A 55,402-nucleotide genomic window follows, 5' to 3' on the forward strand; every position below is an offset into this window, starting at 1 on the left:
CTGGGTTGATAGGCCAGATGTGGAAGCCCGGTAACGGGTGGAGCTGACTGGTACTAATAGGCCGAGGGCTTGTCCTCAGTTGCTCGCGTCCACTGTGTTAGTTCTGAAATAACGAACAGCCGTGTCATTGTCCGGTTGGTTCAAATTTCATAGTGTTTCGGTGGTCATTGCGTTAGGGAAACGCCCGGTTACATTCCGAACCCGGAAGCTAAGCCTTTCAGCGCCGATGGTACTGCAGGGGGGACCCTGTGGGAGAGTAGGACGCCGCCGAACAATCATTGTGGGGAAGCCCCGTGCCGATGGCACGGGGCTTTTCTGCGTTTCAGGCCAGGGAGACCAGGTGGGTGTCGTAGGCGAGGATCACCGCCTGGACGCGGTCCCTGACACCCGTCTTGGCGAGAATGCGGGAGACATGGGTCTTCACCGTTGACTCCGCGAGGTGAAGCCGTTCGGAGATTTCGGAATTGGTCCAGCCCTGGCCGATGACCGTGAGGATTTCCAACTCCCGGCCGGTGAGCCCGGCGATGCGCGGGTCCTGGGTGGCCGGCTCGCCCGGGGCGGCCGGCAGGTGCTGCACGTACGCGTCGAGGAGACGGCGCGTCAGGCTCGGGGCGACCACCGCGTCGCCGAGGGCCACGGCCCGGATGCCGGACAGCAGTTCCTCCGGCAACGCGTCCTTGATCAGGAAGCCGCTGGCGCCGGCGCGGAGACCGTCGTACGCGTACCGGTCCAGGTCGAATGTCGTGACGATCAGGACGCGGGTGGAGGAGCCGGCCCTGATGATGCGGCGGGTCGCCTCGATGCCGTCCAGGAGCGGCATGCGGATGTCCATCAGGGCCACGTCCGGCTGGTGCCGGGCGATGAGCTGGAGCGCTTCGTGGCCGTTGGCGGCCTCACCGACGACCGTCATGTCGTCCTGGCTCTCCAGCAGCATGCGGAAGCCGAAGCGTTGCATCGGCTGGTCGTCCGCGATGAGCACGGTCGTCACGAGGGGGAGTCCTCCAGAGGAAGCCGGAGCCGGACCTGCCAGCCGCCTGCGGCGGAGGGGCCGGCTTCGAGCGTGCCGTCGTACAGGGAAGCGCGTGCGCGCATCCCCGTGATGCCCTGCCCGGTGCCGGCGGAGGTCCGCCGGGCCTGGGGTGGGGTGCCATTGTCCGTGACGAGAGTTTCCAGCGCACCCGGTCGGTAGGTCAATGTGACCTCGGCCGCGAGCGATGGTGAAGTGGCCGCGTGCTTCAGCGAGTTCGTCAGGGACTCCTGCACGACCCGGTAGACCGTCAGCTGGCGTCCGGGGGTGAGCGGACCGGTCGGCGGTGTTCCCCGTACGAGCAGCTGGACCGGCAGGCCGGCCCGGCGCACCCCCTCCAGCAGCCCGTCGATGTCGTCGAGGGTGGGCTGCGGGGTGCGATCGGCGTCCTCCGGCCGGTCCTGCAGCACGCCCAGGAGACGGCGCAGTTCGGCGAGGGCCTGGCGGCTGGTGGTGCCGATGGCCTCCAGCGCCTGGGCCGCGCGCTCGGGGCTCCGGGCCGCCGCGTACGAGCCGCCATCGGCCAGCCCCGTGATGACGGAGAGGTTGTGGCCGATGATGTCGTGCATCTCCCGGGCGATCCGGGTCCGTTCGGCGGCGGCGGCCAGACGGGCCTGCTGGTCGCGTTCGCGTTCCAGCCGGTCCGCACGGTCGAGAAGGGCCTCGGTGTACTCCTTGCGCGTACGCACCAGGATTCCCGCCAGGGCGGCGATGGCGAACATCCACACGTGCGGGAGCAGCAGACGGCTCCAGACCTCCGGAAACCGGAACGAGGCGATCACCAGCGGTGCCGCGACCAGGGCGCCCGACCAGGCGAGGGTGCGCATCGGCAGGCGTACCGCGATGTTGAAGACCACGATCTCCTGGAGCAGGGACGCCTGGATGACCGCCCCCGTCCACACGTTGGCCAGGGAGAACGGGGCCATGAAGGCGAGCACGGCCAGAGGGTGGGAGCGGCGCCAGAGCAGTGGGGCGGAGAACGCCGCACTCATGGCGAACACCAGCGCCTCCGGTACGTGCCGGTCGACGGCGACCGTGCGCCAGCCGCCGGTGGAGACGTCGAGCACGGCGAACAGCACCCAGAACGTGGTGAGGACGCCGTTCCAGACCGCCGGGCGGCGGCGGTCGAAGGCGCGGATGCGCTGGAACAGGTGCTGTATGTGCCCGGTGAGCGGGGACGGGGCGGCCGGCGGGGCGGGTTCCCGGCGCTCGGCGGTGTCGGCCATTGGTGTGTCCCCTGTATCCGGCAGCGTCGTACGGCTCATGCGTCCCGGCGCCGCAGGAGTACGGCCGCCGAGACCAGTGTGGCCGAGGCCCACAGCACCAGGGCGAGCAGGGCCGGGCCCGGGGACGCGGCGTCCGGGAGCGGGGTGGCGGAGCCGAGGACACCGGCCGCCTGGGTGGGGAAGTAGCGGACGGCCGTCTCCACCGCGTCGTACGGGAGCGTGGTGAGCACCTCGGGGAGGATCATCACACCGCCGATGAAGGCGCCGATCGCTCCGGGGACCGAGCGCAGGAGAGCGCCGAGGCCCAGGGCGATGAGGCCGAGGAAGGTGGTTCCGGCGGCGTTCCCCGCCACGGCGCGGAGTACACCCGGGTCGGTGAGAGAAGCGGCCTGGTCCGTGTCGTGGAGGAAGAGCTGGGCGATGACGAAGGTGACCAGCGAGGTCGCGAACATGACGGTGAAGACGGTGGCCGTGAAGACGGCGGCTTTGGCCCACAGCACCGGGAGCCGGCGCGGGACAGCGGTCAGCGAGGCGCGGATCAGGCCCGTGGAGTACTCGCCCGCCGTGACGAGGATGCCGAGGACCACCGTGCAGAGGGAGGCGAGGAGCGAGCCGTAGAGGACGAGGATGACGGTGTCCATGTCCGAGTCGCCGCCGTCGGAGGTGTAGGTCGCGCCCATGAGGATGCCGACGCCGAGGACGAAGAGGACGGCCAGGCCCAGGGTGGTCCAGCTGGAGCGCAGGGTGCGCAGCTTGTGCCATTCGGAGCGCAGCACCCGGGCAGGTGTGACGCGGTAGGAGTGGGGAAGGGCCGTGGTGGTCACGCGAGGGCTCCAGTGGGTGCGGCGCTGGTGGTCCGGTAGTCGACGGACTCCTGGGTGAGGTCCATGAACGCCTGTTCCAGGGACGCGGTGCGCGGGGTGAGTTCGTAGAGGGGAATGGCGTGGGCGGCGGCGGTGCGGCCGATGTGTTCGGCGTCCGTGCCGCGTACGTCCAGCCGGTCGGAGCCGGGTGTGGTGGTGATCTCGATGCCGGGTCCGCGCAGCAGGTCGCTCAGGGTGGTGGCCTGGGGGGTGAGGACAGTGACGGAGCTGCTGCCGGCCGTGGCGGTGAACTCGGTGACGGTGGTGTCGGCGAGGAGGCGGCCGCGGCCGATGACGACCAAGCGGTCGGCGGTGAGGGCCATCTCGCTCATCAGGTGCGAGGAGACCAGGACTGTGCGGCCCTGCGCGGCGAGATCGCGGAGCAGGGTGCGGATCCAGAGGACGCCTTCCGGGTCCAGGCCGTTGACGGGTTCGTCCAGGATGACGACCGCCGGGTCGCCGAGGAGGGCGGCGGCGATGCCCAGGCGCTGGCCCATGCCGAGTGAGAAGCCCTTGACGCGTCGCCCGGCGACCGCGGTGAGGCCGGCGAGGTCCAGGACGTGTTCGACGCGGGTGCGCGGGATGCCGTGGGTGTGGGCGAGCGCCATCAGGTGGTGGAAGGCGGTGCGGCCGGGGTGGACGGAGCGCGCCTCCAGCAGGGCGCCGACCTCGGTGAGGGGGGCGCTGTGCGAGGTGTACGCGCGGCCACCGATCGTGGCGCGGCCGCGGGTGGGTGCGTCCAGGCCGAGCAGCATGCGCATGGTGGTGGACTTGCCGGCGCCGTTGGGGCCGAGGAAGCCGGTGACCGTGCCCGGGCGGACGGTGAAGTCGAGGTCGTGGACCACGGTGCTGTCCCCGTACCGTTTGGTGAGTGCGTGTGCCCTGATCATGCGGTCGACGCTACGGAGGCGGCGCGGGCCGGTCGTCCGACCGGGGGCGGGACGTGCGGGGGCGCGTAGTACCGGGGTACGACTTCGGGGGTGCGGGGCGAATCCGTTTGCGTGGTCGCGGGAGCGCAGGTCAGGATCGGTGCATGGATTACGTGATACGGGTGGTGCGCGCCGACGAGTGGCGGTCGGTGAAGGAGCTCCGGTTGGCCGCTCTGCAGGACCCGGCCGCCCCGGTCGCGTTCCTGGAGACGTATGAGCAGGGGCTCAAGCGGTCCGACGAGGCGTGGCGGGAGCGCACGGTCGGCGCCTCCGCGGACGGAGCGGGCGAGGTGCGGCAGTTCGTCGCGGAGGGCCCGGACGGTGCCTGGGCGGGTTCGGTGACGGTGCTCGTGGAGGGGCCGGACGTCGAGGCGCGGTTCGGTGAGGCGGCGTCGGTGAACCAGGGGCACCTGGTCGGTGTGTTCGTACGGCCGGAGGCGCGGGGTGCGGGGGTGGCCGACGCGCTGTTCCGGGCGGCGGTGGACTGGGCGTGGTCGTTGGAGGCCCCGCGGCTGGAGCGCGTACGGCTGTATGTGCACGAGAACAATCCGCGCGCCGCGGCGTTCTACCGGCGGTTCGGTTTTGTGCCGACCGGGGAGACGGTGGCGATGCCGGGCGATCCGACGGCGCGTGAGCTGGAGTACGCGGTGTCGCGGCCCTGAGGCCGTGCCGGCTCAGAGGCTGCTGGGTGTCCGGAGCTGTTGCGTCCAGTGCGAGCGGGCCTGTTCCGGGGAACGGAGCAGGGCGATGGTGGCCAGGCCCTGGGTCTGGCCGGATCGCAGCAGGTCGGGCAGCCGGGGCAGGGGGGCGACGGCCGCGATGTCGTCGAGGACGAGCGTCATTGGTGGGTCGAGCCGGCCGTCGGATGACCGTGCGGCCATGCGGCGGCCGTGCTCGACCACGTCTGAGGCGAGCGCGGTGAGCAGGGGCATCGTCCCTGGACCGGATCGCGGGGTCTCGATGGCTTCACCCACCACATAAAGGCTGCCCCCTTCGTCCGCAAAGGAATCCAGTGCGAGCGCATCTGCTCGATTTGGTGTGCAGGTGTCCCGGACGTGGACGGAGGAGAGGGCGCCGAACGCGCGCACCGTCAGTTCCTGGGCCGTCTCGCGGCGTTCGGGGTAGCCGGTGAGCGCGGACTCCAGCAGTCCGGCGAGACCGGGGGCCGCTTTGGGGTGGGTGCGCAGGAGGCGGACCGGTTCGTGGGCGTTGCCGCCGATGGCCCAGCGGTGGACCTGGCGGAAGGGGCGGCCGTCGATGGCGGCGGCGTGCAGCCAGCAGCGCAGGAGGGTTTCGGCGATGTCGGCCGTCGCCGCGTCGACGCGGGCCCGGGGGCGGACGGGGGCGAGCAGCGCGCCTGCGCGGGCCGCGGCCCGGTCGGCCTGTTCGCAGCCGGTGGTGGGCGCCCAGTGCAGCCGGGCCGGGGTGTCGCAGAGGTGGCCGGGGTCGTAGACGAGGACGGGGCCGAGCTTGGCGCGGGCGTCCTTGGTCTCGGCCCAGAGGGTGGGGTCGGAGGTTACGACGAGAACGGGGCCGTCGGCCTCACGGACGGCCTGGACGGCGGTGGCCCGGCGGGTGGCGGCGGGGCCGTAGAGGAGGAGGGGGGCGCGCGGGGAGGGGACGGTCGCGGGGAGTGGACCGGTGGGGGTCGGCTCGTAGGACGCCGTCTCTTCGGGTGCGGTCTTCGCGGGTGGGGTCTTCGCGGTGCCGGTCGGCGCGTGCCGGGTTGTCCGGCCGGTGAGTGCTTCGGGCGCGGTGTCGGTGGGAAGGGCCGTCGTCTGCGGTGCGGTTTCGGTGAGGTGTTCGGCGGGAACGGGGGTGGCCGACGCGGGGACGGGGGTCGTCTCGCGGAGGGCGTCGGGGGTGGGTTCCGGGGTCGGTTCCGGGCCGGGGAGCGCTGCCTCGTGCGCGTACTCCCGCCGGTTGGTCCGCCGGCCGGTTCTGAGGCCCTTGCCGTGTGCCGATCGGCGGCGGGCGCGCTCCTCGCGGTGTGCCTGTTCGAGGAGGGCCAGCCGCTCCGTGCGTTCCGCGCGGCGGTGGGCCCGCACGGCGCGCCAGCGGGTGATGACGCCCATCACGAACACCGTCAGCACCACGAGCACCATGAGTTCGCCGATGAGCAGGCCCCAGAACAGGCCGTAGCCGGAGAGCTCCTGCGGGGGTGTGTCGGGCCAGGCGGCGGGCAGGTCGTGCGGGGCCTCCAGGAGGCGGCGGAGGGCCAGTGGTGTCTCGGTCGGCGTGACGGCCTCGGGCCAGGCGCCGTGGGCCAGGAGGCCGGCGAATCCGGTGGCCGTCCAGGCCAGGAGCGTCAGTCCGAGGAGGAAGGCCAGCAGTCCGACGAGCAGGCCGTCGGGGATGCCGCCCCCCTTGCCTTCGCCGGACCGTCCCCCGTCGCTCCCTGCCATGTCATGCCACCGTTGACTCGGACGACTCGTTCAGTCGCTGCTGGTTCTCGATCCTGGCCGCGCGTTCCTCCGCTTCGAGGTCGGCGGCCCTTACGTCGTCCGGGAGGAGGTCGCTCACGGATGATTCGGTCATGGCGCGGTCGGTGAAGACGAGGGGCCGTTCGGCCTCGGTGATCAGGTGTTTGACGACCTGTACGTTGCCGTTCACGTCCCAGACCGCGATGCCCGGGGTGAGGGTGGGGATGATTTCGACGGCCCAGCGGGGCAGGCCGAGGACCCGGCCGGTGGCTCTGGCCTCGTCGGCCTTCTGGGCGTAGATCGTTCGGGTGGAGGCCATTTTGAGGATGGCGGCGGCTTCGCGTGCGGCGGCGCCGTCGACCACGTCGCTGAGGTGGTGGACGACGGCGACGAAGGAGAGGCCGAGGCGGCGGCCGAACTTGAGCAGGCGCTGGAAGAGCTGGGCCACGAAAGGCGAGTTGATGATGTGCCATGCCTCTTCGACCAGGAAGATGCGCTTCTTGCGGTCGGGCCTGATCCAGGTGTGCTCCAGCCAGACGCCGACGATCGCCATCAGGATGGGCATGGCGATGGAGTTGCGGTCGATGTGCGAGAGGTCGAAGACGATCAGGGGGGCGTCCAGGTCGATGCCGAAGGATGTCGGGCCGTCGAACATGCCGCGCAGGTCGCCGTCGACCAGTCGGTCGAGGACGAGGGCGACGTCCAGGCCCCAGGCGCGTACGTCGTCTATGTCGACGTTCATCGCCTGGGCGGATTCCGGTTCGGGGTGGCGCAGCTGCTCGACGATGTCGGTGAGGACGGGCTGGCGGTCGGTTGCGGTGGCGTTGACGTAGGCGTGGGCGACCTTGAGGGCGAAGCCGGAACGTTCGTCCAGGCCGTGGCCCATGGCGACTTCGATGATGGTGCGCAGCAGGGCCAGCTGGCCGGTGGTGGTGATGGCCGGGTCGAGCGGGTTGAGCCGGATGCCGCCGTTGAGCGCGGAGGTGGGGTCGAGGCGGATGGGGGTGAGGCCCAGCTCCTGCGCGATGAGGTTCCACTCGCCGACGCCGTCCTCGCCCTGGGCGTCCAGGACGACGACCTGCCGGTCGCGGAAGCGGAGCTGGCGGAGCACGTACGTCTTCTCCAGCGCGGACTTGCCGTTGCCGGACTCGCCGAGGACCAGCCAGTGCGGGGCGGGGAGCTGCTGTCCGTAGAGCTGGAAGGGGTCGTAGATGTAGCCCTTGCCGGAGTACACCTCGCGGCCGATGATCACACCGGAGTCGCCCAGGCCGGGGGCGGCGGTGGGCAGGTAGACGGCCTGGGCCTGGCCCGTCGAGGTGCGGACGGGCAGGCGGGTCGTCTCCACCTTCCCGAAGAGGAAGGCGGTAAAGGCGTCCGACAACGCGGACAGCGGATCTCGCATGGCGTGACTGACCTCCCTCTCGGTGTCGCGGACTGGCGGTTAGCGGCGGATGCCGGTGGCGAACGGCAGGGTGTTGACGAAGGCGCGGTGGTGCTCGCGGTCGCACCATTCGAGCTTCAGGTACGACTTGCCGGCCGAGGCACGGATGGTCCGCTTGTCGCGGGCGAGGGCTTCCGGGGAGCGGGACGACACGGTGATGTACCCGACGAGGTTGACGCCGGCGGCGCCGCTGGCGAGATCTTCACCCCGTTGGTCGAGGCGGCCGTGGGCGGCGATGTCGCGGGGGTCGACGGTGCGGTTCATCTTGGCCTGGCGACTGGCCTCGGCGTCGTCGTTGGTCTTCTCGGTGAGCATGCGCTCGATGGCGATCTCGGTGGGTTCCAGGTCCATGCAGACGGCGACCGTGCGGATGACGTCGGGGGTGTGGACGAGGAGGGGTGCCAGGAAGTTGACGCCGACGGGGGTCATCGGCCACTCCTTCACCCAGGCCGTGGAATGGCACCAGGGGGCGCGGGTGGACGACTCGCGGGTCTTGGCCTGGAGGTACGTCGGTTCCACGGCGTCGAGCTCGGCGGGCCAGGCGTTGCGCTTCGTCATGGCCTGGATGTGGTCGATGGGGTGGTCGGGGTCGTACATGGAGTGGACGAGGGAGGCGAGCCGGCTCTGGCCGAGGGGCTGGCGGACCCGGATGTCGGCCTCGGCGAGGCGGGCGCAGATGTCGGTGAGCTCGCGGGCCATGACGACGGCGAGTCCGGCGTCGCGGTCGAGCTTGCGGCCGGTGTGCGGGCAGGCGGCGCGGGCCATGGCGTGGGCCTCGGCGGCGAGCTCGCGGTTGAAGTGCATGCAGGCGACGAGATAGGCGCGGTGCTGCTCGCTGGAGGTGGACACCATGGACTGGAGCTGGTCGTAGGAGTCCTGGAGCCAGCGGGGGGAGGACGGGGCGCCGCGCTGGGCGACGTCCTTGGCGTGGGCGTCGGGGTCGGCGGGGAGGGTGCGGGCGAGCATCTGGAGGCGGGTGACGAAGCCGTCTCCGTTGGCGACGTGTTTGAGGAGGGTGCCGAAGCGGTCGACGAGGGCTTCCTGGTCCTCGCTGTCGCGCAGCCCGACGCCGGGGCCCTCGATCTCGATGGCGGCGGTGACGGTGCGCCGGTCGGCGTGGAGGAGGACGGCGATCTCGTCGGGGCCGAACGGGGCGGAGAGCCAGTTGATGCGGCCGATACCGGGGGGCGGACCGATCTCGATCTCGCGGCCGTCGGCGCGGGTGCCGGCTTCCATGGCGGAGGAGCGGTAGGCGGTGCCGCGGCGCAGGGAGCGCTTGTAGCTGCGGTTGATCTCGAACCACTTGTAGAAGGTCCGGTGCCGGTACGGGACGTAGACCATGGCGATGGCGAGCAGCGGGAAGCCGGTGAGCAGCACGATGCGCAGGGAGAGGACGGGGACGAGCAGGCCGCTCATCATGCCGAGGAACGCGCCGGCGATGATCAGGGCGATCTCGCCCGTCTCACGGTTCTTGCCGACGATCGCGTTCGGCCGGGCGCGGCCGATGAGATACGTACGGCGGGGCGCGATCGGATGGGACTGTGTGCTCAACGCCCGCCACCTCCTGTGCGGTTGTTACCTGTGCTGCCTGGTCCGCCGCGGGTGCCGCGGCTGCTGTGGGGGGTGCCGGCGGTCGGGCCGGAGCCGCTGCGGGGCGGGGGTGCGGCGGAGGGGGCGGATCCGCTGCCGGTTCCGCTTCCGGCGTTGCGGGAGCTGTGGGCGGCGACTCCGCCGCTGACCGGGTTGGCGGGGCGGCCGCCGCCGCTGCCGGTGTCGCCGCTGTTCTGGCCGCCGCGGCTGCTGTGGGTCTTGATGCCCTGGGAGACGAGGGCGGCGGGGGAACTGATCATGGCGGCGGCCTGGGAGCCGTCGGTGGCCTGTTTGCGGTTGGTGCGGGCGCCTTGGATCTCGTCGCCGAAGCCGGGGACGAAGCGGTAGATCATGGCGGAGGCGAAGATGGCCAGCAGGATGATGGCGAGGCCGGAGACGACGGCGGAGAAGGCGTCCGGGCCGTCGTCGGAGGAGAGGGCACCGGCGAGGCCGAGTACGACGACGATGACGGGTTTGACCATGATCACGGCGATCATGATGCCTGCCCAGCGGCGTACGTGGCCCCACATGTTCTTGTCGACGAGTCCGGCGTAGACGGCGGTTCCCAGGAGGGCGCCGACGTAGAGCAGGGCGGCGCGGATGACGAGTTCGAGCCAGAGGATGCCGGCGGCGAGGATGGAGACGAGGGAGACGACGATCAGCATGATCGGGCCGCCGCCGATGTCGGAGTCCTTCTTGAGGGCTTGGGCGAAGGACCCGAAGAAGACGTCGGTCTGGCCGCCGGAGGAGGAGGCGATGACTTCGGTGACGCCGTCGGTGGCGGAGACGATGGTGTAGAGGATGAGGGGGGTGAAGGCGGAGGCGAGGACGGTGAGCCAGAGGAAGCCGATGGCTTCGGAGATGGCTGTGGTGAGGGGGACGCCGCGGATTGCGCGCTTGGCCACGGCGAGGAGCCAGAGGACGAGGGTGAGGACGGTGGAGGCGGCGAAGACGATGGCGTACTGCTGGAGGAAGCGGGTGTTCGTGAAGTCGACGTTGGCGGTGCTTTTGACTGCGTCGCTGAGCTTGCCCACGATCCACGCGGCGGCGTCGGCACAGCCCCGCCCGAGCGAGGTGAGCGGATCGAGAGCGGGGTCGGTGCTCGCGGGAGGCGTGGACTTGGGCGAGCTGGCGCTTCCGCCTTCGCAGTAGTCCTTGGCGGGGCCATGAATCAGGTCACATGCGTTGTTGCTTTTGCTGGGGCTGGGGCTGGGGCTGGGCGCGGGCGCAGACACGGCCCGCGCGCCGAGAAGGACGACAGAGACCTGGAGCGCTGCGAACAAGGCCGTAACGGAACTCCATTGGCGAAGTCGGCTACCGGGCATAGGTGAACCCTCCGAACCCATTGACAGCACCGGCGATCTCATCGGCGCTGGATGCCCTGGTGTCCCCACCAACCGGTGCGGGGCCATCCTTCTGGGAGTGGGTGACTGCCTTCCAATCGCCGTCGATCCACTGCAGCTCCATGGTGATGGTGAACCACCCATCCGTTACGGGCTTGGTGGATCCTTCGCCCGCCAGACCGATCAAGCCACTGCACCAGACCTCGACCGTGGCCTGGTCGGCTCTGCTCTTCGTGACTCTCGTGCCGATGGGTGTCGTACGCGAAATGAACGTGAACCCGTCAGGAGTCGAGCCGTCTTCGTTGAGACCAAGGTTCTTGAAAAGCAGGGAGGAGTAGGCCTGGTCGAGAGTGGTTCGAAAGCCATTGACAGCTGACGGTGCGATGACGGTGCCGAGGATTTCGTCGCGTTTGACCTTATCGAACATGTCGACGGAGCCGAGCGCGACCGAGTAGTTCGCCGCCGCGCTCTCCGCGCCCTGTTGGGTGTGGGCGAAGCCTGAGGGGATTGTGCCGTTCTTGCCCGTTACCGGCTTCGTGCCTGTGGGTGAGGTCGGGGCGGCCTCCGCCTTGGAGCCGGAGGTCGTGCCCGACTTGCCGCCCGAGCCGTTGTCGTCGCCGCCCATGTTGGCGAAGGCGATGGCGCCCAGCAGGAGGATCACCACGCCGGCGAACGTGATGAGGGAGCGGGAGTTGCGGGCCGGGCGGCGGGGGCCGTAGGGGTCGCCGGTGGGGCCGTCGGGCAGGCGGGTGCGGGTCTGGCGGGTGCCGCCGATCGTGCTGTAGGCGTCGCTCGTGCGTCCCGCGTCGTTGCCGTAGCCGTCCTCGTCGCCGAGACTCATGCCGCGTACGCCCCCTCAACCGTTGCTTGAACCACGTCGTAGTACGACGGTAGCCGTGCTGCTCTCCGCGCGGACGCGGTGTGGTGACTCGACATCAGGGGTACGCAACCTCTGCCGGTGGGCACGACGGGCGGATGGGAGGGGTGGGGCGGACGAGCCCCCGGGGACGGGGTCGACGCCCGGTCAGACGGCCATCCCGTACACGATGGTGAACAGGGTGCCGAGTGATCCGATGATGAACACACCGGTCAGGCCGGCCACGATCAGCCCCTTGCCCTGTTCCGCGCTGAACGTGTCGCGCAGAGCCGTCGCGCCGATCCGCTGCTTGGCCGCTCCCCAGATCGCGATGCCGAGGCACAGCAGGATGGCGATCGCCATCACCACTTCGATCATCACGCGGGCCTCGTTGCCGAGGGTCCCGAACGGCCCCCAGTTCGGGGCGATTCCGCCGATGATGGTGGTGATATCGCCCTTTTCAGCTGCCAGGATCATGTAAGTCACCGCCCCAGTTGGGTAGTTCGGCGCCCGTACCGCATGGCACGGGTCACTCTCTATCTTCGCTGATGAAACTGCTTTCGTACGACGGCTTCACGGCTCTCTTTACCCGGATCTCGCACATTTGACCGGTCTGGCCGCCCTGACCTGCGGATCGAATCGGTGTGTGGGCGAAATACGTATGGTTACTCTGTGTATCACGCAGAGTGACGCCGGGCAATGATCGTCATCGCGCCAAGCTGGCCGAGATATCCCCCGGTGGCCGAATCGTGCTCCTCAGGGTGGGGGAGGCGAGGTCGGAGTGCCCAGCGGGCGCAGCAGCGGGTGGCGGGGGGTTGGCGGACGGGAGGGCGTCTTCCAGTGCGTGGGTGGCCGGAAGTCGCACCAGGAGCCGTCGAAGGGAAAGGTTCCGGCCTCGGCGAGCTGTGCGACGGTCGCTCCTTCGGTCCGGATCGCGCGTGCTTCCTCGGCCGTCCAGTACGCGGGGTGCCCGGTCTTCTCGGCGAAGGACCGCTCGTCCTTCCAGCTCCACGTGCGGTCCGGGGCGACGTTGATGTCCAGTTCGAGGTCGGCGATGTCGATGTCCGCACCGTGGTGCACGCGTCGTTCGAGGTTGACGTACCAGCCGCGGAACTTGTGTCTGCGGCCGAAGAGCCAGAGCACCGAGTGGGCCGCCCCCGCCGGCTGGTAGAAGAGGGCGTCGCCCATCGGCCAGCGGCCCGCGACGACGGGGAAGCCCTCGGCAGGGCGCTCGTGGGGGTCGATGTCGCGCAGGTGGGTGACGCCGCGCGGGAGGGCGGTGTGCCACATCGGGGTGCCCGATTTCATCCACACCAGTTGCCCCGCGTCCGTTCGTTCGACCAGGCGTACGGGTACGGAGGCGCTGAGGTGGCCGCCTATGAACAGGTTCCAGTGCAGGATCTCGCCCGGTGTGCCGCTTGCGGTGTCCCTGTTGTCCTCTTTCATGTGATTGATCATTCCCGCCGCGCGTGCACCGGACACGTACGGGCCGAGTGGGGCACGTCCCTGACGGGGAGTCGGTCCGTCAGTCGGTGGCGATACCCCGGCTCGCGAGGACCTCGGTGTCGAACGACATGCCGATTCCGCAGTCGTCCACGCCGCTGATCAGCCGGAGGTTGGGCAGCAGGTCCAGGTCCTCGAGCGAGCCCACGTCGAAGAGGTCGTCCTCCCCGTCCCAGACCGGGGCGCACTCCTGGTACACATCGAGGCCGCCGTCGAGGACCAGCGTCTCCACGGTGGCCAGCAGCTCCGTGCTGATCTCCAGCGCCTCGAAGTGGGCGCGGGCCTCGTCGAGGACGGTGAAGGCGAGGTCGTTCTCGTAGGCGTAGCTCTGCGGGTCCTTGTCGACGCCCTTGGCCTTGAGGCAGTCGGCTATGCGGAACACCGGGGTGAGCGTCTCGTCGTTGTACATGAGCTGTTCGATGACGAGCAGCTTGAAGTTGAAATCGCGGAATGCGGGCATGCCGGGGATCGTAGCGGTGCCCTCGGACAGACCGTCGTGGTCCGTCCGAGGGCACCGTCGGGGCCTGCCTGTCCGGGGTCAGGGCTTCGCGTTCGCCTGCTTCATGGAGGCCACCGCGTCGGCGACCGTGCGCTCGTACAGGCCCAGCTTCGGGGTGCCGACCTTCACGTCGGGGCCGAGCGGGAAGTTGAGCTGCTCGGCGTTGGGCATGTGGTCGCCGTCGGCGAGTACGTTCAGCTCGTCCACCCAGGTCACGCCGTTGCCGCCGCCCGGGTTGAGGTCGATCACCGCGATCGCCGCGGTCTTCGGCTTCACCGGGTAGGCCGGCGCGCCGCCGAGGCCGCCCGGGACCAGCGGGATGATGTCGCCGCTGTGGTCCGTGGCCTTCGCGGCACCCAGGCTGACGCGCGGGAAGTAGCTCAGGCCGCAGGAGTTCCTGCCGGTGTTGTTGACCTCGATCACGTGCTGGGTGGCCGAACCCTCGCGGGCGTATACGCGCACCGACAGGTCGCCGCTCTTGCAGGGGTGCTTGTACGCGTAGCCGTCACTGGTGTCGCCGCCGGTGGCCCCGGCCGTGGAGCCGCCCGTCTTCGCGGCGCCGCCCTTGGACGTGCCGGTGCTGGAGGTGACCGCGTCCGTGGAGCCGCCGCCCGTCTTCGCGCCGTCGCTCGCCGTGCTGCCCTGGTCCTGGGCGGCGTCGTCGGCGGTGTCCTTCGCGGCGACGGTGGCGTCGGCCGAGGCGGAGTTGTCGGCCGGGCCGGCCGACTTCGTCCCGCCGCCGTCCCCGCCGCAGGCGGTGAGGGCGAGGGCGAGCACGGCAGTGGCGGCGGCGCCGAGGACGGCGGTGTGCTTGCGGTTGCGAATCGTGCGCATGGGATTCCCCGAAGTGTGTGGCGGTCGATGGATCGGTCGTCGCAGACAGGGCCCGGAATCCGCGGCGAACCGCTCCCCCTCCGGACCGTCTGACGTGGGAAGCCTCCCGCGCGCCGCTCATGTTCTGCTAACGCCTGCCTGACGTCCCGCTGTCGTCCCCCGAAAGAGGACTCCGGCCCACGCATGACCCGGTGTCCGTGCGGGAAGGGCGCGTCCATGCGGGAAGGACGCGTCCGCGCGTGACTTCGGCGGTCCGATCACCGTTAGATGTGATGTGCCCAAGCCTGTCGTGCCCGCCGCGCCGCCCGTGACAACCGCTTCCGCCGGAGACGGTGCCGCCGCCTTGCCCTCGCCCTTCCTGCTCACACCGCGCCAGGGAGAGGGCGCCCGCGCGCTTCTCTCCTACGTGGCCGGCCTGCCGGTGGGCTCCGTCGACGCGCGGCTCCTCGCGGTCGTCGTGGGGATCCGGGCCGCGCGTACGGGGGCGGGCAACCTCACGGGGACGGACTTGCGGTCGTTGCGGCTGGAGGACCCGGAGGGTGCCCTGGCCGAGCTGACGGCGGCGGGGTGGGAGGTGCCCGGGCAGCTCATCGGTGGGGAACCGGATGTGCCGTACGGCATCGTGGTGCCGGACATGGCGCCGGGGCCCGGCCGCGCGCTGCCCCTCGGCAAGGACGCGCGGTCGCGGGTGTCGGGATGGTCCATGCGTACGCGGCTGGCCAAGCCGGTACGGAAGGGGGCGCCGGCGGTCCGGCTGGCCGCACTGTTCCTGGCGGCCCACTGCTCCGACGAGCTGGTCGGCCAAGCGCCGGCCGAGCTGCCCGCCGCCTGTTACGGGGCGGTGCCCGTGCTGCTGGAGAAGGGGTTCCTCGCCGAGGTGTCCGGGCAGACCTACCGGCTCGGCGCGTCGGTGGGGCACCTCGCGGGCCGGTTGCGTACCCCGGAGGAGCTTGCCGCAATCGCTCGGGAGGCGGAGGAGCGGCGGGCGGCCCGGGAGGCGGCGGCCGCCGCCGAGCCCACCCCGGAGAGCTGGGCCGCCTGGAAGTCCGGCGTCAGCCCCGCACTGCTGCGGCACACGGAGGCGGTCGAGTCGTGCGGACTCTGCCGTCTTCCCTTCGAGCGGGTCGCCCCGGCGTTCATGTCCGGGCCCTCGCCGCTGCCCGCACCCCGGGCCGCTCTCGACGCGTACGAGTCCTGGCGGGGCGCCCACCCGGACTGCGGGCGCGAGGCGGCCCTGTTCACCGTCGAGTTCCGGGCGGAGCACGGCCATGGGCCGTCGTACAGCCAGCTGTGCAAGGGCCTGAGGTGGAAGAAGCTCGGGCGGGAGCTGCGCGGGGTCATCGTGCACACTCTCATCGCCGAGGGCTGGCTGACGGCCACGCCTCCGGTGCCGTGGACCTTGCGTCCGGGGAAGACCGCCCACGCGCAGGGGATCGTCCTGCCCGGGCAGGCGGTGCGGGCCGGCCGCTGAGGTCAGTGCGCCTGCTCGGTACGGCCGTCCGTGTCCCGGGCGGCCAGCAGCAGGGTCGCCGTGATGAGCAGCGCGGTGATGACGCCCGTGGTCAGGATGGGGGACGGGGCGTACGTGGCCGCCAGGACCGCGAGCACCGCCACCGGGTGGAGCACGTCGGCCGCACGGCGAAGCACCGAGGTGCGGTGGTGCAGCAGCCAGACGAGGGTGATGAACACGGCGACCGGGACGGTGTAGACGGCCGCCGCCGTGCGGTCGGAGATGTGGCCGTGGCCCGCGGTGTGCGCGACGTTGAGGGCGAGCCCTGCGCCGACCGCCGCCGCCGACGCGAAGACGAGGTAGTGGCCGTACCCCCACAGCAGCGCTGTGCGCAGGCTGGTCAGCAGCCGGGGTGCGCTCTGCGCGAAGTACAGCCACCACAGGGCGAACACCGTCAGGAGACCGCCCGCGACCAGTGCGGCGAGGTCGCCGAGCGCCGCGTGCGTGTCCAGGGCGGTGCGTACGGCGCCCGTGGCGGCGGTGATGGACTCGCCGAGCACGATCAGCGTGAACAGGCCGTACCGCTCGGCGATGTGGTGCGGATGCCAGGTGGTGGTGGTTTTGCGTTCGGCCAGCGCGGGAACGGCGATCTCCGCGAGGACGAGGACCGCGAAGGTCACCAGGCCGGTGTCCTCGGGCAGGGCCAGTCGTACGACCCAGCCGATCTGCACCAGGAAGATCCCCGCGGCGTATCCCAGGCAGGTGCGGCGGCGCCCCGGGTCCGAGCGGGCGGCGCGCAGCCACTGCGTGACCATGGCGAGCCGCATGATGACGTAGCCCCAGGTGATGACGGTGAAGTCCTCGTGCTCCAGCGCCTCGGCCGCGCCCGCCGCGAGGACGAGCGCGCCGGTGATCTGTACGAGCGTCAGCAACCGGTACGGGACGTCGTCGGTGTCGTACGCGGAGGCGAACCAGGTGAAGTTCATCCACGCCCACCAGATCGCGAAGAACACCATCGCGTAGCCGAGGACGGCGTGGCCGATGCGGTCCGCCGCCAGTTCGTGTTCGAAGGCGGAGGCCGCCTGGGCGACGGCGGCGACGAAACAGAGGTCGAAGAAGAGTTCCAGCATCGTGGAGGCGCGGTGCCGCTCGTCGGCGCGGCGCGCCACCATGGGCCGGTGCCAGAAGCTGGGGGAGGGGGACGATGAGCTCATGGGGGCGCATTCTTCCGGCTGGACGGGGTGAGGACGCGTGAACCGCGCCCGGTGGAAAAGTGCTGGCGTGCGGCGGCGCAGCTCTGCCACACTCCGCGCCATGACCTATGGAATCGAGAACCACCCCGCCCGTTGAGCGCCCCGGAAGAGCGCGGAGTGCTCACTCCCCGGCCCTCCTCCCTGTACGCGTGCGCGTTGCGTGTCGAACGCGCCGAGCCCGAAGGGCCGTGGTCGCGGGCGGACGCGGCACCGTCCGTACCCCGCCGGGTCCCGTCCAACCGGGGCAGCCGGGACTTCGCACAGACCAGGGACGAGCTGACCCGTCTGCTCGGGCCGTTGCTGGTCGCCCCCGACCCCGTAGAGGCGGCGGAGGAGGTGCACCGGCGCCTCGACGCCCTGGACCCGCCCGTCAGGCACCGCACCTTGCGTCTTCTCATCGCCGGGGTGCCGGTGGAGAACGAGGAACGGGCGCGGGCGCTGGCGCGGACGCTCGTGCGTACGGGGACCAGCTACCTGGCCGTCTCCACCGGGCTCGTCCTGCTCACCGAGCTGGGTGAGCCGCAGGATGTGCCGTATCTGTGGACCCTCGGCCGGCTGCGCACCCTTGTGCGGCCCGTCGTCCATGCCCTCGACGCCCTCGACCGGCCGGCCGGTGCGCTGCTCGAACTGCGCAACCATGAGGGGCCTGTGGCCTTCGGGCCGTTGCTCGACGCCCTCGACGCCGGTGACCGTACCGCCGTACGGCAACGGCTGGTCGCGCTCCCGGACGATCTGGGGCCCGAGGTGGCGCGGCGGGTGGCGGAGGCGTCCCGTTTGGCCGATCTCCCGGCGGAGGTACCCGGGCTCCCGGCCCGCGAGGGCGCCGCACTGATCGCCCGGACCGGGCGGCTGCTGTTCCTCATGACCAGCCTCCGCGACTATCAGCCGGAGATCCTCTCCTACCCGGACGCCCCTCGTGCGTACGAAGCGTTCGCGCGGGGCGCCGGCCTCCTTCCCCCCACGCTCGACCACCATGCGCTGCTCCTGTCCGCCGTTCAGGAGCTGAGCACGGGACCCGCCGTGCTGCACGACTGGGGCCCCGGGCGGCGTGAGGCGGCCCTGGCGGAGCTGGCGGCCGTCCTGCGCCGCCCGGAGTGGCGGGCGGTGCCGGACGGGGAGGGCGACGAGCCCGTCGTGCGGCGGCGGGTCGCGTGGGTGCGGCGTACGCGGGCGCAGCTGCTCGGTGCCCCGCGCTCCCCGGGCGCGCGGCTGCGCCTCGCGGTCCATGAGCGTGATCCCGGGGATCCGGCGACCGTCGAGGCGCGGGTCCTCGTCGACGGGCGTCCGCTGGTTGCGGACTACTTCGGCCGGGGGCCCGCCAACTCCCCCGAGGAGTTGCTGTTTCCCGGCACCCTGCGGGCCACGGACGAGCCGCGTGAGGTGCGGCTCGCCGAGGCGTACTGCGCCGAGGGCTGTTGCGGTGCGCTGTACGTCACCGTCCGGCGGGACGGGGAGCAGGTCGTCTGGTCCGGCTGGCGGTGCCCCGTTCCGCCGGGCGGCCCGCGCGAGATGCCCGAGCTCCGCTTCGACGCAGCCGCGTACGACGCCGAGATCGCCCGTGCGGAGGGTGACGAGAGCTGGATGTGGCCGGCCCGCCGGGCCGCCCGGCTGATCGCCGACGGGCTGCGCGGCAGGCCGGACCTCCTCGCTCGTTGGAACGTCCGGTTCGACTGGGCGGGCACGGCCTTCAGCGACCCGGACAAGACACTGGTCAGCCTCTTGTACGACGTCGAGGAGGGCCACGTACGGCAGCTTCTCTGGTCCATCCCCGAGGACGGCACCCCGCCGGAGGACCGTGCGGTGGCGGCGTTGCGCCGGCTGGACGAGGAGGACCCGAGGACGTACGGGGGTTAGCGCCGGTCCACCGTTCGGGTGATCCCTGGGCGGGGGCGAGGCGTTGGCAGGGCCGGGGAGCGGGGGTGCGCCCGCTCCCCGGCCGCCTTGTGTCCGGCGTGTCGCGGTTGCCGCGTTTGGCACAGTGCCGCTCCACGATCTTCGTGATCAAGAACGGGGTGGACGATGAGTGGGACGCGGTTGAGGCTGGTCGATCTGGCGGGTGGGGCCGTGGGCCCTGCCGGGGGTGGCTCCGGCGCCGGGGACGAGCTGCGGCACAGCGGTGGTGCGTGGCTGCGGGCGGCCGGGGGCGCGGAGGGGATGGGTGCCCATCTGGGGCCCGTACGCATGGAGCTGGCGACGGCGCACGAGGGGGTGCTCGCCGGCACCGCCGGTCTGGACTCGCTGGCCGAGCTGGGTGCCGTGCGGGAGTCCTGGGTACGGCGCGTCGAGTCCGCCCGCCATGAGTGCGGGGCGCTCGCGGGCAGCCTGCGCGCTGTCGCGCGGGCGCAGGGCGAGACGAATGAGTCCGTGCGGTCGTCCTTCTCGCCCGTCGCGCGCCGGACCCATGGGGTCGAGCGGTGACCGCGCTGTCCTCCACGTTGACGTGGGCTCAGTTACGCGACCTCAAGTGCGCCGAGCTGGAGAGCGCGGCGGACGGCTGGGGCAAGGCGAGCAACCGCGCGGATGCCGGGCGGGACCGGATCGAGAAGCAGTTGCTCGTCGGCCTGCGCGAGTCCCAGCAAGGCGCGGCGGCCGACGCGGCGGTGGGGCGGCTGCGGCGGATGAGCCGGAACCTGCAGTACGTGTACACCGAGTGCGGGCTGATCCGTACCGCGTTGAACAGCCTCGCGCACGAGATGCGGGTGCAGCAGGGTGTGCTGCGGAGTGCGTTGGAGGAGGCGGAGTCGCTGAAGTTCACCGTGCACGCGGATGGGTCGGTGTCGTACCCGTCCGGGCCCGGGGGACTGTTCGACGGCGATCCGGTGCCCGGTGGCACGGCCCGGGTGACCGGCATGCCGGGGCTGCTGCCTCCCTCGGGGCTGATCGCCCCGGACACCCATGCCGCGAAGGCGAGGGACATCTCGGACCGGATCACGGGGGCGGTCCGTGCGGCCGCCCGGACCGACTGGCGCTTCACCCGGATTCTGCGCCGGCTCCGGGCGGAGGAGGGCCTGAAGGTCCCGGACCGGACGTGGACCGACGCGGCGGGCGACGCGGCGGCTGTCCGGGAGGCCGCGCGCGGCTACCTAGAGTCCCGCATCCCGCGTGACGCGACGCCTGCGGCGCGGCGTGAGTGGTGGGCCCACCTGACGGACGAACAGCGCGAGGAGTACCTCGCGGTGTACCCGGACCAGATCGGCAATCTGGACGGCATCCCGTCCTTGGTCCGTGACACGGCGAACCGCGACAACCTCCAGCTGCTGATCGGCAAGCTGGAGGGGCGGGATGACGAGGTGTCGCGGGTGCGGTTGGCGGGGTTGCGCGAGATCGACCGGCAACTCAAGGAGCCCCGGCAGGCCGGGGACCCGCCCATGTACTTGTTGGGAGTCGGGGACGAGGGAAACGGGCGGGCGATCGTGGCGTATGGCAACCCCGATACAGCTAGAAACGTTGCAACGTACGTCCCTGGCCTGAACACATCGTTAGACGTGGATTTCGCGGAAGGCGACTTGAAGCGCGCTCGCGACACTGCAATCGGCGCTCGATACTACGATCCATCGACTGCAGCTATTGCTTGGCTAGGATACGACGCACCACAGTTTCCGGATGGGCTGAGCAGTGCCGCGGTGTCGGGTGACACCCGAGCTGAAGATGGCGGAGAGGCGCTCAACGGATTCATGGGTGGAATCTCGGCAACGAACCGAAGCGGGAACGCGCACTTGACGGTGATTGGCCATTCCTACGGCTCTCGGACCGTTGGGGCCGCCACGCAATTCGAAGGCGGTATTCCTGGTGCCGACGACATCGTGCTAGTTGGCAGCCCGGGCGTTGGCGTTGACCATGCCGAGGACCTGGGAGTTGGTGCTAACCACGTATTCGTTGGAGCTGCGGAGAACGATATCGTGACCAAGGTCCCCTCCAAGCCGCAAGCGGTGGCTGGCTTCATCGGCCTGACCGCCGGCGGGCCTTCCGTGGCACACCTCTTCGGTGAAGTCGCAGATCAAGGTGACGACGACTTGTGGTTTGGGCGTGACCCAGCCAGCAGGGCCTTTGGTGCTCGCCGCTTTCAAGTAGGCGATGGTCCGCCTTTGGTTAGCGGTGACGGCCTGTCCATCGGTGCTCATTCAGACTACTTCGTTTCTGATCCCAATCGCGACACGGTATCGGCCCACAATATCGCCCTTGTGGTAGCTGGTAGGGCGAGCAAATTGAAGACCGAGGAGTATCGGTGATTCTTCGCAGGGCCCAGTGGGTGCTGGTGGCGATCTTGTGCTCGCTGGTGATTGCCGCGTGTGCTGGTGACGGAGGTGCAGGTAAAGGTGCGGAGGCGAGCATGAACATGCAGGAAGCGGCTGAGCGTGCTGACAGCTTGCTCGATGAAGTATTTGCTGAAATCCGCCCTTCGGTGCGATGGACGCACGGCCCAACTACCACGGGGAGGTGTGACGTAACTCGGAGGAGAGTCGTAATGACGGTCGTTTCTGTCGAACGGCGAGGAAGTCTTTTGGGCTTGGTCGACCGGTTCTGGAGGAGCCGATACGTTATCAAGGCCGTCAACAGGGACCCAGACGTGCCGGCCATCTTTGCCCAGACGAGCGACGGGTTTGGGGTGAGCCTAATTATTGGGGGGAAGGGACAAGCCTTTTTTGAGGTGGACAGCCCGTGCGTCCGGAAATCGGAAGTGGTAGCACCAGCATCTAAGCCCAACGGACCCGACTATGCGGGCGACGAGGTCATTCCCCGCCCCAACGTCCGCTCCGACTTCTGGTCCGTCGGCGCTCCCTGAGCGCCCCCGTGCTCCCCGTCGTGACTCGTACACACCGTCGAAAACGCTGCCGAACCGTGCCCCGATAGGCCATGGTTGACGGGTGCGTAGATTCTGGGTGGCCGTCGGGGTCGGGGTCGGGGGGGCCGCGTGTTTTGTGGCGTTGCTCGTCGTGGGGACCTACTCCGCCGCTGCCGGGCTCGTCGGGGGGGCCGGTGGGGGGGCCGTGGCGTTGGCCAAGGGGGCCGTGCCTGCCAGGTATCAGGGGCTCGTCCAGAAGTGGGGGAACCTCTGCACGGCCATCAACCCGGCTCTGCTCGCCGCACAGCTCTACCAGGAGAGTGGCTGGAACCCCCGCGCCGAGAGCTCCGCCGCCGCGCAGGGCATCGCGCAGTTCATCCCCGGGACCTGGGCGGGGCACGGGATCGACGGGGACGGGGACGGGGACCGGGACGTGTGGGACCCGGCCGACGCGATCCCCTCCGCCGCGTCGTACGACTGCGAGATCGCCGGGTACGTGAAGAAGGTGCCCGGTGACCCCACCGACAACATGCTCGCCGCCTATAACGCGGGGGCGTACCGGGTGATCAAGTCGGGCGGGGTGCCCAACATCGCCGAGACCGAGAACTACGTGAAGATCATCCGGTCGCTGGAGAAGAGCTTCGCCCGGCCCGTCGGCCGTGTGCAGCCCTCCCAGCAGGCGGCCGGGGCCATCTACTTCGCCCAGAAGAAGCTCGGCACCAAGTACCTGTGGGGCGGCAACGGTACGCCCGAGCAGGGTGGGCGGTTCGACTGTTCCGGGCTGACCCAGGCCGCGTACCGGACTGTGGACATCGAGTTGCCCCGCGTCGCGAACGACCAATACAACGCCGGGCCGCATCCGTCCCGGGATGAACTGCTTCCCGGTGATCTGGTGTTCTTCTCGGACGATCTGACCAATTCCCGTGCCATTCATCACGTCGGCCTGTACGTCGGGGGCGGGTACATGATCAATGCTCCGTACACTGGGGCGGTCATTCGGTTCGACAAGATCGACACGCCCGACTACTTCGGTGCCACACGCGTGACCAAGGACGGGGCCGCGGCGCTGCCGACCGCGCCGCCGGCCGGCTGACGGCCGCGTCGGTGGCTGGAACCTTCCGTGAAGCCCAGGCCCTGAGCTGCGACGATGTGTCACTCTTCGATAACGTCATGGTGATCATTCGGTGGAGAGTGGAACGTACGCGCGGGGCGCGTCGTTGTCTGGCTGGGCGCGTGAATGATCGACGTGGACGAACCGAACACGGGGGTTCGTGAATCGCGGCGCACAGGGACGTGCGCCGCAGCAGCAGACAAGGCAAGGGGCCGCAGCAGATGGCTGGACTCGCACTGGATGGGTCGAACCCCGACGTCAGCCTGCTCTACGACATCAACGGGCTCGCCAAGTCCGCTCCCACCTGGTTCGACCGGGTCATGGAGTTCGTCGGAGAGTACGGGATCATGTTCGGCATGGTCCTCGTGGTCCTGTGGTGCTGGTGGAGTGTCCGCCGGCGCGGCACGGCCGAGGACTCCGTTTCGGCGGTGGCCGGGATCGTCTGGGCTCCGCTCGCGGCCGGTATCGCCCTGCTCATCAACATTCCGATCCGTGGCTTCGTGGAACGGCCCCGGCCGTTCAAGGACCACTCCGGGCTCGACGTCCTGGTCGACGGGAAGAACGACTTCTCGTTCGTCAGCGACCACGCCACGATGGCGATGGCCCTCGGTGTCGGACTCTTCGTCGCCCACCGGAAGTTCGGGTTGGCCGCCATCGGGCTCGCCCTGCTGGAGGGGTTCTGCCGGGTCTACATGGGCGTCCACTACCCGACCGACGTCGTCGGCGGTTTCGCCCTCGGTACGGCCGTCGCGCTGCTCCTCGCGCCCCTGGCCATGATGATGCTGACGCCTCTTGTGGCGGCCGTCTCCCGGTCCGCCCGGCTCGGCTTCCTCGTGCGCTCGCGCCGGCCCCGGACGGCGGACTCCGGCCGGGACGACGCGCTCGGCATCCCCGAGCCGCGCCCCGGTTCGCGCGGCGCGGGCTCCGACGGGGAGAAGGGCCTCGCGGCCTGAGCCCCGCACACCTCTCCATGTGCCCCGGAGCCCGTTGGGCGGACCGGGGCACACGTGCATCCGGCGCACACGTGCATCCGGGGCACACATGAATGCGGAGCCCGAGCCCCCTCACACCCCCTGCGCGTACGTGAAAAGCCCCTCAGGGTCGTACCGCTTCTTCACCTGGGCCAGGCGCGTCGTCGACGAGCCGTAGTACGCGGTGCGCCAGTTGGTCAGGGACGGGTCCGTGTAGTTCTGGTACGCCGCCCCGGACGCGTACGGGCGCATCGCCGCATGGGTGTCTTTCAGCCAGTTCTGCTGGGCGGTTCCAGGGGCCCCGGGGCGCCAGGCCCCGATGTACTGGGCGAGCATCCGGGAGCGGCGGTGGACGAACGCCGTCGCGCTCGGGGCCACCCGGTTCACCGCCCCGCCCAGTGCGGTCAGCGCGACCGAGCCCGCGCCGCCCTGCCCCGGGGCGAGGCGGGTGAACGCCTGGACCGCGTCCAGCAGGGCCGAAACGGCCGCCGGGGGCAGTGAGCGGTCGTAGAAGTCGGAGGCGGCGGCGTACGTCTCGCGCTGGAGGGCGCCCTGCGGGGAGCGGCCCGGCGTGGTCCCGGGGAGGTGGCACTGCGCGTCCGTGAGGCCCGAGCAGCCCGCGTACACCAGCATGGCGTCCCGGTAGGCGCGGCGGCGCAGCGAGACCGAGGTGGCGGAGGCGCCGATGCGGTCCGCGAGGCGGTCGACGGCGTTCTGCAGGTCCCCGTACGTGCCGAGGCTGAACGCCGAGACGGAGACCGTCGGGTCGGTGCCGCCCGGCCCGGCGTCGAGGTGCGCGGCCGACCAGATCTCGTCGGGCTGGTCCGGGCCCCACTCCTGCCAGGCGGTGACGACGTCCCGGGCGCGCGACCAGGGCCAGGACATGTACGCGGTGACCGTCCGAGGGGCAGGGTGCGTACGGAAGCGGAGGCTCGTGACGACGCCGAAGTTGCCGTTGCCCGCGCCGCGCAGCGCCCAGAAGAGGTCGGGGTCGTGTTTCGCGTCGACGGTCAGCGTCCTGCCGTCGGCCGTGACGAGGGTGGCGGCCGTGAGGCTGTCACAGGTCAGGCCGTAGGCGCGGGCGGCGACGCCGTGGCCGCCGCCGAGGGTGAGGCCGGAGATGCCGACGGTGGGGCACGAGCCGCCGGGGATCGTCACGCCGTGCGCGGCCAGGCCCTCGTAGACGCCGAGGAGCTTGGCGCCGGCGCCGATGGTGCCGTCCGCCCCGACGTGGTCGAGTGACGCCACGTCAATCACCAGACGGCCGTTGCCGCTCGACCAGCCGGCGTAGGAGTGGCCGCCGCTGCGGATCGCGACCGGTACGGAGGCGCGGCGGGCGAAGGCCAGGCACTCGCGGACGTCGTCCTCGTGCCGCACGTAGGCGATGCCGGCCGGTTTCTGGCCGTCGAAGCGGGTGTTGTAGAGCTGACGGGCGGTCGGGTAAGCGGTGTCGCCGGGGCGGATCAGCGGCCCGTCGAGGCTCTTGGCCAGCGCTGACCAGTCCGCCGGTCCGGAGGGCTTCGAGGGTTTGGACGCCGAGGGGGCCGGGGACGACGCGGGCCCGGTGGGGGGCGTGGTGTCGCCGGGGGCCGGGTCCGTCGTGCCGGTGCCCTCGCACGCGGTGGCGGTGGTGCCGGTGAGGACGGCGGCGCCCGCCGCGAGGAGCGTGCGCCGGTTCGGCAGGGTCATCGGACCTCCGGTGTGGGGGAGAGGGGGGAGGGCCTTCCCTTGGGATCAGGCCGTGGTGCGGTGTTCCTCGGCGTCCGCGCGGGCCCGGTCGCGGGAACGGCGGGCGGGCCCGTACCAGCCGCAGGCGCAGCGGGCGGTGCAGAACGACCCGCGTTCGACGGTGGTGGGTTCGTGGGCGGGGCGGGCCGGCGGGACCTCGGCGGCGTGTTGGTCGTACACGCGAACAAGGTACTGGGAGGGGTGCCCCGGCCGGGAGGGGTCCGTCAACCGTGAGGGGGCGCTCGGACCGCGGGGACGGCGCCAATCGGGGGCGTGGACGTTACAGGGGGCACGGGCCGTCGTTATGCGAGGCGGACACGACCTCGGGCAAGCGGTTCGGCGTTGGGGATGGGCAGGCGATGGTGGTGCAGCAGCACAGGTCCGGAGGCGGGGTGCGCGTCGTGCGCGCCCTCGTCGCGGTGGGCGTGACGGCGGCGGCCGCCGGGTGTGCCGGTGGTGGCGGCGCCGACCGTGCCGCGGCGGCGGCGGACGCCCGGGACGGCGGCGCCGAGGTGGTGCGGCGGGCGGCGGCGGTGCTCGCCGGGGACGGCGTCGCGAGCGCCGAGGTGAGTACGTCGATGGAGACGGCCGCCGGGGGCACCCGGGTCACGATCAGGGGCTCGGGGGCGTACGACTTCCGGGCCGGTTCGGGCCGGCTGAAGGTGGTGCTGCCGCCCGACGCGGCGGGCGAGGAGGAGCACCGGCCGATCACGGAGCTGCTGGCGCCGGGCGCGCTGTACATGATGAACCGGGGCGCGGGGGTGCCCGCCGGCAAGTGGGTGCGCATCGACACGACGGCGCTGGAGGACGGCAACCTGGTCACCGGCGGGGTGACCGATCCGCTGGCCGCGGCCGAGCTGCTGCGGGGCACGGGGGCGGTGACGTACGTCGGCGAGACGGATGTGGCCGGGGTGACCGTGCGGCACTACCGGGGCACGGCGGACATCGGCCGGGCGGCGCGGCTGGCGGCGCCGGGGGCGCGGGCGGCCCTGGTGGCGGCGGCGAAAGGGTTCCGCACGCGGGCCGTGCGGTTCGACGCGTATCTGGACGTGGAGGGGAGGCTGCGCAAGGTGCGCCACCGGTTCAGCTTCTCCAACGGGGACCGGGCGGCGGAGGTCGTCTCCACGACGCTCCTGTACGGGTTCGGCGTGCCCGTCACCGTACGGCTGCCGCACGACCGGGACATCTACACCGGCGAGGTCGAGCAGGGGCGGGCATGAGATGAGTCGCACGGGCCCCGCGTGGGTGGGGGCGAAATGGTCCGTCCGTGCCATGCGCGGTGCGTGTCGGGATCTCTACCCTGGGAAGCCGGTAACGGCAGTGAGAGGTGAGTGACGTGGTGACGCTCAGCGCCCCGACCGTATCGGACCATGTGGCGCTCGCCGAGATCGAGCTGTGCGGGGAATTGATGATCGCTGCCTCCGCGGCGAACGGGGAACGGCTCAGCGCGGACCGTATCGACGAGGTTCTCGACGTGAAGGTGAGCACCGACTGCACGACCGTCGCCGACTGCACCACCGTCACCGACTGCACCACCGTCACCGACCGCGCCACCGTCACCGACTGCACCACCGTCGCCGACCGCACCACCGTTCCCCGGCAGGGCGACCACCGGGGTTGACGGGTCAGGTGCGCAGCAGGCGGGCGATGGCCTTGGTGGCCTCCTCGACCTTCGCGTCGACCTCGTCGCCGCCCTTGAGGGCCGCGTCGGCGACGCAGTGGCGCAGGTGCTCCTCCAGGAGCTGGAGCGCGAAGGACTGGAGGGCCTTGGTGGACGCCGAGACCTGGGTGAGTATGTCGATGCAGTAGACGTCCTCGTCGACCATGCGCTGGAGGCCGCGGATCTGGCCCTCGATGCGGCGCAGGCGCTTGAGGTGTTCGGCCTTCTGGTGGTGGTAGCCGTGAATGCCGCGGTCGTGGTCGGTGACGATCGCTTCCACGGGGGCCGCGACGGGTGCCGCGTCCGGGGAGGGCCCGGTCCCGGTGGCCTCGGTGGTCGTCATTGCTGCCTCCCGCTTTCCCTTTACCCTGCCGTTTATATACCCCTGGTGGGTATATCCTAACGAATTCAGCTGAAACGTGACCTGGGGCCCGTGCTGATCACTGTGCCTGATGCGCGACACTGAAGAATGCCGGTTAGCCGTGGCCGGATGATGCGCCTAGCATCAGCCTGACCGAATCCAAAGCACCCCGAGGACCCCACGTGCGCTTTCGTCTGACCCCCAGGGAGACGAGCTTCTACGACATGTTCTCCGCATCCGCGGACAACATCGTCACGGGCTCGAAACTCCTGATGGAACTGCTCGGGGCGGATTCGTCCTCCCGGGCCGAGATCGCGGAGCGCATGCGGGCAGCGGAGCACGCGGGGGACGATGCCACCCACGCGATCTTCCACCAGCTGAACTCCTCCTTCATTACGCCGTTCGACCGTGAGGACATTTACAACCTCGCGTCGTCGCTTGACGACATCATGGACTTCATGGAGGAGGCCGTCGACCTGGTCGTGCTGTACCAGATCGACCAGCTTCCCAAGGGCGTGGAGCAGCAGGTCGAGGTGCTGGCGAGGGCGGCCGAACTGACCGCCGAGGCCATGCCGGGTCTGCGCACCATGGACAACCTCACCGAGTACTGGATCGAGGTCAACCGTCTGGAGAACCAGGCCGACCAGATCCACCGCAAGCTGCTCGCCCACCTCTTCAACGGCAAGTACGACGCCATAGAGGTGCTGAAGCTGAAGCAGATCGTGGATGTGCTGGAAGAGGCTGCCGACGCGTTCGAGCACGTCGCGAACACGGTGGAGACCATCGCGGTCAAGGAGTCCTGAACCACGTGGACACCTTCGTACTGATCGTGACCATCGGCGTCGCGCTCGGCTTCACCTACACCAACGGCTTCCACGACTCGGCGAACGCGATCGCCACGTCGGTCTCGACCCGGGCGCTGACGCCGCGTGCGGCGCTGGCGATGGCGGCCGTGATGAACCTCGCGGGCGCGTTCCTCGGCAGCGGGGTCGCCAAGACCGTCAGTGAGGGCCTGATCGCGACACCCGAGGGCAACAAGGGGATGGGCATCCTCTTCGCCGCGCTCGTCGGTGCCGTCATCTGGAACCTGGTCACCTGGTACTTCGGCCTGCCCTCGTCGTCCTCGCACGCGCTCTTCGGCGGAATGGTCGGCGCGGCGCTGGCCGGCGGGACGATGGTGCACTGGGACGGGGTGCTCGACAAGATCGTCATCCCGATGTTCCTGTCGCCGGTGATCGGCCTGGTGGTCGGTTATCTGGTGATGGTCGCCATCATGTGGATGTTCCGGAAGACCAACCCGCACAAGGCCAAGCGCGGTTTCCGCATCGCGCAGACGGTCTCGGCCGCGGGCATGGCGCTCGGGCACGGTCTCCAGGACGCGCAGAAGACGATGGGCATCGTGGTGATGGCCCTGGTCATCGCGGACGTCGAGTCCCCGAGCGACCCGATTCCGGTCTGGGTGAAGCTGGTCTGCGCGCTGATGCTGTCGCTCGGTACGTACGCGGGCGGCTGGCGCATCATGCGTACGCTCGGCCGGAAGATCATCGAGCTGGACCCGCCGCAGGGCTTCGCCGCCGAGACGACGGGTGCGTCGATCATGTTCGGTTCGGCGTTCCTCTTCCACGCGCCGATCTCGACCACACACGTGATCACCTCGGCGATCATGGGCGTGGGCGCCACGAAGAGGGTGAACGCGGTGCGGTGGGGTGTCGCGAAGAACATCATCCTGGGATGGTTCATCACGATGCCGGCCGCGGCGCTGGTCGCCGCCGCGAGTTACGGGGTCGTCTACCTGATGTTCGGCTGACGCCGGCTGCTGTACGTGGGTCCGCCCCGCACTCCCTCGGGGGTGCGGGGCGGACCCCTTTCGCCTTGTGGTGGCACCGCCATGCAGCACCCCAAGGCCGTACGGGAGGGCCGGGCGGATCAGCCGAAGCGGCCGGAGATGTAGTCCTCGGTGGCCTGGACCGACGGGTTGGAGAAGATGCGTTCCGTCTCGTCGATCTCGATGAGCTTGCCGGGCTTGCCGACCGCCGCCAGGTTGAAGAACGCGGTGCGGTCCGAGACGCGGGCCGCCTGCTGCATGTTGTGCGTGACGATGACGATCGTGAACCGCTCCTTGAGCTCGCCCACCAGGTCCTCGATGGCGAGGGTGGAGATCGGGTCGAGGGCGGAGCACGGCTCGTCCATCAGCAGCACGTCCGGCTCGACGGCGATCGCGCGGGCGATGCACAGGCGCTGCTGCTGACCGCCGGAGAGGCCGGAGCCGGGCTTGTTCAGCCGGTCCTTGACCTCGTTCCACAGGTTCGCGCCGCGCAGGGACTTCTCGACGATGTCGTTGAGGGCGTTCTTGCGGTACGAGCCGTTGAGGCGCAGGCCGGCCGCCACGTTGTCGAAGATCGACATGGTGGGGAAGGGGTTCGGGCGCTGGAAGACCATGCCGACCGTACGGCGTACGGTCACCGGGTCGACGTTCGTCCCGTACAGGTTCTCGTCGTCCAGGAGCACCTTGCCCTCGACGCGGCCGCCGGGGGTGACCTCGTGCATACGGTTCAGGGTGCGCAGGAAGGTGGACTTGCCGCAGCCGGAGGGGCCGATGAAGGCGGTCACCGAGCGGGGCTCGATGGTCATGGAGATGTCGTCTATCGCCTTGTGACTGCCGTAGTAGGCCGACAGTCCGCTGACGTCGATGCGCTTGGCCATCTGAATCACTGCTGCTTTCCGCCGGGCCTAGCGGCCGGTCTTGGGGGCCTTCCAGCGGGCGATGCCGCGGGCCACCAGGTTGAGGATCATGACGAAGGCGATCAGGACCAGGGCCGCTGCCCAGGCGCGGTCGTAGGACGCGGCCTCACCGATCTTGTACTGCTCGTAGATGTAGAAGGGCAGTGACGACTGGGCGCCTTCGAAGGGGTTGGTGTTGATCAGCTGACTGCCGAAGACCAGCAGGATGATCGGGGCGGTCTCGCCGGCGATGCGGGCGACGGCGAGCATGACGCCGGTCGCGATGCCGCCGATCGCGGTCGGCAGGACCACCTTCAGGATCGTGCGCCACTTCGGGATGCCGAGGGCGAGGGACGCCTCGCGGAGCTCGTTCGGGACGAGCTTGAGCATCTCCTCGGTGGAGCGGACGACGACCGGCATCATCAGGATCGTCAGGGCGAGCGCGCCCATCAGGCCGGACGGTTCCAGGCCCGCGATGAGCATGATCGAGAGGATGAAGAGACCGGCCACGATCGACGGGATGCCGGTCATGACGTCCACGAAGAAGGTGACGGCCCTGGCCAGCGCGCCCTTGCCGTACTCCACCAGGTAGACGGCGGTGAGCAGGCCGAGCGGGGCGGAGATCACGGTGGCGATGCCGACCTGCTCCAGGGTGCCGATCAGCGCGTGGTAGACGCCGCCGCTGGCCTCGGCCCCGAGGACACCGGCCATCGAGTGGGTCAGGAAGTAGCCGTCCAGGCGTTCGGAGCCGCGGCTGACGGTCGTCCAGAGCAGCGAGGCCAGCGGGACGACGGCGAGCAGGAAGCACACCCAGACCAGGCTGGTGGCAAGGCGGTCCCGGGCCTGGCGCTGGTTCTCGACCACGCTGGTGGTGACGTACGAGATGGCCAGGAAGAGCAGAGCGGAGACCAGGCCCCACTGCACACGGCTCTGCCAGCCGGCGGCGAGGCCGATGCCGACCCCGAGGGCGACGGCGACGACGGCGAAGCCGAGCGGGGCGAGGCGCGGCAGGGACCGGCTGCTGAGGCTGCTCCTCGGGGCGGCCGGGGCGGGCGTCGGGAGTTCCTGGACGCCGGGGGTGGTGGTGGCGTGGCTCATGCGTTGGCCCCCGAGTACTCCTTGCGGCGGGCGATGATGAGCCGGGCCGCGCCGTTGACCAGCAGGGTGAGGACGAAGAGGACCAGGCCGGAGGCGATCAGGGCGTCCCGCCCGAACGCGTCGGCCTCGCCGAACTTCGCCGCGATGTTCTGGGCGAACGTCCCGCCGCCCGGGTTGAGCACGTGCAGCGAGATCAGGAAGTTCGGCGACAGGACCGTGGCGACGGCCATCGTCTCGCCGAGCGCGCGGCCGAGGCCCAGCATCGAAGCGGAGATGACGCCGGAGCGGCCGAACGGCAGGACCGAGAGGCGGATGACCTCCCAGCGCGTGGCGCCCAGGGCGAGCGCGGCTTCCTCATTCATCCGTGGGACCTGGAGGAAGACCTCGCGGCTGACGCTGGTCACGATCGGCAGGATCATGATCGCGAGGAGGATGCCGACGGTGAAGAGGGAGCGGGCGACGCCGATCTCGGTCTTCTCGAAGACGTACGTCCAGCCGAAGAACTGGTCGAGCCAGAGGTTGAGCCCCTCCAGGTACGGCACGAGGACGAGGGCGCCCCAGATGCCGTAGACGATGCTGGGGACGGCGGCGAGCAGGTCGATGACGTACGCGATCGCGCCGGCCAGCCTGCGCGGGGCGTAGTGCGAGATGAACAGGGCGATGCCGACGGCGACGGGGACCGCGATGGCCATCGCGATGACGGAGCTGACGACGGTCCCGAAGAGCAGGACGGCGATGCCGAAGACGGGCGGGTCACCGGCCGGGTTCCAGTCGAAGGTGGTGAGGAAGTTGCCCTCGTCCTTCGAGATGGCGACGGCGGCGCGGTAGCTCAGGAACACGGCGATCGACGCCATGATCACCAGGAGCAGGATGCCGGAGCCGCGCGAGAGGCCGAGGAAGACCCGGTCGCCGGTGCGGCCCGTGGACCGGGGGCCGGATCGCCTGCCCGGTGGGGTCTGTATCTGTTGTGTGGTGGAAGCCATGGTCTTTCCGGTCTGTGTGGGGGAGCCGGGGCTCCCCTGGCGGCGGTGCACCGGAGGGGCTGGGGCGGCCGGTCCGGAGGGGTGTCCCGGACCGGCCGCCGGATGTGCTGGGTGTCGTACGGCTGGTTACGAGAGGTCGGCGACGGTCTCGCGGACCTTGGCGTTGATCTCCTCGGGGATCGGGGCGTAGCCCGCCTCGGTGAGGAGCTTCTGGCCGTCCGCGGAGGCGGTGTAGGTCAGGAAGGACTTGACGGTGCCGAGGGTGTCGGCCTTGTTGCCGGTGTCGCAGACGACCTCGTAGGTGACGAGGACCAGCGGGTAGGCGCCGTCGGCCTTCGTGGTGTAGTCGAGGTCGAGCGCCAGGTCCTTGCCGGTGCCCTTGATCTTGGCGGCGGCGATGGCCTTGGAGGCGTTCTCGGAGGACGCCTTGACCGGGGCGGAGCCGCCGGTGTCGATGTCGACCGTGGAGATCTGCTGCGAGGTCGCGTAGGACAGCTCGAAGTAGCCGATGGAGCCGTCGACCTGCTTGACCGTGGAGGCGACGCCGGAGGAGCCGGACGCGGCCTGGCCGCCGGGGGCGGGCCACTTCTTCTCGGCCTCGTACTTCCAGTCCTTCGGCGCCGCGGCGCCCAGGTACTTGCCGAGGTTCTGCGTGGTGCCGGAGTCCTCGGAGCGGTGGAAGGGCTGGATCGCCTTGTCCGGCAGCTTGGCGTCGGGGTTGAGCTTGGCGATCGCCTCGTCGTTCCACTTCTTGATCTTCGTGTCGAAGATCTTGGCGAGGGTCGGGGCGTCCAGGGTCAGGCTGTCGACGCCTTCCAGGTGGAAGCCGACCGCGATCGGGCCGCCGACCATCGGGAGGTTGATGCCCTGGCCGGTCTTGCAGATCTTCTTGGACTCGGCGACCTCCTCGGGCTTCAGCGCCGAGTCGGAGCCGGCGAAGCCGACGGTGCCCTGGTTGAAGGCGACGATGCCCTCGCCGGACGAGGAGGAGTTGTAGTTGATCTCCACGCCGGAGCAGGCGGCCATGTACTCCTTGACCCAGAGGTCCATGGCGTTCTTCTGCGCGCTGGAGCCGGAGGCGCGCAGCTGGCCCTTGGCACCGTCGCACTTGACGTTGGACGCGGCCTTCGTCTTGGCCCCGCCGGTGGCGGAGGTCTCGCCACTGTTGTCGTCCGAACCGCACGCCGTGAGGACCAGGGCGCCGGAGACGGCGAGGGCACCGAGCGCGGTGGCACGAAGCCGGTTCTTGCGCTGAAGCTTCACTTTCGGGTGTTCCTTCCAGAGACCGCCGCGGCTGCTGTTGCGGGCGGCGTGCGACGCAGGCGGTGCAGTGGCTGACCGCTGCACCCGGTAGGTCTGAAATTAGGCAGAACAGGTGACGTGGTTGACGGGGGTGGGTGAACGGAGAGTGAACCGTGGCGGGCGGCCCGGTTCCGGCTCCTACGCCTCCGGCAGCGTCTTCAGCGCCGCTTCCAGCACCTCGCGGTCGCGCGGCTGGGTCAGGCGCTCGCGGGCGGCTGCCGGCGGGAGCCACACCACCGCGTCGACCTCGTCGTTCGGGGTGAAGGAGCCCCTGGTGGCCTCGGCGGACCAGTACGCGACCTCCTTCGGGCGGCCCTTCGCGACGTACCGGGCCATGGGCAGCACGGCCCCCGGAACGCAGTGGTGGCCCGTCTCCTCCAGGACCTCGCGGACCGCGGCCTCCCGCAGGGACTCGCCGCGCTTCAGCTTGCCCTTGGGGAACGACCAGTCGTCGTAACGCGGCCGGTGCACGAGGCACAGCTCCACGTCCCCGGCGGGCGCGGGCGGCCGGCGCCACAGGACGCAGCCCGCCGCCCGCACCGTGCCGCTCACGACCGTGCCGCCCCCGTCGTCGCGTAGGGCCAGCTCGCGCGGAAGGCCGCGCGCGCGGCCTCCACCCCGTGGCGCTGGTCGGCGTGGAGCACGCCCAGGGCGTACGCGGTCGCCGGGGCGATCCTGGGCGTGCGGGCGGCCGTGGCCGCCGCGCCTGCCGCCTCCGCCGCGTCCCGGTGCAGGTCGAGGGCGTGGCCCGGGGCGGTAAGGACCGGGTCGGAGGCGCCGTGCACGACCTCGTGGGCGTAGCGGTGCAGCCGGAGCAGCAGGCGGGTCTGGTGCCAGGGCGCGTCGTGCGCCTCGTTGTACGGCTCCGCCGACTCGTCGGAGGGCAGCGCGGCGACCGCCCCGAGCAGCCGCTGCTCGGCCCGGTCCGCGGGTTCGGCGAGGAGTTCGCCGGCGGGGCCGACCGCGGCGGGGGAGAGCGGGACCTCGGAGGCGAGCAGCGCGACCGCGTCGGCCACCGCGTGGAAACGGGAGGAGCCGAGGGCCTGGAGGGCGGTGGAGTGGGCGCGGGTCCGGGCGAGGGTGAGCTGGCGTTCGAGGAGCGCGCCGGCCCGGGCGGCGCCGACGCCGAGGACGGGGCGGCCCTGGTCCGCGGACCTGCCGGGTGTGCGGGCGGCCGGGAGGGCGGGGGCGCCGGACAGGCCGTGCAGCGCGTCGAGGAGCCGGGTCAGCCGGTCCGCGTACGCGTGTTCGCGGGCGAGGGTGCCGGAGAGCCAGGACAGTTCGGTGCGCAGCTGCTCCGCCCAGAGCGGGTCGAGCGTGGTGCGGAAGGTGCGCAGGGCGGCGCCGATCCGGCGGGAGGAGCGGCGCAGCGCGGTGGCGGCCTGTTCCGCGGCGCGCGATCCGGCGTCCGTGGGGGCGGTGTTCTCGCGGTGCAGGCGCAGGCTGCGCAGGAAGTCCGCGGCCTGGGTGCGCAGGTAGGGGCCGATGACCGACCCCGCGCTCACGCCGGTGATGCCGGGCGCGTGGGCCGGGGCCGCGGCCTGGGTGTGCTGGTCAGGGCGTCGCACGCCGGCGCCTCCGGGCGTCAATGAGCATTTCCTGTACGTGCCGCAGGGGTTTGCCGTCCGCGTCCACGGAGTGCCGGGTCCAGTTGCCGTCGGGGCCCAGGTGCCAGGAGGAGGTGGTGTCGGCCATGCCGGTCTCCAGGAGGCGGCTGAGCGCGGCGCGGTGGGCGGGGTCGGTGACCCGGACCAGGGCCTCGATGCGGCGGTCGAGGTTGCGGTGCATCATGTCGGCGCTGCCGAACCAGACTTCGGGTTCGCCGCCGTTGCCGAAGGCGAAGACCCGGGAGTGTTCGAGGAAGCGGCCGAGGACCGAGCGGACCCGGATGTTCTCGGAGAGGCCGGTGACGCCGGGGCGGATCGCGCAGATGCCGCGGACCCAGATGTCGACGGGGACGCCGGCCTGGGCGGCCCGGTAGCAGGCGTCGATGATCGCCTCGTCGACCATCGAGTTGACCTTGATCCGTACGTAGGCGGGGCGGCCGGCCCGGTGGTGCGTGACTTCCTTGGTGATGCGGGCGACCAGGCCGTCGCGCAGCGACTTGGGGGCGACGAGGAGGCGGCGGTAGGTCTCGCGGCGGGAGTAGCCGGAGAGCCGGTTGAAGAGATCGGAGAGGTCGGCGCCGACCTGCGGGTCCGCGGTGAGGAGCCCCAGGTCCTCGTAGAGCCGGGCCGTCTTGGGGTGGTAGTTGCCGGTGCCGACGTGCGAGTAGCGGCGCAGGGTGTCGCCCTCCTGGCGGACGACGAGGGAGAGCTTGCAGTGGGTCTTCAGGCCGACGAGCCCGTAGACGACGTGGCAGCCCGCCTCTTCCAGCTTGCGCGCCCACTTGATGTTGGCCTGCTCGTCGAAGCGGGCCTTGATCTCGACCAGGACGAGGACCTGCTTGCCCGATTCCGCGGCGTCGATGAGGGCGTCCACTATCGGTGAGTCGCCCGAGGTCCGGTAGAGCGTCTGCTTGATCGCGAGGACGTCCGGGTCGCCGGCCGCCTGCTCCAGGAACGCCTGGACCGAGGTGGAGAAGGAGTCGTACGGGTGGTGCAGCAGCACGTCCCGCTCGCGTACGGCGGCGAAGATGTCCGGCGCGGACGCGGACTCCACCTCGGCGAGGTCGCGGTGGGTGCCCGCGATGAACTTGGGGTACTTCAGCTCGGGGCGGTCCAGCGACGCTATGCCGAAGAGGCCGGTGAGGTCGAGGGGGCCGGGCAGCGGGTAGACCTCGGCGTCGGACACCTTCAGCTCGCGGACCAGCAGGTCCAGCACGTACGGGTCGATGGACTCCTCGACCTCCAGGCGGACCGGCGGGCCGAAGCGGCGCCGCATGAGCTCCTTCTCCAGGGCCTTGAGCAGGTTCTCGGTGTCGTCCTCCTCGACCTCCAGGTCCTCGTTCCTGGTGACCCGGAACATGTGGTGCGCCATCACCTCCATCCCCGGGAACAGCTCCTCCAGGTGGGCCGCGATGACGTCCTCTATGGGGACGTAGCGCTCCGGCGACGCCTCCAGGAAGCGGGTCAGCAGCGGCGGCACCTTGACCCGGGCGAAGTGGCGGTGGCCGCTGACCGGATTGCGTACGACGACGGCGAGGTTCAGCGAGAGGCCGGAGATGTACGGGAAGGGGTGGGCCGGGTCCACGGCGAGGGGGGTGAGGACGGGGAAGACGCGCTGCCGGAAGAAGGTGAACAGGCGGGCCTGCTCCTTGTCGGTCAGCTCCGGCCAGCGGATCAGCTGGATGCCCTCGTCGGAGAGGGCGGGGGCGACGTCCTGCTGGTAGCAGGCGGCGTGCCGGGCCATGAGTTCGCGCGAGCGGGTCCAGATCAGGTCCAGCACCTCGCGGGGCTGCAGCCCGGACGCGGACCGGGTGGCGACCCCGGTCGCGATGCGGCGCTTCAGGCCGGCGACCCGGACCATGAAGAACTCGTCCAGGTTCGACGCGAAGATCGCGAGGAAGTTGGCCCGCTCCAGAAGGGGCGTGGTCGGGTCCTCGGCCAGTTCGAGGACGCGTTCGTTGAACGCGAGCCAGCTGCGTTCCCGGTCCAGGAAGCGTCCCTGGGGCAGCTCGTCCCCGTCGACGTCGGGCTCGTACGCGTCGGCGTCCGCGTCGATGTCGGGGTCGAAGTCGGCGGCGGTGGACAGGGCCGCGCCTCTTCCGGAGGGGGCGACGGCGTGCGGCCGGTGGGCGGCGAGGGCGCCGACGGACGGCTGGGCGGCGGGCTGGACCGGGACCTCGGAGCTGGGCTGCTGGCTCATGGATCCATTGTTCCGCCCGGAGCGCTCCGCAAGCGCGTCGGAGGCGGACGAGATCGTGTGGACGGCGCGGTCGGGGCGCGTTCTGCCGGTATTTCGCCCGTTGCGGGGGGACGGCACAGCTGGCTGCATCCTGCGAGGGTCGCAAGGCCGTCTGAATGCGTGGTTACGACGACATGACGTGCGGGAAGCGGTGGGTGGCCGTGTGCGGGGGCCCTGTCCGGGGCCGGAGCCCCGGACAGGTTTGGAAACGCCTCAGGCGTGGTAGCGGCGCAGCACCCGGAAGGCGAGCGCGGTGGCGGCTGCGGCGAGGGCGAGGAGGAGGGCGGTTTCGGTGAGCTGGAGGGGCCAGAAATGTCCGCCGGGGCGGACGGCTTCCCGGGCCACGGTCAGCGCGAGGGAGACGGCGACCGTGAGGGCCATCGACGGCAGGGTGCGCCGGACCAACAGGGCGATGAGGGCGCCGAGGGCGACGCAGAGCAGGGCGGCGGCGACGGGGGCGGGGCCCATCGCCCCGTACACCAGCGGCTCGGACGACTGCGCCGGGTAGTTCGTTTCGTGCGTACGGGACCAGCCCCACGCGTACACGGCGGAGAGTACGGCGACCCCGGCCACGATGAGGGCGCCGGGCACGGCGAGCTTGGCGGCCAGCCAGCGGGCGGGGCTCACGGACTGGGTCCAGGAGAGCCGGTAGGTGCCGTCCTCCAGTTCCCGGCCGATCAGCGGCCCGGCGACGTAGAGGCCGATGAGTGCGGGCAGGGCCGTCATGACCAGCCCGGCGTAGTCGAGGAGCCGGGCGTAGTGCAGCTCGATGCTGAGGAAGTGGCGGACCTGGATGCCGCAGCCGGTGACGGTGTGCCGCACCGAGCAGCCGGTGCCGGCGAAGTCGTCGGCCGAGGCGGACGTGAACCACCAGGCGCCGATCACCAGGGCGATCCCGGCGAGGGCGAGGGCGCCGCTGACCCACAGGACCAGGCGGTGCTGACGTACGACGAGCCGGACCGGACCTCGCAGAGCGATCGTACTCATGCCGCCACCGCCTGACGGGTCGTCGCGCTCGGCGTGAGCAGCGCAGGGGCCTCCGGGGAGCGGAGGTGGGCGAGCAGCAGTTCCTCCAGGGAGGGGGCGGTTCTGTCCCAGGCCGGGTCGACCGGGCCCTCCGGGCGGACCAGGGCGGTCAGGGTGCGGCCCGTGGTGCGGGATTCGATCACCGTGTGCGGGGCCAGGTCGCGGACCGGGCCCGTGAGTACGGCGTGGGCGGCGATCAGGTCGTCCGTCTCGCCGCCGAGGCGGACGCGGCCGCCGTCGACGAGGAGCAGATGGTCGCAGACGCCCTCCAGCTCGCTGAGGATGTGCGACGACATCACGATGGTCGTCCGGTGCTCGGCGGCCTCGGCCATGAGGGCGCCCATCAGCTGGTGGCGGGCGAGGGGGTCCAGGTCGGCCATCGGCTCGTCGAGGAGCAGCAGTTCGGCCCGCTTGCCCAGGGCGAGGGCGAGGGCGAGCCGGGTGCGCTGGCCGCCCGAGAGGTCGCGGACCTTCAGCTGCGACGGCAGCGGTTCGGCGATGCGTGCCGCCGTGTCCCGGTCCCAGCCGTCCGGGTTCAGCTCCGCACCCGCCCACAGCGTTTCGGAGACCGTCAACTGCGGATAGAGCGGCTTGTCCTGGGCCACGTACGCCATCCGGGTACGTATGTCGCCGGGTGACGAGCCGAGCACCCGGAGCGTTCCCTCGGCCGCCGCAGGAAGCCCGCCGCCAGAGCGAGCAGGGTCGACTTGCCGGCGCCGTTGGGCCCGACGAGCGCGCAGACGGCGCCGGCGGGCAGCCGGAAGGTGCAGTCCCGCAGCGCCCAACCGCCTCCGCGGCCCCGGTATCTCATGCCGAGCCCTTCGGACTCCAGCGCGGTGCCTGTCATCGGTCCTGGTCTCCCTCGAATGTGCTGTCCAGTACGGCGGTGAAGAGTGCGCTCACGTCGTCGCGTTCGAGCCCGGCCGCCCGCGCCCTGCCCGCCCAGGCGGCGAGTTCGGCGCGCAGCGGGGAGTCGTCGGCGGCCGCCGCGCCACCGAGTGAGCGGGTGACGAAGGTGCCGAGGCCGCGCCGGGCCTCGACCAGCCCCTCGCGTTCCAGCTCGCGGTACGCCTTGAGCACGGTGTTCGGGTTGATCGCGGTCGCCTCGACCACCTCCCTCGCGGTCGGCAACCGGTCGCCCGGCTCCAACAGGCCCAGACGCAGAGCCTGTTTGGCCTGCTGGACGATCTGGAGGTAGGTGGCGACGCCGCTGCGCCGATCGATGCGGAACTCGACTGCCGCGGACTCTGCCATCTTCACTCTTTCACTAATTGAGTAGTGAAAGGGTGCCGTAATAAAGGGGGCGGCGTCAAGCGGCGCCGCCCCCGGGTGAGTTGAGAGGGGGTCAGGACTCCGTGCGGTACATCAGGTCCACCTCGTGCGTCACGAAGCCCATGCGCTCGTAGACGGCGAGGGCCGCCAGGTTGTCCGCGTCGACGTAGAGCATCGCGGTCGGCAGGCCCTGCGCCGCCAGGTGGCGCAGCCCGGTCGCGGTGAGCGCCTTGCCGAGGCCGCCGCCCTGCGCGTCGGGCCGGATGCCGACCACGTACACCTCGCCGAGCTGCTCCTCGGCGTGCACCTTCGTCCAGTGGAAGCCGATCAGCTCCGTGGAGCCCGCGCCGTCCTCGCGCTCGGCCAGGAAGAAGCCCTTCGGGTCGAACCAGGGCTCGGCCTTGCGGTCGTCCAGGTCGCGCTGGGTCAGAGAGCCCTGCTCGGGGTGGTGGGCGAAGGCCGCGCGGTTCACCGCGAGCCAGGCGGCGTCGTCCTCGCCCGGGACGAAGGTGCGCACGGTGACGCCCGGGGGGAGGGCCGGCTCGGCCAGGTTCAGCGGGCTCAACGGGCGGCGCAGCTGGCGCAGTTCCCGGAACAGGGAGAGGCCGAGGACCTGGGCGAGATGGCGCGCCGCGGCCTTCCCCCCGTGTGCCCAGACCCGCAGCCGCTTCCCGGTGGCGGCGAGCAGGGCGGCCCCGAGCGCGCGGCCGTGGCCGTGGCCCCGGTGCGAGGGGTGGACGACCAGCTCGGCGGCCGGCGCCTCCACGGGGTCGGTGTCCTCCAATTGCGCGTACCCGGCGAGCACGCCCCCGGTGGACAGCAGGAAGTGCCGTACGCCGTCCCGCTGTCCGCCCCGCAGCTGCAGACGGCCCTGCTCCGAGACGGCCTGCCTGCCATCGGAGCTGGCCGCCTCCGCGAGCAGCTGGGACACGGCCTCCGCCTGCTCGGGGCCGAGGGTGTCGAGCGTCCGGATCTCGCGGCCGGGGGCGGGGAGGGGTACGTCAGTCATCATGCGTCGAGCGTACGGCGGGCGGGAAGTTCATCTCGTGTAGGCGGGACGACGGGGTCGGGCAGCGCTGGGCCGAATGAAGGTTCAGGCCAATATCTGTCCGGAAAAGCCGATCCTGTTGTTCACCCATCCTTCATGTGTGGATCATGTGTGCGAATGCTCGCCATGGCTGCACGTTCCAACTATGGAGGTCACACGTGAGATCCGGACGTCTGGCTGCTTCGCGCGAATCCGCCCGTCGCATAGGTACGGTGGCATTGGGTGCCACCGCGGTCCTGGGCTTCATCGCCGCTCCCGCCCAGGCATCCAGCTGGACCGGTCACTTGACGGGGGCTGCCCCAGGCTATGAGTCCCGTCGCTGGGACGACGACGGCGGCAGGACGAACATCAAGTTCTCCGGTTGCAAGGATGACTACACCAACAAGAGGGTGGCAGTCACCCTCTTCAGGAATAGGAAGCTCGCACCGGACGCGTATTACTCGACTCAGGCCTTCTCGAAGTGCTTCAGCGGCGGGACATCTTCCGGGTGGTGGGAGGATCACGGTTCCGGCTCCTACTACTTCGATGTCAACGGCGCCCTCGTGGGTGTGCACGTCTCGGTCGCGTCGATCACGACCATCTACTAAGCGTTCTTCCTCGCCTCCCCCGGGGCACACGCGCAAAGCGTGGCGACGTCTGCGGGGGAGGTTCTTCCTTTCCTGGTCCCAAGGTGCCTCATGCCTCTGCGCTATCAGTCCTGCAGCTTTCGTTACGCCCGCAGGTCACGTTCTGTCCTGGACAGGCTCGACTTGGATTTCGCTCCGGGGCACACTGTCCTCCTCGGCCCGAACGGTGCGGGCAAGAGCACGCTCCTCGCGCTAGGCGCCGGGGCTGTCAAGGCCGAGGCCGGTCGTGTCCGCTATCAGGAGCTCGATCCGGCGATCCGCAAGGACGTGCGGGCCTACCGAAGCAAAGTGTCCTGGCTACCGCAGCGCCCCGGTTTTCTTCCCGGGATGACGTGCAGAGAGCACGTGGCCTATGTGGGATGGCTCAAGGGCATGCGAGAGCGTGAGGCGTGGCACGCGGCGGCTGCGGCAATCGAACGTGTCGGTCTCACCGAGAAGAGCCAAAGCAAGATCGCATCCCTGTCCGGCGGCCAGCAGCAGCGCATCGCGATCGCGCAGGCACTCGTTCACGACGCTGAGTTGCTGCTCCTTGACGAGCCGACCGTCGGCCTCGACCCGAGCCAGCGCCGCCGCTTCCTCGATCTGCTGGTCTCCCTGCGCGGCACCGTGCATGTGATCGTCTCGACCCATGACATAGGCGACCTCGACGAGTCCTTCGATGAGGTCGTGGTCCTCGAAGCGGGGAAGACGAGGTTCAGGGGAACTGTCGACGCATTCGCACGCCACGCCGCCCCGGACTGCGCCCCCGGCCGACGTCTGGAGAGCGCCTACGCGTCGCTTCTGGAGGCGACCGAATGAGGGTCACCTGGGCCAATCTCCGGGCCTCTTCCGCACTCTGGCTTGTGCTTCCCGCGCTGATCTTCGCAGGCGTATACATCGACGGCGCCACATACACCGTCCCGTCTGGCTACGGCGTTCAAGCTGGGGAACTGGCCGCGCAAGGCGTGGTGGCCATAGCGACGGCTGTAGCGGCGGCCGGTGCGTGGGAGGCAGGGCGCCACCGTCTGCTGGGCGCCCTGGGGAGGACGGGCCGACGTGGCGCGGTTCGGCAGTTCATGCGAGGCGCCGCCCCCGTGGTGTTCCTGCTGATTGTCCTGGTCAGCGGTGCGATTGTCGTGGCCGAGCGGGAGGCCGGCACGCTGCCCAGCGGAATCGGGTGGCTCGCGGTGGCGCACTTGCTCGTCATTTCCTGCGGTTGGTTGCTCATCGGCTGGTCGTTGGGGGCGCTCCTGCCCAGGAGCGTCGCGGCGCCCCTCGCCGCAGTCGGCTGCTGGGCCTGGCTGACCATGCCGCACGCGATGTCCGCTCCCTGGATACGACACCTGGGAGGGTTCATCGATGGTGAGTCGACCGTCAACGACGTGCTCACTCCAGCCGTGTACCTCGTGCCATGGAGTGTCGTGGCAGGCTCGGCTCTTGCCTTCTGGCTGCTGGCGCGAATGCGCCCGCGCGGTGCGGCGGTGATCATCGCCCTTGTCGTGCTCACTGCTACAGTCGTCGCAGGCCGCGCTGCTGTGATCGGATGGGGGTACAGCAATCCCACGGAGCCACGCGACGTCAGCCTGTTGTGTGTCGGACGTGCGCCAACGGTGTGCGTACCGCCGGAGTACGAGCCTTACGCCGCGCAGTTGCGACGGGATGCCGTGCACCCCCTCGAACGGCTTGAGGCCGCAGGGGTGGCAGCGCCGCGAGAGTTGCGCGTCACTTCCGAGAAGAAGCCACTCAAGCCAGGTATGTGGCCTTTGGCCTGGTCGCTGCCACTGCGTGGCAGCGAACGAGACTCCACCGATTACGTGATCCGCCTTGCGGAGTCCGCTGTGTCGGGTACCGCCGAACTCGCCGGCGTACGTGACTGCCGGCAGCAGGGCTCCCTCGCGGCAGCATGGGCCACTCTGGTCGCCGGTGTGGACGAACAGACTGTACGGGCAGCGATGCTGCCGCCCGACTGGGCTGTGCTTGAAAAGGTGCGCAGTCTGCCTGTCGAAAAGCAGGCCGAGTGGTTCACCAGGGAAGTGGTGGGCCAGAAGCACTGCGTCAAGGGCGTCTCGTGATCCGATACGCGGTGAGGGTTCGTCGATGGTGGGTCGTCCTGTCCTCCCTGGCTCTGTTGGTAGTCATGTGCTGGTCGGTGGGGACGAGCGAAGTGCCCGTCCCCACTCTGGCGGGCGGCTTGGGTAGTTCCCAACTCGCCTACTTCACACCTCTTCTGGTCGTGGGGTCTGTTATGTACTGCCTGGAACGGCAGCTGCACGCACCCGAAAGCACGGCGGTTCTACCCGTCCGCTGGCTCGACCAGGGCGCGATCGTCCTCACGGCGGTCCTGGTCCACGTGGCTGGACTGACTGCCGGGATGGATGTTGCTCGCAACACGGTTCTTCTCCTTGCCCTGGCACTCCTGGTCCGCAGCGTTGCGAACGAGGCCGCGGCGGCGGGCGCGTGCCTGGGCTTCCTGATCGTCAACGTCCTCCTGGGCCGTGTGCAGAGCCCTGACGGTCTGGAATCCCACAGTTGGTGGGCTGTTGCCCTGTACTCCTCGAGCAGTGTGGCAGCGTGGCTGGCGGCGGTGTTTCTCTTCGTGGCCGTACTTCCCCTGGTGTCCGTACGTCATTCCGCTACCCTCTGACACGTCTTCGAGCCTTGTACGGCATATGGGTGAATGGCCGCGTTCCGACCGGTCGGCAACCACTTCGTAACCCCGTACATCTGTCGCGCTACGCGCGTTGACTCTAGGCTGCGGCTCGTACTTCACCCGCTGAACTCACAAGGGGACCGATGTCAGCGACACCGCAGAAGAACCGGGCGTCACGGCGGGTGCTCGCCGCCGCGGCCGGTCTCGCCACCGTGGGCGCCCTCGTCGCCGCCATGCCGGCCGGCGCCCAGGGGCGCGGCCACGGGCACCACACGCCGGCCCGGACCGTCGACGTGCAGCTGCTGTCCTTCAACGACCTGCACGGCAACCTGGAACCGCCGGCCGGCTCGGCCGGTACGGTCACCGAGACGCAGGCCGACGGTACGACGAAGGCGATCCCGGCCGGCGGGGTGGAGTACCTCGCCTCCTCGCTGCGTACCGCCCGTGAGGGCCACCCGTACTCGATCACCGCGGCCGGCGGCGACATGGTCGGCGCGAGCCCGCTGCTGTCGGGGCTCTTCCACGACGAGCCGACCATCGAGGCGCTCAACAAGATCGACCTCGACGTGACGAGCGTAGGCAACCACGAGTTCGACGAGGGCGCGACCGAGCTGGCGCGCCTCCAGAACGGCGGCTGCCACCCGGTCGAGGGGTGCTACGAGAAGGGCAAGAAGTTCCCGGGCGCCGACTTCCCGTACCTCGCGGCGAATGTGACGGCCGAGAAGACCGGGAAGCCGATCCTCGAGCCGTACACGGTGTGGAAGAAGAACGGCGTCAAGATCGGCTTCATCGGGGTGACCCTGGAGGGCACGCCGAACATCGTGACGGCCAACGGCGTCAAGGGACTGAAGTTCCACGACGAGGTCGAGACGATCAACAAGTACGCCAAGGAGCTGGACCGCCAGGGCGTGAAGTCGATCGTCGCGCTCATCCACGAGGGCGGCCTGCCCGCCTCGTCGTCGTACAACTACGACTGCGACAGCCCCGGCGCCGGTGACGGCATCTCCGGGCCGATCACGGACATCGCCAAGGGCATCACGCCGAAGGTCGACGCGCTGGTCACGGGCCACACCCACCAGGCGTACGTCTGCACCATCCCGGACCCGGCGGGCAACCCGCGCCTGGTCACGTCGGCCGCCTCGTTCGGCCGGCTGTACACGGACACGACGCTCACGTACGACCGCCGCACCGGCGACATCGTGCGTACGGCGGTGAAGGGGAGCAGCAAGAAGGGTTCCAAGCACCACGGCTCCACCCCGTCGAACCCGGTCTCCGCGAACCACCTCGTCAGCCGGGACCAGACGCCCGCCAAGGACATGACGGACCTGATCGCCCGCTGGAACACCCTCGCGGCGCCGATCTCGAACCGGCCGCAGGGCTACATCTCGGCGGACATCAACGGCCGCGGCTCCACGGCCCTGGAGAAGCCGCTCGGCGACCTGATCGCCGACGCGCAGCTGGAGGGCCTGGCCCCGGCGGACAAGGGCGGGGCGGTCGTCGCCTTCATGAACCCGGGCGGTATCCGCGCGGACCTGGTGTACAAGGCGTCCGGCAGTGAGGGCGACGGTGTCGTCACGTACGGCGAATCGTTCACGGTGCAGCCGTTCACCAACATGATGAACGTCGTCGACCTGACCGGCGCGCAGTTCGTCAGCGCTCTCCAGCAGCAGGTCAGCGGCTCCAACGAGGCCAGCCCGAAGATCCTCCAGGTCTCGAAGGGCCTCACCTACACGCTGGACATGACGAAGTCCGGCGCGAACCGCGTCGTCACGGACACGATCAAGCTGAACGGTGAGGCGATCGACCCGGCCAAGACGTACCGCGTCGCGATGAACGAGTTCCTGGCGGGCGGCGGCGACGGCTTCGCGGCGCTCGGACAGGGCACCGACAAGCTGGTCGGCGCCTCCGACCTGGACCTCTTCAACGCCTACCTGGCCGCGCACTCCACGGCCTCGTCCCCGCTGGCCCCGCCGGCGACGGACCGGATCACGGTCGTCCGGTAACCCGCGTTCCCCGCAGAGGGCCCGCCGCCTTCCCGGTGGCGGGCCCTCTCATGCATGAGGTGACTGCTGCCGTGCGCGGCCGGTACGCATCCGCGCACGCACGACCCGTCCGCCACTGCCGCCCGCTCCTCGTCCCGGACCCGAAGTCGCCGTCGGCCGGCGGTGACGGCGACTTCCTCCCCCCTTCGCCGAACCGGTGAGCGGACGCGGGGGCAGGGGGCGAGACGGCTGCCGGCTTCGGATCTGTGGAGCACTACCATGCGGCGATGTCAGACTTCATGGAGCAACTTCCCGCCCTCCTCGGGGTGATGATCGGAGCCTTCGGCTCGTACGTGGTGGTCATGCGGGGCGATCGGGCGAGGTTCCGCCGGGAGCACGCGGCCCGACGGCGGGAGCAGCAGCTGGCGGCCTACACCGACTACGCGCTGACGCTGAAGAGGACCGTCACTCTTCACCGTCGCGTCGCGGCGCAACTCGGCCATGACAGTTATCCCCACCCTCTGCCGGCCGCAGAGGCGGCTCCCCTGCTGGTCGACGCCGCGGACTCCCGGTCCGTGGCCGGAGAGGGGCTGCTGATGCTCGGCTCTCCGGACGTCGTGGAGGCTGCGCACGGGTGGGCGCTCACCGTGATGGAGGTTGCCGGCCTTCTGCGTGCTCCTGTCTGCACCGCTGACACATGGTCGGCGCAGCTCGACAAGCAGCGCATGGCTCGGGAGAAGTACTACACGGCGATCCGGCACGACATGGGACTGCCGCCCGGCCACTCCGGCCGGTGGCAGCTGTCGCCGGCACAGCTTTCCTGAGCCGAACGGAACGACGGCTGCCTGGGCGCCTGCTCCCACACGATCGACTGCTCCTTCGGCCCCGGCGCCCCGCGGCTACGAGGAGGGGGCAGAAGGCGGGCGCACGGCCTGACGGCCGACGGGGTGCCGGGGAGAACACGTCCGGATCGGCGAAGGGGAGCGCCGGGCCTCGTACGGCGGCTGCTGAACAGGGGGCCTCAGGGCGTGTCCGGCGGTGGCTGCGGCGCCCCCGGGAGGTTGACCACCGCCTCCGTGCCGCCGCCCGGGGCGTGGGTGAGGGAGATGTCGCCGCCCGACTGCTGGACCGTACGGGCCACGATCGACAGGCCGAGGCCCGAGCCCGGGAGCTGGCGGGCGGACGGGGAGCGCCAGAAGCGTTCGAAGACGTGCGGGAGTTCGTCGGCGGGGATGCCGGGGCCGTGGTCGCGGACCGTGAGGCGGCCCCGGTGCAGCACCACGTCGATCGTTCCGTGCGACGGGCTGAACTTCACCGCGTTGTCCAGGACGTTGACGATCGCCCGCTCCAGGGCCGAGGGTTCGGCGCGAACGTACCAGGGGGCCAGCTCCTCCGTGATCGTCAGCTCCGGACCGCGCAGCCGGGCGCGGCGGAGGGCGGCGCGCGTGATGTCGTGCAGGGCCACCACCTGGAGCGGGCCCGGCTGGGCGGCGTCCGGGCGGGCCAGTTCCTGGAGGTCGCCGATGAGCGAGGCCAGCTCCGTCATCTGCGCCTTGACCGAGGACATCAGGGCCCTGCGGTCGTCCGGCGGGATCGCCCGGCCGGTCTCGTCGCTGCGGGCCAGCAGCTCGATGTTGGTCCGCAGCGAGGTGAGCGGGGTACGCAGCTCGTGGCCCGCGTCCGCGATGAGCTGGGCCTGCCGGTCGCGGGAGGTCGCCAGGGACGCGGTCATCGAGTTGAACGACCGGGACAGGCGCGCGATCTCGTCCTCTCCCTCGACGGGGATGCGGACGGTCAGGTCCTCGGTCCTGGCCACGTGCTCGACGGCCTCGGTGAGCTCGTCCACGGGGCGCAGGCCGGAGCGGGCGACCCAGAGGCCGGCGGCTCCGGCGCCGATGACGCCTATGCCGCCGACGAGGAGGAGGACCCAGGCGAGGGTGGACAGGGGGTCGTCGATCTCGCTGAGGGGGCGGGCGACGGAGAGCCCGAGGGGGATGGCCGGCTCGCCCGGAACGCCCGTCGCCGTCACCGGGGAGGTGAGGACGCGCATCTTCGCCCCGGTGGAGTCGGTCTCCGTGTGCAGCTGGCCGGCCGGCTCGCCGCCGATCACCGCGAGGTCGTCCTGTGTCACCGGGAGCCGGGGCGAGCCGGGGGCCACGCACACGTTCCCCTGGCTGTCGATGAGCTGGACGGTGAGACCGGTGTAGGGCGTGGGCGGCAGTTTGGCGGTGGTGCGCTGGCAGTACTGGTACAGGTCGCTCAGATAGACCTTGTCGACCGTGGCACCGCGCAGCGCCTCGTCCTGCTGCTCCTCCAGCTGCTCCCGCGTCACGAACCAGCACGCCACCGCCACCGCCGCCACCGCCACCGCGACCGCCGTCGCGACCAGCAGGGCCAGCCGGGAGCGGAGCGGCAGTGCGCGGAAGCGCCGCAGCGGGCCCGTCATCCGTCGCCCCCGCCCGAGCGGAGCGCGTACCCCACACCGCGCACGGTGTGCACGAGACGCGGTTCGCCGCCGGCCTCGGTCTTGCGGCGGAGGTACATCACGTACACGTCCAGGGAGTTGGAGCTCGGCTCGAAGTCGAAGCCCCACACCGCCTTCAGGATCTGCTCGCGGGTCAGCACCTGGCGCGGGTGCGCGAGGAACATCTCCAGGAGGGTGAACTCGGTACGGGTCAGCTCCACCCGCCGGGTGCCGCGCATGACCTCCCGGGTCGACAGGTCCATGCGCAGATCGGCGAAGGACAGCACGTCGTCGTCGGGGACGGGGCCGCCCGAGGCCGTCGCGTACGAGCTGCGGCGGAGCAGGGCGCGGATGCGGGCGAACAGCTCGTCCAGCTCGAACGGTTTGACCAGGTAGTCGTCGGCGCCCGCGTCGAGTCCGGTGACGCGGTCGCCGACGGTGTCCCGGGCCGTGAGCATCAGGATGGGCGTGGTGGTGCCCGTGGAGCGGATGCGGCGCGCGGCGGTCAGGCCGTCCATGCGGGGCATCTGGATGTCGAGGACGATGAGGTCGGGGGCGTACGACTCCGCCTTGGCGAGGGCGTCGAGGCCGTCGACGGCGACCTCGGTGCCGTATCCCTCGAAGGCCAGGCTGCGTTGCAGGGCCTCGCGCACGGCGGGCTCGTCGTCGACGATCAGGATGCGCTGCGGATCGTCTTCGGCGGGGCTCATCGCTGTCGTGTCCTCTTCTCGGTCGTACGGGCCGGAGCGCGCGGCGATCCCAGTTTCTCAGCCCCGTCCGGTCAGGAGCCGTTCCCGGCCCGCAGGGTGTCGAGGTCGGCCTTCAGGGTGTTCACCGGGATGGCGAAGCCGAGCCCCACGCTGCCCGCGCCGGAGCTGCCCTGGCCGGCGGCGGAGCTCGCCGAGTACATCGCCGAGTTGATGCCGATGATCTCGCCGTTCATGTTGATCAGCGCACCGCCGGAGTTGCCCGGGTTGAGCGAGGCGTCGGTCTGGATGGCCTTGTACGTGGTGGTGGACTCGCCGGTGTCGCCGTTGAACTGCTGTCCGCCGAACTCGAAGGGCCACTGGCGCCCGCCGCCCTGCTGCTCCTGGCTCTGGCCGTTGTCGCCCTCCTTGGCGACCGTGACGTCGCGGTCGAGGGCGGAGACGATGCCGCTGGTGACGGTGCCGGTCAGGCCCTCGGGGGAGCCGATCGCGACGACCTCGTCGCCGACGGCGACCTGGGAGGAGTCGCCGAGCGTGGCCGTCTTCAGGCCGCTCGCGCCCTGCAGCTTGATCAGCGCGAGGTCCTTGTCGGGGTCGGTGCCGACGACGTCCGCGGTGTACGTCCTGCCGGTGCTGAGGGTGACCTTGATCTGCGAGGCGTCCGCGATCACGTGGTTGTTGGTGGCGATCTCGCCGTCCGAGGTGATGACCACGCCCGAACCGGTGGACTGGCCGGCCGTCGAGGTTGCGCCGATCTCCACGATGGTGGGCGAGAGGGCCTTGGCCACACCGGCCACCGTGCCCTTGTCGCTCTGCGAGACGGTGGTGCCCGGCACGACACCGCTCCCGGCGGCCGTGGCGGCGGGAGCGTCGGTGAGCCTGCCGATCACCGTCGCGGTGCCGCCGCCGATGACCGCCGCCGCGATGGCCACCGCCGCGATGAGCGCGACCGGCTTGCGGACCCGGCGCCGGGCGGCGGGCGGCTCGGGGGCGGGGCCGAACGGGCCCGTCGGGGCAGGGGAGGCCGGGGGGGCCGGCTGGTATGACGGCGGCGGCGGGTAGGCCGCTTCGCCGTTGCCGTACGAGGGGTACATCGGGTACTCGCCGCTCGGGCGCTGGCTCTCTGTCATGCCTTTGAGAGTGTCCGGCCAAGATGAGAGGAGTGTGAGTACGCCCTGAGAAGCCCGGCAGAACCGCGTATGCCCGATATAAAGGCCCTACGGGAGCCCCGCGGGCTCGCCGCAGCCGCACGAGCGGCGCACCACCAGCGCCGAGGGGAACTGCTTCAGCCGCTCCCGCCGCGACCCCGACACCCGCAGCGAGTCGTCGAGGACCAGGTCCACCGCCGCCCGCGCCATCGCCGGGCGGTCCGAGGAGACCGTGGTGAGCGGCGGATCGGTCAGACCGGCTTCCTTGACGTCGTCGAACCCGGCGACGGCCAGCTCGCCGGGGACGTCGATGCGCAGCTCGCGGGCGGCCCGCAGCACGCCGATCGCCTGGTCGTCCGTCGCGCAGAAGATGGCCGGCGGCCTGTCCGGCCCCGAGAGCAGCTCCAGGGCCACCTGATAGGCGTCGTAGCGGTTGTACGGGGCCTGGAAGAGCCGGCCCTCCGTCGAGCGGCCCGACTCGTGCATCGCGCGCCGCCACCCCTCGACGTGGTCGGCGACCGGGTCGCCGACCGCCGGGGTCTCCTCCGTACCGCCGAGGCAGGCCACGTACGCGTTGCCGTGTTCCAGGAGGTGGCGGGTGGCGAGCTGGGCGCCGCCGACGTCGTCCGTGACGACCGCGACGTCGTCGATGGCCTCGGGCCGCTCGTGCAGCAGCACGACCCGGGCGTCCCACGCCTCTATCTCGGCCGCGGCGCGCTCACTGGGGCCCTGGCTGACCAGGATGAGACCGGAGACCCGCATGCCGAGGAAGGCCCGCAGGTAGTGGACCTCGCGCTCGTCGCGGTAGTCGGAGTTGCCGACGAGGACCATCTTCCCGCGCTCGGCGGCGGCCTGTTCGACCGCGTGCGCCATCTCCGCGAAGAACGGCTGCCGGGCGTCCGGCACGATCATCCCTATGAGATCGGTCCGCCGCGAGGCCATGGCCTGGGCGACCCGGTCGGGCCGGTAACCCAGCTCCTTGATCGCGGCGAGCACCCGCTCGCGCGTGGCCGGGGCGACCGGCCGGGGTCCGTTGTTGATGACGTAACTGACCACTGCGGTCGACGTCCCCGCCAGTCTCGCCACATCGTCCCGCGTCACCTTGGCCACGCGCGGCAGTCTACGCGGATGGAACTACCTCTTGGCAGGCCGGACCGGGGCTTCTTCCGTGACCTCGGCAACGCGTGACTGCTCCGAACGGGCGACACCGTGCTTGGCCGCCTTGGCCTCCTCGGCCGCCCGCTCGACCTTCTCGGGGGCGACGAAGCGGTAGCCCACGTTCCGCACGGTCCCGATCAGCGACTCGTGCTCGGGGCCGAGCTTGGCGCGCAGCCGCCGTACGTGCACGTCCACCGTGCGCGTACCGCCGAAGTAGTCGTAGCCCCAGACCTCCTGGAGCAGCTGCGCGCGGGTGAAGACCCGGCCCGGGTGCTGCGCCAGGTATTTCAGCAGTTCGAATTCCTTGAAGGTGAGGTCGAGGACCCGGCCCTTGAGCTTCGCGCTGTACGTCGCCTCGTCCACCGAGAGATCACCGTTGCGGATCTCCATCGGGGAGTCGTCCGCGGTGATCTGCTGCCGTCCGGTCGCCAGCCGGAGCCGCGCCTCGACCTCGGCGGGGCCCGCGGTGTCCAGCAGCACGTCGTCGATGCCCCAGTCGGCGGTGACGGCCGCGAGACCGCCCTCCGTGACGACGAGGATCAGCGGACAGCCGGGCCCGGTGGACCGCAGCAGCTGGCAGAGCGAGCGGACCTGGGGAAGGTCGCGGCGCCCGTCCACGAGGATGACGTCGGCCCCCGGGGTGTCCACGAGGGCGGGGCCCTCGGCGGGTGCGACGCGCACGCTGTGCAGCAGGAGGCCGAGGGCGGGAAGCACCTCCGTCGACGGCTGGAGGGCATTCGTCAGGAGCAACAGGGAACTCATCGCCGCCCACCTGCCCGGTCGGTCGGTCGTTGATGGTGCGTGGTCGGCTCGCCCATGAAGATCGGTCCTCCTCGTTCCCTGCGAGAGGGGCACTCCCGGACGGGGTCCGGGGGAGTATGCGGCTCTGCTTCGTACGGTTCCGCTGAGCTTGTCGAAACGTCGCCGTAACAACGTCCGGAAAGCACAAAAGGACCCGGGGGCTGCTCTGCCCGGATCCTCTTCACAGGAGAATAACCCACATGAGTTCTGTGTCCGAGGGGAGAATTCCGGATTCCGCTGTCGGTCCGGTCACGCGCGTACCGCTGCGGGCCGCGTTGCGGGCGGATGACGGGATCTGGATCGAGGCGGTGTACGACCCGTGTACGGGGGACGGCGACGGGGAGACCGCGATCGTCGTCGCGCACGGATTCACCGGTTCGGTGGACCGCCCGGCGGTGCGGCGGGCGGTGCGCACGTTCTCCCGGTACGCGGCGGTGGTGACCTTCTCCTTCCGGGGTCACGGCAGGTCCGGCGGGTTCTCCACGGTCGGCGACCGCGAGGTGCTGGACCTGGCGGCGGCGGTCGCCTGGGCGCGCGCGCTGGGCCACCGGCGCGTGGTGACCGTCGGCTTCTCGATGGGCGGCTCGGTGGTGCTGCGGCACGGGGCGCTGTACGCCTCCCCGGCGGCGGACGGCGGGCCCGGCGTCGATGGCGGCGCGCTCGGCGGCGTTGCGGAGCGCAGGGGGCGCGCAGGGGCGCGTACAGGGGCACACGCGGACGCGGTGGTGTCCGTGAGCGCCCCCGCGCGCTGGTACTACCGGGGTACGGCTCCGATGCGCCGCCTGCACTGGATGGTGACCCGGCCCGCCGGACGGCTCGTCGGGCGCTACGGCTTCCGCACGCGCATCCACCGCGAGGCGTGGGACCCGGTCCCGCTCTCCCCGGTCGGGGCCGCCGCCCTGATCGCCCCCGCCCCCCTGCTGATCGTGCACGGCGACCGGGACCCGTACTTCCCGCTCGACCACCCCCGCATGCTCGCCGCCGCCGCGGGCGACGCGGCCGAGTTGTGGCTGGAGCGCGGGATGGGGCACGCGGAGAACGCGGCCGACGAGACCTTGCTCACCCGCATCGCCGACTGGGTGGTGCAACGGTGAACCATGATGGGGGGCCGGTGTCCCCCGAACCGGCACCGGAGGAACGGAACGAAAGGAGCGCCGCCATGCCTGCGGGAACGATCCGCTACTGGGCAGCCGCCAAGGCCGCGGCCGGGACCGCGGAGGAGCCGTACGCCGCCGCGACCCTCAAGGAGGCGCTCGACGCGGTGCGCGAGCGGCACCCCGGCGAGCTGAGCCGCGTACTGCGAAGGTGTTCGTTCCTCATCGACGGCGACCCCGTCGGGACCCGGAGCCATGAGACCGTACGCCTTGCCGAGGGCGGCACGGTCGAGGTGCTCCCGCCGTTCGCAGGAGGGTGAACCCCAGCACATGAGCAACGATCAGCAGCACCCGTACCACCCGGGCCAGGGCCCGGAGCAGCAGCCGCCGTACGGGTACGGACAGGACCCGCAGCAGTACGCGTACGGGCAGGACCAGCAGCAGGCGTACGGCTATCCGCAGCAGGGACACCCGCAGCAGGGCTACGCGCAGCAGGGACACCCGCAGCAGGGATACCCGCAGCAGGGCTACCCCGACGCCTCGGCCGGGCAGCCCGACCAGGGCGCCGCCCAGACCTGGGAGGGGCAGACCTGGGACACCCAGTACCAGCCGACCGTGCAGCGCACGGACGGGCCCGCGCCGCAGGGGGAGTACGCCGCCCCCGCCACGTCCGGCTCCTACCCGCTGCCGCCCGAGGTCCACGCCGAGCCCGTGCCGCCGGTGCCCGCCCCGGCACCCGCCGCTGCCGAGGGGTACAGCGCGCCCACCACCCTCGGCAACGCCCGGATCACCGACGCGCAGCGCGCCCGTGCCGAAGGGCGTTCCCCGGTCATCGCCCCGGGAGTCCAGCCGGCCGCGATCACCGCGGTGCTCGGGCTGCTGCTGGCGCTCGGCGCGGCCGTCGGCTCGTACGCCCTGGTCGTCCCGCTGGTGCTGCTCCAGGCGGTGACGGCGGCGGGCTGGTTCCGGCTCAACGGCATGTGGCCGGCCCGGCAGGGCATCGCGCTGGCGTTCGCCGGTGGACTGGTCGCCGATGTGGCGCTCCTCGCGGCGGGCCGGGAGCACGGTCCGGCCGCGATCATCGGCACGTTGGGCGTCTGGGTGCTGCTCACCGTGGTCCTCCAGCTGCGCAGCCGGGCCGGCGCGGACGAGCGGATGCAGGGCCTCATGGCCACCGTCGCGTCGGCCGCACTCGCCGTGCTGGCGGCCGGCCACCTCGCGGCCGTCCCGGACGCCGTGGCGGTGGGCGCCGTCGCGGTCGCCGCCGCCGTGCTCGTACGGGCGCTGCCGTTGCCCGCGCCGGTGTCCGTCGTGGCCGCGCTGGCCGTCGCGGCGGGGGCGGGGGCGGTGGCGGGCGCCGCTACGGACCTGGGGGCGAAGGGGGCCGTGCTGGGCCTCGCCGCCGGGGTCTGCGCGCTGGTCGGACTGCGGGTCGCGAGCTATGACTACCCGTCACGCTTCGTGCACATGACGGCGGGTGTGGCCCTGCCGCTGACCGCGGCCGCGCCGGCCGTCTATGTGCTGGGCCGCGTGCTGGCGTAGTCCGTACCGCTCGGATCCGTACCGCTCCATCCGCATGGCGAAGCCCTCCACGGGGAACCGTTGGGGGGCTTTCGCACGTCGATCACGCCGTACGGGCGGCAGGG

General features: G+C 70.8%; 53 protein-coding genes, 1 rRNA gene and 1 pseudogene. 22 read left to right on the plus strand and 33 right to left on the minus strand.

The window, feature by feature from the left end; translation table 11 throughout:
* Positions 1-156: 156 nt before the first annotated feature.
* Positions 157-273, plus strand: a 5S ribosomal RNA gene (rrf, locus tag ACN6LM_RS06000).
* Positions 274-322: 49 nt separating this feature from the next.
* On the opposite strand, the gene ACN6LM_RS06005 is transcribed toward rrf, so the two are convergent.
* The 4 genes from ACN6LM_RS06005 to ACN6LM_RS06020 are packed head-to-tail and all read right to left on the minus strand — an operon-like array spanning position 323 to position 4,006.
* On the minus strand, positions 323-988 hold the full coding sequence (locus tag ACN6LM_RS06005; protein WP_445064208.1) for a response regulator: 666 nt from the start codon (positions 986-988) through the stop codon (positions 323-325).
* On the minus strand, positions 985-2,253 hold the full coding sequence (locus tag ACN6LM_RS06010; protein WP_445064209.1) for a sensor histidine kinase: 1,269 nt from the start codon (positions 2,251-2,253) through the stop codon (positions 985-987). The genes ACN6LM_RS06005 and ACN6LM_RS06010 overlap by 4 nt, the downstream gene beginning before the upstream one ends.
* Positions 2,254-2,288: 35 nt before the next feature.
* Positions 2,289-3,077, minus strand: a complete 789-nt coding sequence (locus ACN6LM_RS06015) for an ABC transporter permease (RefSeq protein WP_445064210.1) — start codon at positions 3,075-3,077, stop codon at positions 2,289-2,291.
* Positions 3,074-4,006 carry an ABC transporter ATP-binding protein gene (locus ACN6LM_RS06020; RefSeq protein WP_445064211.1) on the minus strand — a complete coding sequence of 311 codons (933 nt, stop codon included), beginning with the start codon at positions 4,004-4,006 and terminating at the stop codon, positions 3,074-3,076. Before ACN6LM_RS06020 ends, ACN6LM_RS06015 begins: the two co-directional genes overlap by 4 nt.
* Positions 4,007-4,149: 143 nt before the next feature.
* Between ACN6LM_RS06020 and ACN6LM_RS06025 the strand changes: the two genes are divergently transcribed.
* A complete protein-coding gene (locus ACN6LM_RS06025) occupies positions 4,150-4,707 on the plus strand; it encodes a GNAT family N-acetyltransferase (RefSeq protein WP_445064212.1) in 558 nt (185 codons plus the stop codon).
* 12 nt (positions 4,708-4,719) lie between these two features.
* Here ACN6LM_RS06025 and ACN6LM_RS06030 read toward each other — a convergent pair whose 3' ends face one another.
* From ACN6LM_RS06030 to ACN6LM_RS06070, 9 genes are all read right to left on the minus strand, one after another.
* Positions 4,720-6,450 (minus strand): type VI secretion protein, encoded by a 1,731-nt coding sequence (locus tag ACN6LM_RS06030; protein WP_445064213.1) that lies wholly within the window; start codon positions 6,448-6,450, stop codon positions 4,720-4,722.
* A 1-nt stretch (position 6,451) separates the two neighbouring features.
* Positions 6,452-7,870: an ATP-binding protein gene (locus ACN6LM_RS06035; protein WP_445064214.1), complete on the minus strand. Its 1,419-nt coding sequence runs from the start codon at positions 7,868-7,870 to the stop codon at positions 6,452-6,454.
* A 39-nt stretch (positions 7,871-7,909) separates the two neighbouring features.
* Complete coding sequence (locus tag ACN6LM_RS06040; protein ID WP_445064215.1) at positions 7,910-9,460, minus strand: SCO6880 family protein; 1,551 nt, start codon at positions 9,458-9,460, stop codon at positions 7,910-7,912.
* Positions 9,457-10,824, minus strand: a complete 1,368-nt coding sequence (locus ACN6LM_RS06045) for a hypothetical protein (protein ID WP_445064216.1) — start codon at positions 10,822-10,824, stop codon at positions 9,457-9,459. The genes ACN6LM_RS06040 and ACN6LM_RS06045 overlap by 4 nt, the downstream gene beginning before the upstream one ends.
* Complete coding sequence (locus ACN6LM_RS06050) at positions 10,814-11,683, minus strand: hypothetical protein (RefSeq protein WP_445064217.1); 870 nt, start codon at positions 11,681-11,683, stop codon at positions 10,814-10,816. The genes ACN6LM_RS06045 and ACN6LM_RS06050 overlap by 11 nt, the downstream gene beginning before the upstream one ends.
* A 183-nt stretch (positions 11,684-11,866) precedes the next feature.
* The gene (locus tag ACN6LM_RS06055) at positions 11,867-12,175 is read right to left on the minus strand and encodes a hypothetical protein (protein ID WP_024493027.1); all 309 of its coding nucleotides are present in this window, start codon (positions 12,173-12,175) and stop codon (positions 11,867-11,869) included.
* Between the two features lie 279 nt (positions 12,176-12,454).
* Complete coding sequence (locus ACN6LM_RS06060; protein WP_445064218.1) at positions 12,455-13,144, minus strand: DUF402 domain-containing protein; 690 nt, start codon at positions 13,142-13,144, stop codon at positions 12,455-12,457.
* A gap of 79 nt (positions 13,145-13,223) precedes the next feature.
* Positions 13,224-13,661 carry a DUF6892 domain-containing protein gene (locus ACN6LM_RS06065; RefSeq protein ID WP_445064219.1) on the minus strand — a complete coding sequence of 146 codons (438 nt, stop codon included), beginning with the start codon at positions 13,659-13,661 and terminating at the stop codon, positions 13,224-13,226.
* A gap of 78 nt (positions 13,662-13,739) precedes the next feature.
* Positions 13,740-14,534, minus strand: a complete 795-nt coding sequence (locus ACN6LM_RS06070; protein WP_445064220.1) for a DUF4232 domain-containing protein — start codon at positions 14,532-14,534, stop codon at positions 13,740-13,742.
* A 289-nt stretch (positions 14,535-14,823) separates the two neighbouring features.
* Between ACN6LM_RS06070 and ACN6LM_RS06075 the strand changes: the two genes are divergently transcribed.
* Positions 14,824-16,005, plus strand: coding sequence for a hypothetical protein (locus ACN6LM_RS06075; protein WP_445064292.1), 1,182 nt, complete (start codon positions 14,824-14,826; stop codon positions 16,003-16,005).
* Between the two features lie 2 nt (positions 16,006-16,007).
* Here ACN6LM_RS06075 and ACN6LM_RS06080 read toward each other — a convergent pair whose 3' ends face one another.
* Positions 16,008-17,198 carry a low temperature requirement protein A gene (locus ACN6LM_RS06080; RefSeq protein ID WP_445064221.1) on the minus strand — a complete coding sequence of 397 codons (1,191 nt, stop codon included), beginning with the start codon at positions 17,196-17,198 and terminating at the stop codon, positions 16,008-16,010.
* A gap of 195 nt (positions 17,199-17,393) precedes the next feature.
* Here ACN6LM_RS06080 and ACN6LM_RS06085 point away from each other — a divergent pair, with 195 nt between their 5' ends.
* From ACN6LM_RS06085 to ACN6LM_RS06110, 6 genes are all read left to right on the plus strand, one after another.
* Positions 17,394-19,091: a hypothetical protein gene (locus ACN6LM_RS06085; RefSeq protein ID WP_445064222.1), complete on the plus strand. Its 1,698-nt coding sequence runs from the start codon at positions 17,394-17,396 to the stop codon at positions 19,089-19,091.
* Positions 19,092-19,301: 210 nt separating this feature from the next.
* On the plus strand, positions 19,302-19,655 hold the full coding sequence (locus ACN6LM_RS06090; RefSeq protein ID WP_445064223.1) for a hypothetical protein: 354 nt from the start codon (positions 19,302-19,304) through the stop codon (positions 19,653-19,655).
* Positions 19,652-21,466 (plus strand): alpha/beta hydrolase, encoded by a 1,815-nt coding sequence (locus ACN6LM_RS06095; RefSeq protein ID WP_445064224.1) that lies wholly within the window; start codon positions 19,652-19,654, stop codon positions 21,464-21,466. The genes ACN6LM_RS06090 and ACN6LM_RS06095 overlap by 4 nt, the downstream gene beginning before the upstream one ends.
* A 101-nt stretch (positions 21,467-21,567) precedes the next feature.
* On the plus strand, positions 21,568-22,020 hold the full coding sequence (locus tag ACN6LM_RS06100; RefSeq protein ID WP_445064225.1) for a hypothetical protein: 453 nt from the start codon (positions 21,568-21,570) through the stop codon (positions 22,018-22,020).
* An 82-nt stretch (positions 22,021-22,102) separates the two neighbouring features.
* Complete coding sequence (locus tag ACN6LM_RS06105; protein WP_445064226.1) at positions 22,103-23,113, plus strand: C40 family peptidase; 1,011 nt, start codon at positions 22,103-22,105, stop codon at positions 23,111-23,113.
* Positions 23,114-23,352: 239 nt separating this feature from the next.
* Positions 23,353-24,084 (plus strand): phosphatase PAP2 family protein, encoded by a 732-nt coding sequence (locus ACN6LM_RS06110; RefSeq protein ID WP_445064227.1) that lies wholly within the window; start codon positions 23,353-23,355, stop codon positions 24,082-24,084.
* 111 nt (positions 24,085-24,195) lie between these two features.
* On the opposite strand, the gene ACN6LM_RS06115 is transcribed toward ACN6LM_RS06110, so the two are convergent.
* Entirely contained in the window at positions 24,196-25,791 is a 1,596-nt protein-coding gene (locus ACN6LM_RS06115; RefSeq protein ID WP_445064228.1) for an FAD-binding oxidoreductase, read from the minus strand.
* Positions 25,792-25,836: 45 nt separating this feature from the next.
* Positions 25,837-26,010, minus strand: a complete 174-nt coding sequence (locus ACN6LM_RS06120; protein WP_445064229.1) for a hypothetical protein — start codon at positions 26,008-26,010, stop codon at positions 25,837-25,839.
* A 179-nt stretch (positions 26,011-26,189) separates the two neighbouring features.
* On the opposite strand from ACN6LM_RS06120, the gene ACN6LM_RS06125 reads away from it, so the two are divergent.
* Together ACN6LM_RS06125 and ACN6LM_RS06130 are read left to right on the plus strand one after the other, a co-directional pair.
* On the plus strand, positions 26,190-27,050 hold the full coding sequence (locus ACN6LM_RS06125) for a hypothetical protein (RefSeq protein WP_445064230.1): 861 nt from the start codon (positions 26,190-26,192) through the stop codon (positions 27,048-27,050).
* A 116-nt stretch (positions 27,051-27,166) separates the two neighbouring features.
* Positions 27,167-27,451 carry a hypothetical protein gene (locus ACN6LM_RS06130; RefSeq protein WP_445064231.1) on the plus strand — a complete coding sequence of 95 codons (285 nt, stop codon included), beginning with the start codon at positions 27,167-27,169 and terminating at the stop codon, positions 27,449-27,451.
* A 4-nt stretch (positions 27,452-27,455) separates the two neighbouring features.
* Here ACN6LM_RS06130 and ACN6LM_RS06135 read toward each other — a convergent pair whose 3' ends face one another.
* Positions 27,456-27,833, minus strand: a complete 378-nt coding sequence (locus ACN6LM_RS06135) for a metal-sensitive transcriptional regulator (protein ID WP_445064232.1) — start codon at positions 27,831-27,833, stop codon at positions 27,456-27,458.
* A 200-nt stretch (positions 27,834-28,033) separates the two neighbouring features.
* On the opposite strand from ACN6LM_RS06135, the gene ACN6LM_RS06140 reads away from it, so the two are divergent.
* Positions 28,034-28,654, plus strand: a complete 621-nt coding sequence (locus tag ACN6LM_RS06140) for a DUF47 domain-containing protein (RefSeq protein ID WP_164401152.1) — start codon at positions 28,034-28,036, stop codon at positions 28,652-28,654.
* Positions 28,655-28,659: 5 nt separating this feature from the next.
* A complete protein-coding gene (locus tag ACN6LM_RS06145; protein ID WP_383305689.1) occupies positions 28,660-29,658 on the plus strand; it encodes an inorganic phosphate transporter in 999 nt (332 codons plus the stop codon).
* A gap of 119 nt (positions 29,659-29,777) precedes the next feature.
* Here the strand turns inward: ACN6LM_RS06145 and pstB are convergent, their stop codons facing one another.
* The 11 genes and pseudogenes from pstB to mshD all read right to left on the minus strand — a co-directional run bounded on the left by pstB (position 29,778) and on the right by mshD (position 41,111).
* The gene (gene pstB / locus ACN6LM_RS06150; RefSeq protein WP_445064233.1) at positions 29,778-30,554 is read right to left on the minus strand and encodes a phosphate ABC transporter ATP-binding protein PstB; all 777 of its coding nucleotides are present in this window, start codon (positions 30,552-30,554) and stop codon (positions 29,778-29,780) included.
* Positions 30,555-30,581: 27 nt separating this feature from the next.
* The gene (gene pstA / locus ACN6LM_RS06155) at positions 30,582-31,670 is read right to left on the minus strand and encodes a phosphate ABC transporter permease PstA (RefSeq protein ID WP_445064234.1); all 1,089 of its coding nucleotides are present in this window, start codon (positions 31,668-31,670) and stop codon (positions 30,582-30,584) included.
* Entirely contained in the window at positions 31,667-32,653 is a 987-nt protein-coding gene (pstC, locus tag ACN6LM_RS06160; RefSeq protein ID WP_445064235.1) for a phosphate ABC transporter permease subunit PstC, read from the minus strand. Before pstC ends, pstA begins: the two co-directional genes overlap by 4 nt.
* A gap of 126 nt (positions 32,654-32,779) precedes the next feature.
* On the minus strand, positions 32,780-33,916 hold the full coding sequence (gene pstS, locus ACN6LM_RS06165) for a phosphate ABC transporter substrate-binding protein PstS (protein WP_445064236.1): 1,137 nt from the start codon (positions 33,914-33,916) through the stop codon (positions 32,780-32,782).
* A gap of 177 nt (positions 33,917-34,093) precedes the next feature.
* Positions 34,094-34,507 carry an NUDIX hydrolase gene (locus ACN6LM_RS06170; protein WP_445064237.1) on the minus strand — a complete coding sequence of 138 codons (414 nt, stop codon included), beginning with the start codon at positions 34,505-34,507 and terminating at the stop codon, positions 34,094-34,096.
* Entirely contained in the window at positions 34,504-35,544 is a 1,041-nt protein-coding gene (locus ACN6LM_RS06175) for a CHAD domain-containing protein (protein ID WP_445064238.1), read from the minus strand. Before ACN6LM_RS06175 ends, ACN6LM_RS06170 begins: the two co-directional genes overlap by 4 nt.
* The gene (locus tag ACN6LM_RS06180; protein WP_445064239.1) at positions 35,510-37,762 is read right to left on the minus strand and encodes an RNA degradosome polyphosphate kinase; all 2,253 of its coding nucleotides are present in this window, start codon (positions 37,760-37,762) and stop codon (positions 35,510-35,512) included. Before ACN6LM_RS06180 ends, ACN6LM_RS06175 begins: the two co-directional genes overlap by 35 nt.
* A gap of 252 nt (positions 37,763-38,014) precedes the next feature.
* Positions 38,015-38,788, minus strand: coding sequence for a hypothetical protein (locus ACN6LM_RS06185; protein WP_445064240.1), 774 nt, complete (start codon positions 38,786-38,788; stop codon positions 38,015-38,017).
* Positions 38,785-39,674, minus strand: a pseudogene (locus ACN6LM_RS06190) (ABC transporter ATP-binding protein). The gene ACN6LM_RS06185 and the pseudogene ACN6LM_RS06190 overlap by 4 nt, the downstream one beginning before the upstream one ends.
* Positions 39,671-40,081: a GntR family transcriptional regulator gene (locus ACN6LM_RS06195; RefSeq protein ID WP_445064241.1), complete on the minus strand. Its 411-nt coding sequence runs from the start codon at positions 40,079-40,081 to the stop codon at positions 39,671-39,673. Before ACN6LM_RS06195 ends, ACN6LM_RS06190 begins: the two are co-directional and overlap by 4 nt.
* A 91-nt stretch (positions 40,082-40,172) precedes the next feature.
* The gene (gene mshD, locus ACN6LM_RS06200; protein WP_445064242.1) at positions 40,173-41,111 is read right to left on the minus strand and encodes a mycothiol synthase; all 939 of its coding nucleotides are present in this window, start codon (positions 41,109-41,111) and stop codon (positions 40,173-40,175) included.
* Positions 41,112-41,365: 254 nt separating this feature from the next.
* Between mshD and ACN6LM_RS06205 the strand changes: the two genes are divergently transcribed.
* The 6 genes from ACN6LM_RS06205 to ACN6LM_RS06230 all read left to right on the plus strand — a co-directional run bounded on the left by ACN6LM_RS06205 (position 41,366) and on the right by ACN6LM_RS06230 (position 47,208).
* Positions 41,366-41,734, plus strand: coding sequence for a hypothetical protein (locus ACN6LM_RS06205; RefSeq protein ID WP_445064243.1), 369 nt, complete (start codon positions 41,366-41,368; stop codon positions 41,732-41,734).
* A gap of 90 nt (positions 41,735-41,824) precedes the next feature.
* Positions 41,825-42,571: an ATP-binding cassette domain-containing protein gene (locus ACN6LM_RS06210; protein WP_445064244.1), complete on the plus strand. Its 747-nt coding sequence runs from the start codon at positions 41,825-41,827 to the stop codon at positions 42,569-42,571.
* A 275-nt stretch (positions 42,572-42,846) separates the two neighbouring features.
* Positions 42,847-43,824: a DUF7224 domain-containing protein gene (locus ACN6LM_RS06215; RefSeq protein ID WP_445064245.1), complete on the plus strand. Its 978-nt coding sequence runs from the start codon at positions 42,847-42,849 to the stop codon at positions 43,822-43,824.
* A gap of 173 nt (positions 43,825-43,997) precedes the next feature.
* Complete coding sequence (locus ACN6LM_RS06220) at positions 43,998-44,396, plus strand: hypothetical protein (RefSeq protein ID WP_445064246.1); 399 nt, start codon at positions 43,998-44,000, stop codon at positions 44,394-44,396.
* Between the two features lie 149 nt (positions 44,397-44,545).
* On the plus strand, positions 44,546-46,405 hold the full coding sequence (locus ACN6LM_RS06225) for a bifunctional metallophosphatase/5'-nucleotidase (RefSeq protein ID WP_445064247.1): 1,860 nt from the start codon (positions 44,546-44,548) through the stop codon (positions 46,403-46,405).
* Positions 46,406-46,671: 266 nt separating this feature from the next.
* Positions 46,672-47,208 carry a hypothetical protein gene (locus ACN6LM_RS06230; RefSeq protein WP_445064248.1) on the plus strand — a complete coding sequence of 179 codons (537 nt, stop codon included), beginning with the start codon at positions 46,672-46,674 and terminating at the stop codon, positions 47,206-47,208.
* Positions 47,209-47,405: 197 nt separating this feature from the next.
* Here ACN6LM_RS06230 and ACN6LM_RS06235 read toward each other — a convergent pair whose 3' ends face one another.
* The 5 genes from ACN6LM_RS06235 to ACN6LM_RS06255 form a co-directional block, all read right to left on the minus strand.
* Positions 47,406-48,830, minus strand: a complete 1,425-nt coding sequence (locus ACN6LM_RS06235) for a sensor histidine kinase (RefSeq protein WP_445064249.1) — start codon at positions 48,828-48,830, stop codon at positions 47,406-47,408.
* Positions 48,827-49,558 (minus strand): response regulator transcription factor, encoded by a 732-nt coding sequence (locus tag ACN6LM_RS06240; protein ID WP_445064250.1) that lies wholly within the window; start codon positions 49,556-49,558, stop codon positions 48,827-48,829. The genes ACN6LM_RS06235 and ACN6LM_RS06240 overlap by 4 nt, the downstream gene beginning before the upstream one ends.
* A gap of 71 nt (positions 49,559-49,629) precedes the next feature.
* Entirely contained in the window at positions 49,630-50,685 is a 1,056-nt protein-coding gene (locus tag ACN6LM_RS06245; RefSeq protein ID WP_445064251.1) for a S1C family serine protease, read from the minus strand.
* Positions 50,686-50,772: 87 nt separating this feature from the next.
* A complete protein-coding gene (locus ACN6LM_RS06250) occupies positions 50,773-51,813 on the minus strand; it encodes a LacI family DNA-binding transcriptional regulator (protein WP_445064252.1) in 1,041 nt (346 codons plus the stop codon).
* A gap of 24 nt (positions 51,814-51,837) precedes the next feature.
* Positions 51,838-52,623, minus strand: a complete 786-nt coding sequence (locus ACN6LM_RS06255) for a response regulator transcription factor (protein WP_445064253.1) — start codon at positions 52,621-52,623, stop codon at positions 51,838-51,840.
* A 239-nt stretch (positions 52,624-52,862) separates the two neighbouring features.
* On the opposite strand from ACN6LM_RS06255, the gene ACN6LM_RS06260 reads away from it, so the two are divergent.
* From ACN6LM_RS06260 to ACN6LM_RS06270, 3 genes are all read left to right on the plus strand, one after another.
* Positions 52,863-53,756 carry an alpha/beta fold hydrolase gene (locus tag ACN6LM_RS06260; protein ID WP_445064254.1) on the plus strand — a complete coding sequence of 298 codons (894 nt, stop codon included), beginning with the start codon at positions 52,863-52,865 and terminating at the stop codon, positions 53,754-53,756.
* Between the two features lie 65 nt (positions 53,757-53,821).
* Positions 53,822-54,076, plus strand: a complete 255-nt coding sequence (locus ACN6LM_RS06265; RefSeq protein WP_143621062.1) for a MoaD/ThiS family protein — start codon at positions 53,822-53,824, stop codon at positions 54,074-54,076.
* A gap of 10 nt (positions 54,077-54,086) precedes the next feature.
* Entirely contained in the window at positions 54,087-55,298 is a 1,212-nt protein-coding gene (locus tag ACN6LM_RS06270; protein WP_445064255.1) for a hypothetical protein, read from the plus strand.
* The last annotated feature ends 104 nt before the right edge of the window (positions 55,299-55,402 follow it).

Source organism: Streptomyces sp. SAS_281 (genome assembly GCF_052542855.1).

Bases quoted from the DNA above. Each gene is read 5' to 3' on its own strand.
- ACN6LM_RS06010 (WP_445064209.1), bottom strand. From the start codon at position 2,253: ATGGCCGACACCGCCGAGCGCCGGGAACCCGCCCCGCCGGCCGCCCCG.
- ACN6LM_RS06020 (WP_445064211.1), bottom strand. From the start codon at position 4,006: ATGATCAGGGCACACGCACTCACCAAACGGTACGGGGACAGCACCGTG.
- ACN6LM_RS06025 (WP_445064212.1), top strand. From the start codon at position 4,150: ATGGATTACGTGATACGGGTGGTGCGCGCCGACGAGTGGCGGTCGGTG.
- ACN6LM_RS06030 (WP_445064213.1), bottom strand. From the start codon at position 6,450: ATGGCAGGGAGCGACGGGGGACGGTCCGGCGAAGGCAAGGGGGGCGGC.
- ACN6LM_RS06035 (WP_445064214.1), bottom strand. From the start codon at position 7,870: ATGCGAGATCCGCTGTCCGCGTTGTCGGACGCCTTTACCGCCTTCCTC.
- ACN6LM_RS06045 (WP_445064216.1), bottom strand. From the start codon at position 10,824: ATGCCCGGTAGCCGACTTCGCCAATGGAGTTCCGTTACGGCCTTGTTC.
- ACN6LM_RS06050 (WP_445064217.1), bottom strand. From the start codon at position 11,683: ATGAGTCTCGGCGACGAGGACGGCTACGGCAACGACGCGGGACGCACG.
- ACN6LM_RS06055 (WP_024493027.1), bottom strand. From the start codon at position 12,175: ATGATCCTGGCAGCTGAAAAGGGCGATATCACCACCATCATCGGCGGA.
- ACN6LM_RS06060 (WP_445064218.1), bottom strand. From the start codon at position 13,144: ATGAAAGAGGACAACAGGGACACCGCAAGCGGCACACCGGGCGAGATC.
- ACN6LM_RS06065 (WP_445064219.1), bottom strand. From the start codon at position 13,661: ATGCCCGCATTCCGCGATTTCAACTTCAAGCTGCTCGTCATCGAACAG.
- ACN6LM_RS06070 (WP_445064220.1), bottom strand. From the start codon at position 14,534: ATGCGCACGATTCGCAACCGCAAGCACACCGCCGTCCTCGGCGCCGCC.
- ACN6LM_RS06080 (WP_445064221.1), bottom strand. From the start codon at position 17,198: ATGAGCTCATCGTCCCCCTCCCCCAGCTTCTGGCACCGGCCCATGGTG.
- ACN6LM_RS06100 (WP_445064225.1), top strand. From the start codon at position 21,568: ATGAACATGCAGGAAGCGGCTGAGCGTGCTGACAGCTTGCTCGATGAA.
- ACN6LM_RS06110 (WP_445064227.1), top strand. From the start codon at position 23,353: ATGGCTGGACTCGCACTGGATGGGTCGAACCCCGACGTCAGCCTGCTC.
- ACN6LM_RS06115 (WP_445064228.1), bottom strand. From the start codon at position 25,791: ATGACCCTGCCGAACCGGCGCACGCTCCTCGCGGCGGGCGCCGCCGTC.
- ACN6LM_RS06125 (WP_445064230.1), top strand. From the start codon at position 26,190: ATGGTGGTGCAGCAGCACAGGTCCGGAGGCGGGGTGCGCGTCGTGCGC.
- ACN6LM_RS06135 (WP_445064232.1), bottom strand. From the start codon at position 27,833: ATGACGACCACCGAGGCCACCGGGACCGGGCCCTCCCCGGACGCGGCA.
- pstB (WP_445064233.1), bottom strand. From the start codon at position 30,554: ATGGCCAAGCGCATCGACGTCAGCGGACTGTCGGCCTACTACGGCAGT.
- pstA (WP_445064234.1), bottom strand. From the start codon at position 31,670: ATGAGCCACGCCACCACCACCCCCGGCGTCCAGGAACTCCCGACGCCC.
- pstC (WP_445064235.1), bottom strand. From the start codon at position 32,653: ATGGCTTCCACCACACAACAGATACAGACCCCACCGGGCAGGCGATCC.
- ACN6LM_RS06180 (WP_445064239.1), bottom strand. From the start codon at position 37,762: ATGAGCCAGCAGCCCAGCTCCGAGGTCCCGGTCCAGCCCGCCGCCCAG.
- ACN6LM_RS06185 (WP_445064240.1), bottom strand. From the start codon at position 38,788: ATGAGTACGATCGCTCTGCGAGGTCCGGTCCGGCTCGTCGTACGTCAG.
- ACN6LM_RS06195 (WP_445064241.1), bottom strand. From the start codon at position 40,081: ATGGCAGAGTCCGCGGCAGTCGAGTTCCGCATCGATCGGCGCAGCGGC.
- mshD (WP_445064242.1), bottom strand. From the start codon at position 41,111: ATGATGACTGACGTACCCCTCCCCGCCCCCGGCCGCGAGATCCGGACG.
- ACN6LM_RS06210 (WP_445064244.1), top strand. From the start codon at position 41,825: ATGCCTCTGCGCTATCAGTCCTGCAGCTTTCGTTACGCCCGCAGGTCA.
- ACN6LM_RS06220 (WP_445064246.1), top strand. From the start codon at position 43,998: ATGTACTGCCTGGAACGGCAGCTGCACGCACCCGAAAGCACGGCGGTT.
- ACN6LM_RS06225 (WP_445064247.1), top strand. From the start codon at position 44,546: ATGTCAGCGACACCGCAGAAGAACCGGGCGTCACGGCGGGTGCTCGCC.
- ACN6LM_RS06230 (WP_445064248.1), top strand. From the start codon at position 46,672: ATGTCAGACTTCATGGAGCAACTTCCCGCCCTCCTCGGGGTGATGATC.
- ACN6LM_RS06235 (WP_445064249.1), bottom strand. From the start codon at position 48,830: ATGACGGGCCCGCTGCGGCGCTTCCGCGCACTGCCGCTCCGCTCCCGG.
- ACN6LM_RS06240 (WP_445064250.1), bottom strand. From the start codon at position 49,558: ATGAGCCCCGCCGAAGACGATCCGCAGCGCATCCTGATCGTCGACGAC.
- ACN6LM_RS06245 (WP_445064251.1), bottom strand. From the start codon at position 50,685: ATGACAGAGAGCCAGCGCCCGAGCGGCGAGTACCCGATGTACCCCTCG.
- ACN6LM_RS06255 (WP_445064253.1), bottom strand. From the start codon at position 52,623: ATGAGTTCCCTGTTGCTCCTGACGAATGCCCTCCAGCCGTCGACGGAG.
- ACN6LM_RS06260 (WP_445064254.1), top strand. From the start codon at position 52,863: ATGAGTTCTGTGTCCGAGGGGAGAATTCCGGATTCCGCTGTCGGTCCG.
- ACN6LM_RS06265 (WP_143621062.1), top strand. From the start codon at position 53,822: ATGCCTGCGGGAACGATCCGCTACTGGGCAGCCGCCAAGGCCGCGGCC.
- ACN6LM_RS06270 (WP_445064255.1), top strand. From the start codon at position 54,087: ATGAGCAACGATCAGCAGCACCCGTACCACCCGGGCCAGGGCCCGGAG.